Origin of the sequence: Pseudomonas sp. ICMP 10191, assembly GCF_001467335.1 — a bacterium.
Classification (GTDB): domain Bacteria; phylum Pseudomonadota; class Gammaproteobacteria; order Pseudomonadales; family Pseudomonadaceae; genus Aquipseudomonas; species Aquipseudomonas cerasi.
Window position 1 is genome coordinate 57672 of record NZ_LKGW01000146.1, and the last position, 57671, is coordinate 115342.

Below are 57671 nucleotides of genomic sequence, written 5' to 3' on the forward strand. Positions count from 1 at the left end.
CCTATCAGGTGCTGAGTTTCAGCATCGAGCCTGGCACCGGGCACCTCAAACCCCTCAGTCAGGCGCCGCTGGCCGAGAGTCTGGCCTACCTATCTACCGATCGCAGCGGACGCTTCCTGTTTGGTGCGTCCTATGGCGCCGACTTGCTCAGCGTCCAGCCCATCGATGCGCAGCACCGCCCGAGCGACAGCATTCAGACTTACAAGACCGGCATGCACGCGCATTCGGTGCGCACCGATCCGAGCAACCGGTTTGTGTACGCCGGTAACCTGGGCGTCGATCGTGTGCTGCAATACCGCCTGGAGCCCAAGGACGGCAAGCTTGTGCCCATCGGCGAGGGCTACGTCGTCGTTCCCGACAACACCGGCCCACGCCACCTGACCTTTTCGTCCGATGGCAAGTTTCTGTATGTCGTCGGTGAAATGAGTGGCACCGTCACGGCCTTCGCGATTAATCAGAAAACCGGTGCGTTGAAGCAGACCAGTCAGGCAGACGGTATTCCCAAACGCTTGAACCTGGCACCGGGGCAGGCCCGTGATGCGCGCAACAACGATCTCAAGGATGACCCGACGCCGCGCATCTGGGCTGCGGATATTCGCCTCGCGCCGAACGGCAAATGGCTGTTCATCAGCGAGCGCACCAGCAGCAGCGTGTCGGTGTTCAACGTTGATCCCACCAGCGGCAAAGTGACGTTCGTTGAAAATTATCCCGTTCAGGAAAAGCAGCCGCGCAACATCGCGGTGTCGCCCAATGGACGTTGGTTGCTGGTGAGTGGCGAGAAAAGCGACAAGGTCGGCAGTTACGCCATCGACGAGAAGGGTGCCTTGCAACGGGTCGGCGAAGCGCCTTCGGGCAAGGGTGCGCTGTGGATTGAAATGCTCAGCCAGCCGAGCGAATAAGCGCTCTGAAACCAAAAAGCCCTGTCACAAGACAGGGCTTTTTGCTATTGCAGGCTGACAGGCTTAGAACGAAACGCCCTGGCTGCGCAGGTAGTCGTCATAGGTGCCGCTGAAATCGACCACGCCGCTTGGGCTGAGTTCGATGATGCGGGTAGCCAGCGAGGACACGAACTCGCGGTCGTGACTGACGAAAATCAGTGTGCCTGGATAGTTTTCCAGCGCCAGGTTCAGCGACTCGATGGATTCCATGTCCAGGTGGTTGGTCGGTTCGTCCATCACCAGCACGTTGGGCTTTTGCAGGATCAGTTTGCCGAACAGCATGCGGCCCTGTTCACCACCGGAAATCACCTTCACCGACTTGAGGATCTCGTCGTTGGAGAACAGCATGCGGCCCAGGGTGCCACGTACCAGTTGCTCGCCGCCCTGGGTCCACTGACCCATCCAGTCGAACAGGGTGGAGTCATCCTCGAAATCGTGAGCATGATCCTGAGCGTAATAGCCGATTTCCGCCGCATCGGTCCACTTGACCGTGCCGGCATCCGCTTGCAGCTCGTTGACCAGCGTGCGCAGCAGGGTGGTCTTGCCGATGCCGTTCGGGCCGATGATGGCCACGCGTTCGCCGGCTTCGACCTGGAAGCTGAAGTCCTTGAACAGGGTCTTGCCGTCGAAGCCTTTGGCCATGCGATCGACGATGACCGCCTGGCGGTGCAGCTTCTTGGTCTGTTCGAAACGAATGAACGGGCTGACACGGCTGGAGGGCTTGACCTCGGCCAGCTGGATCTTGTCGATCGCCTTGGCCCGGGAGGTGGCCTGCTTGGCTTTCGAGGCGTTGGCCGAGAAGCGGCTGACGAACGATTGAAGTTCGGAAATCTGCGCTTTCTTCTTGGCGTTGTCGGACAGCAACTGCTCGCGGGACTGGGTCGCCACGGTCATGTACTCGTCATAGTTGCCCGGGAACAGACGCAGCTCACCGTAATCCAGGTCGGCCATGTGCGTGCACACGCTGTTCAGGAAGTGACGGTCGTGGGAGATGATGATCATCAGGCTGTTACGCTGGGTCAGGATGTTTTCCAGCCAGCGAATGGTGTTGATGTCCAGGTGGTTGGTCGGTTCGTCGAGCAGCAGTACTTCCGGATCGGAGAACAGTGCCTGAGCGAGCAGAACGCGCAGCTTCCAGCCCGGCGATACTTCGCTCATCGGACCATTGTGCTGTTCGATGCCGATACCCAGACCCAACAGTAGTTCACCGGCGCGGGACTCGGCGGTGTAACCGTCCATTTCCGCAAACTCGGTTTCCAGCTCGGCAACGGCCATGCCGTCATCTTCACTCATTTCCGGCAGAGAATAGATGCGGTCGCGCTCGGCCTTGACCTTCCAGAGCTCTTCGTGACCCATGATCACGGTGTCGAGCACCGTGAACTCTTCATAGGCGAACTGATCCTGGCGCAGCTTACCCAGACGCACGTTCGGCTCCAGCATCACCTGCCCACCCGAAGGCTCGAGGTCGCCACCGAGGATTTTCATGAACGTGGACTTGCCGCAGCCGTTCGCGCCAATCAGGCCGTAACGGTTACCGGCGCCAAACTTGACCGAGACATTCTCGAACAAGGGTTTGGGGCCGAACTGCATGGTGATGTTAGCTGTGGAGATCAATTACTTTACCTATCAATAACGTGGGCAATAACCGGGGGAGCGCTGGCGTCAGGGGTGTGGTGTTCAGGACCCCACCCAAGCTGTTCAGTCCGCTCCGTCCGAGCATGAGCTGACCCAACGGGCATACGTCTACCGCAACGGCAGCCTGCCACGACTGCGTTGCCGGGATATGAATGTGGGGGTTCACGCCAGACATTGGCGCGCATTGTCGCATAGGTCGGGCGGCAGTGACATGGTGGACGGCAGAGGATTGCCGAGTTTAACGGTTCGGGGCAGGGCTGGCGCCCGTTTCAGCACCCTTCGCTGCGGGCAACTGCGGATGCCTCAAGATAAACAGGTGCATTGCAGGCGTCGCTCTCTATAGTGGCGATGTACTATCCTTGAAGTGCACAACTGACTTTATGGCGAACTTCATCAAGGCTCAACTTGGGAATGACCTCATGCGGCACTCGCGAGCTCTTGGAAACATTGAATACCTGGAAGTCGCTCCCGACGACCTGTTTCGACATCAGCTCCAGCGAGGGAAGAATTCTTGATTCGTAATGCTGATCCAGACCGCAGGGTGAGCAATTGTCGCTGGATGATTCATAGAACCGGCCCACGGACTGATTCATGTCGAAACCGACCAGAAAGACGTCGTCGAAACCAAGGTGATAGGACAGTTGCAGCGCCAGATACATGACCGTTCGGGCGTCGAAAAAACCAAGTTCCAGATTCTTGCTGAAGCCGATATCCCGGCTTCTGCTACTCCATAACGAAAGTTTTCTGACCAGTGCATTTTCCCGGGAGCACAGCGCTGCAACCGTCGACAATCTGGGCGATTTCTTCAGTGCATAAGCGCGTCCGGAAGGTCTGGGAATGTCGCCGCGAAACTGATCTTCCCAAAGGCCTACATTCTCGCTGGAGCGCATTGCAGCGGCGAACAGCTCAGGCTGCTGGTTGGGGAAATCCCTGTCGGAGCAGACGTAGAACAACGGTTTTATGTTCGTGCCTGCGAACATCGAGAACGCACCGTTCATGGTGATCATGGGGATGTGCGAGAACTCTTTGATCGGGAAATCCTTTGCTGACTTCCCAGAGCCAATCAGGAAGACCGGCCCTTTTTTAGTGCCCCTGCATGTACTGAAATCAAGCACGCGCGTCGGTTCAGGCATGTGCTCGTCAACAGCATTGCGTAGGTAGCGCGTCGAATTAATTGATTGACTAGTCATGACTACCCTGTAGGCACTAGTGGCAAATTAGTTGGGACATATTGCGCAGGATGTTATTGGCTGGTGGCCAGTAATTCAACATCAAAGGGTCTGAAAAGAGTATCACACTGGAAACAACTGGCTACATAGCACGGGCGCCGATTCACGAAACGCGTTATTCACTAGATAGTTTTCGGATGTAAGGTCAGGTCGGTGATATTGATTTAATACTGATTAGCCACTACTTGATGGCGGCTGTATCGGCTTCTGTTTCTGGCAAAATATTCTGTACTTTAGATGCGCAGCGAGAAGATCGAAATATGTATCAGGACGATACATTTGCAGAGGGTAAGTTGGACGAAGTCGGTCACAAAAGGTTTTTTCTGCAAGGCCCGGTGATCACCGGGCCCGCCATTTCTGGTGCGTGTTGACGGTTAGTCGGATTTCCTTTCCTGCTTTTTCCTCCTGAACCAGCTTCCCAGCGCATGGAAAGGGTGAATGAACATCGCAATCGCTCCGAGCAGAAAGACGATGGAGACAAGGATCAGACCCAGCCCTTCGTGTGCAAACATAGTGATTGACTCCTGTTGTCACTTTGTCGGTCCGTTGAAGACTAGCCGCTGAAACGTTTCACCTCATGAAGAAATGTTAAGGAACTTTCCCGCAGTGGCTTCAAGAGAGGACCCGGCGCCATGCAGACGTACGCACGATCCGGGCGCAGATGCCCGGTTTCCTTCCGCCGAACCAGTCCGGTCGCGCGCCGACTTTGCCAGGATGATGCGCTGAAGCTGCACGCGATATTTATCTGAAACCGGGTTCGACCGGCATCCTGCTGCTCTTCGAAGGACCCGCACCGCTTGACGTTTGCACCGCCCATCACCCGAAACCCTCAACGGTCAGCTGGCATTCCGACAAGTATCTTCAATGCCGTCGTGGAACTAGATGAGGCGATGACGAGACTATAAGCACGCTCGCGTTCAGCAGGCGTGGCCTGTGAACGTGCATTCTTATGATCCCGGAGGTTACTGACATGAAGTCCCTTTTCCGTCCAGCTTTGCTGCTGGCTGTCGCTTTACCCCTGTTCCTGGCTGGCTGCGGAGACAAGGAGCCCGAGCAGCGCACTGCGTTCACTCAGTTCCTGCAAACCCGAATTGTCGACAAGCCGGGCGTGCATGTGCCCAAGCTGACGGATGAAGAAAAGAAAGCCTTTGGTGACTACACCTCGCACTACGCGGTCATCTCCGACTTCGGCGCGGGCATGGACACTGCGGTGCAGCCACTCGCCGGCTTGATGCAGAAAGGCTCCTTTCATTCGGTCAGCGATGTCATTCAACGCCGTGCAGACCTGGCCGCCGTGCAGACGGGACTCGATGAAGTGGGCGAAAAGCTGACCATCGAGCAGGGCAAGGCAGACGCGGCACGTGCGAAACTCAAGCAGCCAGAAGACCTGAAGGTGGTTTACGACAAGGCCTACGACCGAACTGTCAGCGTACCCGCCAACACCTTCCGTGAAGTGCTGCCGCAGATAAAGGGCACCTTTTCCAGTGGCCTGAAGGTTGCCGATTATGTGGACGCGCACAAATCGCAGATCGATATCTCGGGTTCGACGATCACCGTCAAGGACCCGGTGGTACAAACCGAGCTCAACAAACTGCTGCAAGAGCTGAATGAGCAGGGCAAGAACGCGCAACAAGCCCAGTCCAAACTGCAATCGCTCATGACCGGCCGCTGATAACGAGCTGCTGCGTCTGAAGTGACGGCCCGGCCCTGCTGCCGGGCCGATCCTTGTGTCAGGTATGATTCCGCCATCTGTCTACCTGACGCCGGGAATCCACCGTCTGATGATCACTCCCTCTTCAATGACCATTACCCTGCGTGATGCTGCCTCTGCGGACGCTTTGTGCCTTGCGGCGCTCGGCATGCAGGTTTTTCTCGACACCTACGCAACGCAGGGCATTCGACAATCCATCGCCCGCGAAGCGCTGGAAGCTTTCTCGCCTGCGAACTTCGCACAACTGCTCATCGAGCCGACGACATTGATCATCGTTGCGGAGTCGCAAGGGCATTTGATTGGCTTTGCTCAGGTCGCGTTGCGCACCGATCATGCAATGCTGGGCGTATCGACCGCTGCCGAGTTGCAACGGCTCTATGTGCAGGAACGTTTTACAGGGCGTGGAGCAGGGCGGCTGTTACTCGAAGCCGCCGAGCGGCGTGCAACAAGCCGTCACGCCTCGCTATTATGGGCGACGGTCTGGGTTGGCAACCCGCGCGCGCTGGCGTTTTACCCTCGTCAAGGCTATGAATTGAAAGGTGCTCCGCACTATGTGTTTCAGGGCGAGACACATGAGAATCACCTGTTTGCCAAATCGCTGATGACTACTGACTGACACGACGTTGCTGTGCAACAAGGACGCTGAATGCTGCGCATACTGGGCAAGACCTCCTCGATCAACGTACGAAAAGTACTCTGGACCTGCGAGGAACTGAAGATACCCTTCACTCAGGAAGACTGGGGGTCAGGCTTCAAACCTGCCAACACGGACGAGTTTGTCGCGCTCAACCCGAATGCCATGGTGCCGGTTATCGTGGATGATGACTTCGTGCTTTGGGAGTCCAACAGCATCGTTCGCTATCTGGCCAACCGTTATGCTGGCGACGCTGTTTATCCGCTGGATCCACGTGCCAGAGCGCAGGCCGATCAGTGGATCGACTGGCAAGGCTCGGATCTGAACAGATCATGGAGCTATGCCTTCATGTCACTGGTGCGACGCTCGAGCGAGCACCAGGACCCTGTCGCCATAGCCGCTTCCTGTGCCCAGTGGGCCAGGCATATGCAAATACTCGACAGGCAACTGGAAAAGACTGGCGCCTATGTCTGCGGCGAGCGTTTTACCCTGGCTGACATCCCCATCGGTCTTTCAGTCAATCGCTGGTTCGAGACGCCTCTCGAGCATCCCGACCTGCCCGCCGTCAATGCGTATTACGAACGCCTGAGCCATCGCTCCGGCTACCTTCTGTATGGGCGTAACGGAACTCCGTGACGGCTTGTCGGGCTCGCGTTTATCCTTGGGCACTATTCTGAGCCTTGTTGTCTGTTAAGGAGTCGTTGAAGTGACCACCATCAAAATCACCGCGGGCGGATACGAGTTTCTCGCCGAAACCCATCCGGACGCGCCGCAAACGGTGGAGGCGTTTCTCAAGCTGCTGCCTTATCGGCAGAAATTCATCCATGTACGCTGGAGCGGCGAGGGCTGCTGGGTGCCGCTGGATGATTATCAGCTCAAGCTGGATGACGCATTGATCGGTTTCGAGAACGCAACCAGCCATCCTTCGGTGGGCGACATTCTTTTCTACCCGGGCGGTTACAGCGAAACCGAGATTATCCTTGCCTACGGTTCGTGTTGTTTCGCCAGCAAGATGGGGCAGTTGGCGGGCAACCATTTTCTGACCATCACTCAGGGCAAGGAAAACCTGCGCAAGCTGGGCGTGAAGACGCTTTGGGAGGGCGCTCAGGATGTGGTTTTCGAGCGTGCTTGAGTCTGCCGTTATTGCGCGATAGGCATTTGCCAGTATTTGGTGGAACTGCTGATCTTCGCCAGGGGTCTAGTCCACGATGCTTCCAGCTCCCGGAAGCCGACCTGGAGACACGCCCTTGAATATTTTCGAAGCCCTGCGAGAAAGCCATGACCGTCAACGCAGCTACGCTGATGCCCTGATCCAGACCAGTGGCGACAGCGCCGAACGCGAGAAGGCCTACAAACAGCTCAAGGAAGAACTGCAGGCCCACGAAACGGCCGAAGAACGGTTTTTCTACATTCCTCTGATGGCCCACGACAATGGCGTGGACCTGAGCCGTCACGCCATTTCCGAGCATCATGAGATGGACGAGATGATGGAAGAGCTCGATGAAACTGAAATGTCGAGCCCGGCCTGGCTGGCCACTGCGAAAAAATTGTCGGAAAAAGTGCACCACCACCTGAAAGAAGAAGAGCAGAAGTTCTTCCAGATGGCGGGCAAATTGCTCGACGAAAAGCAGAAACAGAGTCTGGCCGGCGAATACGTGAAGGAATACGAAGAGCAATTGGCTGAGGGTTGATAGCGCTGTGCAGTGCTAGAATCGGCTTTTTATCAGCGAAGGCATGACATGAAGTTTCTGTTTCTGACAAGCGCGACGGTGATTGCGGCAACCTTATTGACCGGGTGTGCAGCGCCTTCCAGTGCTGCACGTGCCGCAGGACCCTACAAGGTCCTGTCGAGCACCAAGCAGGATGCCGCCGTTGCCCAGTGCATTCAGGTGACCTGGCAGAACGAAGCCATGTTCGGCACGTCCTCTGACGTCTTCCTTCATGACCTCTCCGGCGGCGGCTTCACCGTGTTTACCACTGAGTCGACCTACTTCGCTGACGTGCGCGGCAAGGGCCCGACCACTGCCGTTGAGTTCTATGCCCCGCAAGGCGATGCTCAGGCCGCATTGCGCTCTGCGGCCATTGCTACCTGCCTTTAAGTCTTTTCACACTGACACCTCTCATTCCCATGCGCCCGCGTGGGAATGCCGGTCTGGACGCGTTGCGTGCGCCCACTCATGCTTCGGGCTTGACCGCGTCGATACTCCACGCCCGATAACAGCGCATATGCACAAGAGTGGGGCCCTAGCACTCAGATATGGCAATCGGTAGCGTTACCTGCGCAATGCGCCCCCGCGTCTCCGCTCCAAGCCAAAATTCCAGTCTGTTGATTTATCTCGACTTTTTCATGCGGTGTTCTCCGCGCGTCCTCTGTGGCACACTTTCTGCTGTCTATTCCGTTGTTACATACCTGTATCCGCTATAGCGGAATAACAAATACTTCGGCGGAGTTTAAGTCATGCATCGCGGACCTTCCTTTGTGAAAGCTTGTGCCTTTGTTCTTTCAGCTTCATTCATGCTGGCCAATACGGTGCAGGCAGCCGAAGGCAGCAAGCTGGATGCCGTATTGAAACGTGGCAATCTGGTGGTCGGCACGGGCAGCACCAATGCCCCGTGGCACTTTCAGGGCGCGGACGGCAAGTTGCAGGGCTTCGATATCGACATTGGCAGAATCATCGCCAAAGGCCTGTTCAATGACCCGAGCAAGGTGGAATTTGTCGTGCAGTCCTCGGATGCACGTATCCCCAACCTGCTGACCGACAAGGTCGACATCAGCTGCCAGTTCATCACCGTTACCGCCAGTCGCGCACAGCAGGTGGCGTTCACCTTGCCCTACTACCGCGAGGGTGTGGCGCTGCTGTTGCCTGCCAATAGCAAGTACAAGGAAATCGATGACCTGAAGGCAGCAGGTGACGATGTGACCGTGGCCGTCCTGCAAAACGTGTACGCCGAGGAACTGGTGCATCAGGCACTGCCCAAAGCCAAGGTCGATCAGTACGACAGCGTCGACCTGATGTACCAGGCGATCAACTCCGGGCGTGCCGATACAGCGGCCACCGATCAGTCTTCGGTCAAGTACCTGATGGTGCAGAACCCTGGTCGCTACCGTTCGCCTGCCTTTGCCTGGAGCCCGCAAACCTATGCCTGCGCGGTCAAGCGTGGCGATCAGGACTGGCTGAACTTCGTCAACACCGCGTTGCATGAAGCCATGACCGGTGTCGAGTTCCCGGCTTACGCGGCGTCTTTCAAGCAGTGGTTCGGTGTCGATCTGCCGGTGCCTGCAATCGGCTTTCCGATGGAATACAAATAAGTCCACTCTGACCTTCAGCGGCAGGGCAGGCCCTCGGGCTTTCCCTGCCAGGTACGGGCAAGCATGAATTACCAATTGAATTTTGATGCCGTGTGGCGCGACTTCCCCAGCCTTCTGGCGGGGTTGGGCCTTGGCCTGGAACTGGCCCTGATCTCGATCGCGATTGGTTGTGTGATCGGGCTGGCGAATGCATTTGCGCTGCTGTCACGTTACAAGGCGTTGCGTATCGTCGCGTCGATCTATGTAACGGTGGTACGCAATACGCCGATCCTGGTGTTGATCCTGCTGATCTACTTCGCGTTGCCCGGGCTGGGCATTCGACTCGACAAGCTGGCGTCATTCATCGTCACGTTGTCGCTGTACGCCGGTGCCTATCTGACCGAAGTGTTCCGTGCCGGGCTGCTGAGCATTCATAAAGGGCAGCGTGAAGCGGGGCTGGCGATCGGCTTGGGCGAATGGCAGGTGCGGGCCTATATCATCGTGCCGGTGATGTTGCGCAATGTATTGCCGGCGCTCTCCAACAACTTCATTTCTCTGTTCAAGGACACCTCGCTGGCGGCCGCCATTGCCGTGCCGGAGCTGACCTACTACGCGCGCAAGATCAACGTCGAAAGCTACCGGGTGATCGAAACCTGGCTGGTGACCACAGCACTCTATGTGGTGGCCTGCTACGTGATCGCTCTGCTTCTGCGCACCCTCGAACAACGTCTGGCGATTCGCCGCTAGGAGGCTGTCATGTATCAACCCCCTGGCTGGTTGCAGGAATTGTGGAATGCGCGGGAAGTGCTCTGGTCCGGTTTTCTGACCAGTATCCAGTGCTCGGCGCTGGCGATTGCCGCAGGTACTCTGATCGGCATGCTGGCCGGTCTGGTGCTGACCTACGGCGGTTTTTTCGCGCGCTTGCCGATCCGGCTCTATGTGGATCTGATTCGCGGTACCCCGGTGTTCGTGCTGGTGCTGGCGGTCTTTTACATGGTGCCGGCGCTGGGTTGGCAGATCAGCGCGTTTCAGGCCGGCGCAATAGGCCTGACGCTGTTCTGCGGCTCTCACGTTTCGGAAATCGTGCGCGGCGCCCTGCAGGCCATTCCCCGTGGCCAACTGGAAGCCGGCAAGGCCATCGGTCTGCGCTTCGGCCAGTCGCTGCGCTATGTGTTGCTGCCTCAGGCCATGCGCCAGATCCTGCCGACCTGGGTCAACTCCTCGACCGAGATCGTCAAGGCGTCGACGCTGCTTTCGGTGATCGGTGTGGCTGAACTGCTGCTCAGCACCCAGCAGGTGATCGCGCGCACGTTCATGACCCTGGAGTTCTACCTGTTTGCAGGTTTCCTGTTCTTTCTCATCAACTACGCCATCGAGCTTCTTGGGCGGCAAATCGAAAAACGGGTGGCATTGCCATGACACAGACTCATAACCCCGGCCCGGCGCTGCTCAGCATCGAAGGCTTGCATAAATCCTACGGCGCAGTGGAAGTGCTCAAGGGCGTCGATCTGCGCATGCAGAAAGGCAATGTCGTGACCCTGATCGGTTCCAGCGGCTCGGGCAAGACCACCTTGCTGCGCTGCGTCAACCTGCTGGAAGAGTTTCAGGGCGGGCATATCCGTCTTGAGGGGCAGGACATCGGCTACAGCAACGTAGACGGCAAGCGCACCCGCCATCCGGAGCGTCTGATCGCGCAACACCGGGCAATGACCGGCATGGCCTTCCAGCAATTCAACCTGTTTCCGCACCTCAGCGCCTTGCAGAACGTCACCCTGGGCTTGCTCAAGGTCAAGAAGATGCCCAAGGATCAAGCCGTTGCGCTGGCCGAAAAGTGGCTGGACCGGGTCGGCCTGCTGGAGCGGCGCAATCACTTCCCCGGTCAGTTGTCCGGCGGGCAGCAGCAGCGTGTGGCGATTGCACGCGCCATTGCCATGAACCCCAGCCTGATGTTGTTTGACGAAGTCACTTCGGCACTCGATCCGGAGCTGGTGGGCGAAGTGCTGAGCGTCATCAAGGACCTGGCCGAGGAGGGCATGACCATGCTGCTGGTGACGCACGAAATGCGTTTCGCCTACGAAGTGTCGGATCAGATCGTGTTCATGAATCAGGGCCGCATCGAAGAGCAGGGGCCACCCAAGGCCTTGTTCGAGCAGCCGAAGTCGGCGCGCTTGAGCGAGTTTCTCAAGAACATCCGTTTTTAAACGTTCACTACGTCCAATGCTTCAAGACAAGGAAAAACTCATGACTATTACCCGTTATGGCGCAGGCAGCACAGCAGGAGGCGGCCAGCCACGCCCATTCGCTCGCGCCGTCGAGGCTGACGGCTGGTTGCACGTTTCCGGCCAGGTACCTGCGCTGGATGGCGAGATCATCGTCGGCGGCATCGTCGAGCAGACGCACCAGACCATGCGCAACCTGATCGCAATTCTTGAAGAGGCCGGTTATGCGCTCAAGGATGTGATCCGGGTCGGTGTATGGCTGGAGGACCCGCGGGACTTCTGGAGTTTCAACAAGGTATTCGGTGAGTACTTCACCCCCGAGCATGCGCCGGCACGCGCTTGCGTTCAGGCCAGCATGATGGTCGACTGCAAGGTCGAAATCGACTGTATTGCCTACAAACGCAAATAGCACACGTACAGCTACACGTTGCAAGCCGGAAGCCCGATCACCTGAGGCTTTTGGCTTGCCGCTTTCCCAAGGAACGAATCTCATGACCGAAGACACTATCAAGCGCCGGGCACGTGGACTGGACCGGGCGTTCGATATCCTGGATTTTCTCAAGGAAAAGGCCAGGCCCATGCGCCCCAATGAGATTGCCAGCGGGATCGGCAGCCCCAAATCGACGGTTTACGAGCTGGTGGCATCGTTGCTGGAGCGGCGGATTCTGGAGACGGTGGGCAAGGACGGGCATGTCTATCTGGGCCGTCAATTGTATTTTCTGGGGCAGGCACACTTGCGGCACTTCGATTTCACTCGCGAGGCCGAGGCCTGCCTGTGTGAGATCGTCAGCCGGACGCGGGAAACTGCGCAGATGTGCCTGCTCAATGGTCGCAAATACACCGTGGCGCTGATGAAGGAGGGTGAGCGTCATTTCAGGATTTCTTCGGACATCGGCGAGAACGCGCCCATCCCATGGACGGCGTCCGGACGTCTGTTGCTCAGTCACCTGAGCGATCAGCAGATCATCGACCTGATCGACCCCGACGACTTCATTCTGCCGGGGGGCGAACGTCTGCCGCTGGAGACCTTTCTTCGGGAAATCCGCAAGGCCGGCGAGGAGGGCTTCTTTTCCTTCAATAGCGTGGCTGACACCTTCACCCACTGCTTCGCCGCTCCGGTGAACAACGAACACGGTCAGTGCATCGCCACGCTGTGCATCGTCGCGCCGCGTGCCGACGCCAAGACCCACTACGACGACTATCGGCGGGTGCTGATCGAAAGCGCCAATGGCCTGGCTCGCCGTATCAATGAATAACCGCAGGAGATTACCGATGAGCACCGCCGTAATGGACAAGGGTACTGCGCAGCCGGGTGACAGCCTGGTCAGTGATGTCAGCCTGCCCGCACTGGTAATTCATAATCAGGCGCTGCAACACAATATTCGCTGGATGCAGCAGTTTGTCAGCGACAGCGGTGCAGAGCTGGCACCGCACGGCAAGACCAGTATGGTGCCCGCGCTGTTTCGCCGGCAATTGGACGCAGGCGCATGGGGCATGACCCTCGCCACGGCGGTCCAGACGCAGGCCGCTTATGCGCATGGCGTGCGCCGGGTGCTGATGGCCAACCAATTGGTCGGTGCGCCGAACATGGCAATCGTTGCCGACATGCTGGCTGATCCCATGTTCGAGTTTCACTGCATGGTCGACCATCCGGACAATGTCACTGCGCTGGGCGAGTTTTTCGCTGCGCGTGGCCTGCGTTTGAACGTGATGATCGAATACGGCGTACCTGGCGGGCGTTGCGGCTGCCGTAGCGAAGAGCAGGTGCTGGCACTGGCCGACGCTGTTCTGGCACAGCCGGCGCTGGCATTGACCGGCATTGAAGGGTACGAGGGCGTCATCCACGGCGACCACGCCATCCAAGGCATCAAGGCCTTTGCCGCATCGCTTGTGCGCCTGGCTGTCGACCTGCAGGACAAGGGCGCCTTCGCCCTGGATCGCCCGATCGTCACAGCCTCCGGCTCGGCCTGGTATGACCTGATCGCCGAAGCCTTCGATGCCCAGTCTGTTCGCGAGCGCTTCCTCAGCGTGCTGCGGCCCGGCAGCTATGTGGTGCATGACCACGGCATCTACAAGGACGCGCAGTGCTGCGTGCTGGATCGGCGCGCCGAATTGAGCGAAGCACTGCGCCCGGCCCTGGAGGTCTGGGCGCATGTGCAATCCCTGCCGGAACCGGGCTTTGCAGTGATTGCCATGGGCAAGCGCGATGTTGCCTACGACGCCGGGTTGCCCAACCCGCTGCTGCGTTACAAGCCAGGCGTGCAATCGGCTGGCGACGATGTGAGCGCCTGCAAGGTGACGGCGGTTATGGACCAGCACGCGTTCATGACGGTTGCACCCGGATGCGAGTTGAAGGTCGGCGATATCATTTCCTTCGGCACCTCGCACCCGTGTCTGACGTTCGACAAGTGGCGTTCAGGTTGCCTGGTGGATAATGACCTACACGTGATCGAGTCTTTCAGTACATATTTCTAGTCAAAGTATTTGCAGGAGTATCGTCACATGAGCCTTCCACGGGTCGCCCTGATCGGCGAATGCATGATCGAACTGCAACAACATGCCGATGGCAGTCTGCGCCAGAGCTTCGGCGGCGACACACTCAATACGGCGGTCTACCTTTCCCGATTGCTGGGTGAGCGGGCCAAGGTCGACTACGTTACGGCACTGGGTGACGACAGCTTCAGCGATGCGATGTGCCGGATCTGGGCGGACGAGGGCATCGGTCTGGGCAAGGTGCAGCGCCTGCCCGGACGCTTGCCGGGACTCTACTGCATCAAGACCGACGCCAATGGTGAGCGGCGCTTTCTCTACTGGCGCAACGAAGCTGCCGTGCGGGACTGCTTCATGACCCCGGCGGCCGAGCCGATCCTGGCAGCGCTGGCCAGCTATGACGTGCTGTATTTCAGCGGCATTACCCTGGCAGTGCTTGGCGAGCAGGGGCGTGCCAAACTGCTGGAGGCATTGGCGCGTGCTCGTCAGCGCGGAGTCAGGGTCGCCTTCGACAACAACTATCGTCCGCGGCTGTGGGCCAGTGTCGAGCAGGCCCGCGAAGCCTACCGTGCGTGTCTGCAGCATGTGGATCTGGCCTTGCTGACCGAAGACGACGAGCAGGCACTGTATGGCTATGCCGACAGCGAACAGCTGCTGGCCGCCTATCGCGGGCGCGGCATCGGTGAAATCGTCGTCAAGCGTGGCGCGCAGAGTTGCCTCGTCGAAGCCGGCGGCGAACGTTTCGACATCGCAGCGCAGAAGGTCGAGCGTGTGGTCGACACCACGGCAGCGGGTGACTCCTTCAGTGCTGGCTATCTTGCGGCCCGGCTCACGGGTGACCACCCGCTGCAGGCGGCGGAAGCAGGGCATAGTCTGGCCAGTATCGTGATCCAGCATCCAGGCGCGCTGGTGCCCAAGTCGGTCATGCCAGTCTGATGGCACTTGCCACAGAACATGCAGTTGATCGGCTAACACACTGACAGACAAGCATTTCGCTGGAACCCGCGCGAAAATCCGGCCACCATAGGCGACCTTTTCGCCTGCGAGCCCACCACCGGAGTCTGCGTGCCTGACGACCTGCCTTCTGCGCTTCCTCATGACCTGGATGTCGACCTTGTACCGCCCCGGCAATTGCCGTTTTTTCGACGCCTGTTGGCGCGGCTGATGGGGCGTGGTCTTACCGGACTGCGCTCGCAGCACGCGCCCTCATGGTCGCAGGGGCATGCCGACGGTTATCTGAACGGCCACATCGAAGGCGTGCGTGAAGGCTATGAAGAGGGTTATCTGGATGGCCAAGAGTCGGGCCGTCAGGTGCTGGTCATCAGCGATACCCGGCCAGCACGGCATCGTGGCCCCAAGGTCGATGATCATCTGTTCGATGACTGGCGACTGGCACTCACACCTGAACTGAAAAAGCGCATCAAGGCCGATGTCGCCGAAAAGCTCCCCGCACATGCCCAGCCCAGCACGGCACAGTGGAAGATGATTTTCAGCGACACGCCGTCGACCTACGTGATTGCCGGGGCGGGCGCGGGCAAGTCCACGTCGCTGGTACTGCGGATTCTGCTGCTGCATCACTACCTGGGCTTCGAACTGAACGCCATGACGGTGGTGACCTTCACCCGCGAGTCGCGCAAGGACTTCATCAGCAAACTGATCGACATCATGGCCCTCTGGGGGCATGCGCTGGAGCAAAAGCAGGCGCGCGAGGTAGTGCGCACCTTCCATTCACGCATTCTGCCGCTGGTGCGCAGTCTGCCGGGGTTTGAGCAGCTGCGCGCGTTCGAGAACCTGAGCAGCCAGTCTTCCGGTCTGGAAGAGGCGGACAGCAACCCCTTCGACTTGCGGATCAACGATGCGCAGCGCCAGCAACTCAATCTCTGCTATCGCGATCTGTACGCTGGCAATGAGCGTTTTCGCGAAGTCATGGCGCCGCTGTATCGCCATGCCCTGCAGCTCAAGGAACTGGACCGCGATCACCCTGATGTGCAGAAACGGGTCGCCGTGACCGAATTGTCCTCGAAACGCGATGAAGAGTGGTGTGACACCGTTGAAGACTTGTGGATCCGCGCCGGGGCCTGGCCTATAAAGGGCATTGAGCCCATGCGCCAAGCTGTTGAAATAAATGGTTTTTCATTTTCGTTTCACGGCTATATCGCTGAGCTGGATGCTTGGGTTGTGCTGGGTCTGGACGCCAGTGAGGACCAGCAACTCAAGCGCCCTGGCGCCAAGTTACCGGTGTGGGCAGAGGGCGTCATAAAGCGCACCCTGTTTCAAGCTTTCTGCAATAAGCCTTTGATATGGATGGATAATTACCAGTCAGCCAATCAGGTTTTGCAATCCCTGGCAGGCGATGCCGTCGCGGGGCCTGGATTCGATTACCGGGTCAAGGGCGAGCTCGGTGCGGCACCCTTGCTTGACTGTTTTGTCACGGCTGCCAGCTTCATCGAGAACCTCGGGCTGGATGTGCCGAGCGCTGTATCCGAGATGAGTTTTGCCAGCGATGACCCGGACCGTTTCTTCTTCGAAGCGCTCAGCCTGTTCTGGAAAGCCTTCGAAACGCACCTGCTGGCTCAATCGCCGCCGATCATGACCTACAACCGCATGTTTGCCTTGTTCGGCGAAACGTCTCCCGAGAACCTCAAGCACGTCAGTGACCCGATGCTCAGACCCTTGGCGCATTTGATGATCGACGAGTTCCAGGACGTCTCGCCGCAGATCGTTTCATGGCTACGCGCCAGCCTGCGCGAAATCAGGCGTCGTGGTCCGGCATTGCACACCGGCCGCATCGCTCAGCACTCATCGTTGTTATGTGTCGGTGACGATTGGCAGTCGATCTACGGCTGGCGCGGCAGTTCACCGAAATACTTCATGGAGTTCGCAAAGGAGTTTTCCTCCCCGGCGACCACCAGGGTCATGCTCAGCGACAATTTTCGCAGTCATCAGCACATCATCGACGCCGCCGAGCACATCGTCCGTGCGGCCCCGGCTATCCCCGGCAAGAAGGCCCGCGCCAGTGGCACGCTCCAGGAGCTGCTGCCGGTCAAGGTACTGGATCGCGATGAGGACGAGCTTGCCGAGCGGGTCGCCGAGCACTATCACGATGGCGACTCGATCCTGCTGCTGTACCGCAAGGGCAGCGAGAAGGCACGTTTCTCGACGCGCCTGCAGGTATTGATCGACGCTGATTCGGCAAATGGCGCGCAGAATCGCCGCATCCGAACGCTGACCTACCACAGTTCCAAGGGCTTGCAGGCGGATGCCGTATTTCTGCTGGGCGATTGTCAGCATCTGACCGTCTCGCCATACAAGAATCAGGTTTACCGGTTGGCAGGGCTGGGTGATGCGAGTGATCTTCAGCCATTCGATACAGCACAGAAGGATGAAGTCTTGCGTCTGGCCTATGTCGCCATTACTCGCTCGGCGCGGCACTGTTATTGGTATATCGATGAAAGCGCCAGTTCGGGAGAAGCAGTTCAGGTGCCCAAAGCGTCAGACAGGATTGCCCGCGACAAGCCTTTCTTCGAAGACCTGCGTAACAGGGTTCGTGCTGGCTGAGGCGTTCATGTCAGATGAAACCGGCGATCTGTCGTTGCGTCTGAGTGCCGAATAACTCCAGCTCGTCCTCGATCGCTTCGATGATGCGCTCCACGTCTGCGGCATTCATCACGGTAGAACAGGGCAGGCCGGCAATGGCGACCACGGTCTCACCGCTGGCACGGTCGAAAAGTCGCGCAATCATGCTCCCTGGCGCATCCATCGAGGCTTCAAAGCCCACGGGATGGAAGTGCCAGCGCATCAGTTGGCATGCATTGGGGAATGTGACTTTAGTCATGACGATGGCCCACCTGAATCAATCGAGCACTTCCCTTGCTCCAATGGGTAGGCAGACAGCCAGAATGCGTCCGGTAAAGCCATGATGACGAGACGATGACCAGCAGTACGCATCATCGGTCGGTCAAGTTGCTTTCCAGCAGGATCGCTGAGCGGTCTGACGAATACTGAAAATAGCATTTGCCAGTGCCGTTCTGGAAAAATTTTTTATGACGCAGCATAAAAAAATCAATTATATGACCGGTGTCATTCGAAGGTATCAATGGGCACGCTCCATGCATCTGCCGAGCCGCTGCCGCAAGTCCTTCAACGGACTGAATTTGCCGTGACGAGGATGGTTTTCGTGCCGGGTCTGGGGCAAGCTGTCGCTATTGACCCGAGGAACTGCACATGCTGAGAAAATCCCTTGCCGCACTGGTGTTGCTGGCCTCCACCAGTCACGCGGCGGAGACGGTCAATATCTACAACTGGACGGACTATATAGCGCCGGACACCCTGAAGAATTTCGAAGCCGCCACCGGCTTCAAGACCACTTACCAAACCTTTGAAACCAATGAGGCGCTGAACGCAAAACTGCTGGCCGGCCACTCCGGCTACGATGTGATTTTTCCGTCCATTCATTTCATGGGAAGACAAATCCAGAGTGGGCTGCTCAAAACCCTCGACAAGCGTCAATTGCCCAACTGGAAAAACCTCAACCCGGTCCTGCTCAAGGCGCTGGAGGGCAGTGACCCCGGTAATCAGCATGGTTTCCCCTATCTGTGGGGCAGTACCGGCATCGGCTATGACGTAGCCAAGGTCAAGGCCATCCTCGGCAAGGATGTACCGCTCGATTCATGGGATCTGGTGCTCAAGCCGGAAAACATGAAAAAACTCGCCCAATGCGGTGTCGTATTTCTCGACAGCGCACCGGCTCTTCTGCCGATCACCCTGAATTACCTTGGCTTGCCGCCGCACAGTGAAGTGCCTGACGACTACCGTCAGGCAAAGGCGGTACTGGACAGCGTACGGCCGTACATACGCAATTTCAGCTCTGCCGATTACATCGCCGACCTCGCGAAGGGCAGTATTTGTGTCGCAGTGGGCTATTCCGGGGATATTTCCCAGGCTCAGGAGCAGGCGCAGAAAGAAGGCAATGGCTTTACCATCGATTATGTCGTTCCGAAGGAGGGCGCACCCATGTGGTTCGACATGGTCGCCATACCGGCTGACGCCACCGATACCAAGGGCGCCTACGCGTTTCTGAATTACCTGTTGCGCCCCGAAGTGATCGCCAACATCACCAATACGGTGCATTACGCCAATGGCAATGAAAAGGCCGACGCGCTGATCGGTCCCGGCCTGTGGACCGATACCACGGTGTACCCGGACGCCGACATGCTGAGCCGCCTGTTCGTGATGTCTCAGGTCTCGGACACTATCAATACGTTGCGCGAGAAGCTCTGGGACACATTCAGGGCCGGCAGGTAACGCTGTTCAGATGACATGGGCCTGCTGCAGCTCGGTCAGCGCCTGAGCCTTCAATCGCGCCAGCAGCGGATCGCGACGATCCCTCGGTGTCTGCAGCCCGACCGGCAAATCGTGGGTGATTGTGCCGGGACGGCTGCCCATCACCAGAACACGGTCACTCAGGTACAACGCCTCGTCGACATCATGGGTCACCAGCAACAGGGTGATGGCATGGCGCGCAGCCAGTTGCAGCAGCAGGTCCTGAAGCTTCATCCGGGTAAACGCATCGACTGCGCTGAACGGTTCATCCAGCAGCAACACCGCCGGGTGCGAATACAGGCCGCGCGCGATCGCCACACGCTGCGCCATGCCACCTGACAGCGCTTTGGGCAAGGCGTCGGCAAAACCGGACAGGCCCACTTCTTCGATCAATTGACCGACCCAGCGGCGGTCGTAGCGGTCATCATCACTGAAACCGATATTCTGTGCGACGGTCAGCCAGGGCATCAGGCGGGGCTCTTGAAACACGAACGCCACTTCGCCCTGAATGCGCCGCACCGAGCCACGAAAATCCTGCTCCAGTCCGGCGACAATTCTCAGCAGCGTGCTTTTGCCGCAGCCGCTGGGGCCCAGCAGGCTGACGATTTCCCCCGACTGCAGCGACAGATCGATGCCGTGCAGTACGGTATTGCCCGCAAATGCCTTGTGGTCGACGCGTATGTCCATCAGTGATTCCGGCATCTATCAACCCTCACGGCTTTGCCCGTTGAATGTGTCGCGCCAGGCCAGGAAGCGTTTTTCCAGGTTTGCCAGCAGACCGTCGCTGAGTTTGCCCAGTGTGGCCAGAACGATGATGGCTGCCAGCACGATGTCCGGGCGCGAGGTTTCGCGTCCGTCACTGAGCAGGTAGCCCAGGCCTTTGGTGGCCGCGATCAGCTCGGCGGCCACCAGAAACATCCACGACAGGCTCATGCCGTTGCGCAAACCGGTAAACAGGCCGGGCAGGGCGGCGGGCAGAAGAATGCGCCGGGTCAGGCGATAGCGGCTCAAGCCATACATCTGGCCGACTTCCACCAGCTTTCGGTCAATGCCTCGAATCGCGGCCACGCCGTTGAGGTAGACCGGAAAGAACGCGCCGATGGCAATCAGCACGATTTTCGATGTTTCGCCAATGCCCAGCCACAACAGCAGAAGCGGCACCCAAGCCAGGCTTGGAATGGAGCGAAGCCCGGCGAACGTCGGCTCCAGATACGCCTCTGCTTCACGACTGAGCCCCACCCACGCAGCAAACACCAGGGCCAGGCTCGCGCCGATCACAAAGCCGCTGAGCACACGCAACAGACTGGCACTGATGTGCTTCCACAACGCACCGTCCGCCAGATCGCGAAGGGTCAGCACGATCTCGCTGGGCGCTGGCATCTGGTAGGCAGGCAGCCAGCCGATACGGACGATAACTTCCAGCAGGACGATGATCGCCGCCGGCACCACCAGGCCCTTGAGTGGCGTTCGGTAGCGCTGCCAAAGCGTTGGTTGCGACTTGTCCGGTGCTGCCTGCGCTGATGCAGACAACGCTTTGTCCCGGCTGGTCATGGAGTGGCGATCACGGCTTTGGAGAATTCAGGCGTGATCAGTTGATCGATGACCTGCTCGACATTGACGCCTTTGCGCACCAGATCCTCGGAAACCAGAATCGGCGCCGCGGCCTTGGACGCTTCCATGTCTTTCGCGCTCAGTTGCGGGTTGCTCAGGTCTGTGCGGGTCAATTGCAGCCTGGCGACTTCCAGCGGCAAACCCGACTCGGTCGCCAGCAGCCTGGCCAGCTCGTCAGGGTTTTTCACTGCCCATTCCCGAGCCTGCTCATAAGCGCTCAATACTGTTCTGATCGCCTGTGGATGCTCCTTGGCGTAGGTTTCCGTGACGCTCAGTACGCCATAGCTGTTGAAGTCCTTGTTGCGGTAAAGCAGGCGCGAGCCGGACTGTATTTCACTGGCCGCCATGTGCGGGTCAAGCCCTGCCCAGGCATCTACGTTGCCTTTTTCGAGTGCGATGCGTCCATCGGGATGCTGCAGGTGCAGCAACTCGACATCATCCTTTTTCAGCCCGGCCTTCTGCAGCGCGCGCAAGGTGAACAGATAAGGGTCGGTGCCTTTGGTGGCGGCTATTTTCTTGCCTTTGAGTTCGGCAACCGATTGCAGGGGAGAATCCTTGCGCACCACCAGAGCCGTCCATTCTGCCCGGCTGTAGACATACACCGATTTGATCGGGCTGCCATTGGCCCGGGCCAGCACCGCAGACAGGCTGGCCGACGATGCAAAGTCGACGCTGCCACTGTTCAGGTATTCCAGCGAGCGGTTGCTGCCCTGGCTCAACACCCAGGTGACTTTCGCCTCCGGCAGGGCTTTCTCCAGCCAGCCAAAATGCTTGAGCGCCAGGCTGACCGGCGAATAGTAGGCATAGTCCAGACGGATTTCGGCAGGTACGGCCTCGGCGGCCTGCACCGCGCCGTTGAGGCTCAACGCCAATACGCAGGTGCTGGCCATCCAGCGAATCAGCGCACGGGGAGACAGCAACCGAAAGGAAACGGAGGGTTGTGGCATAGTGGCATCCAGGTCAGGAAAACTAGAGCCGCAGCGACCGGCTGGTATATTCCAAAACAGGCAGTTCGCAGGGCGTGAAATTCAGAACAGGAATATTGCACGCTCTATGCCAAACACCAGGGTGCTTGAATTCCGGGGCCTTACGCGGTTTTCCGACGTCCGTGATGTTGATCTGACAGCGGTCTGTTGAATGGCTGTTGCCAGGCAAACAGTCGGTCTGATGACCCATCTTTCGACGATTTTTTGACATTTTCTCTGCTTGTCAGACGATTTTTTTGCCGGTATTGCAACAGAATCGTTTTTTGACACTCTTAATCGTCCACATTCTTAATTTCGAAACATGTGCGCACTAAGATTCGCGCGTGGATTCGCGCGTGACCCTGTTTGACTGATCCGCAGAAATTTCCAGGGCGAGCTGCACAAGCCTGCGTATTCGCACTAGCCAGATGGCTGTCCCCTTTCAAATGCGCACCGGACTCAGAAAATAATGAATATGCCGAAAATGCCTTCCATCACCCGACTTCAGCGCCGTCTTGCGTGGTGCTTCTTCCCCTCCTTGCTGGTGGCTTCGGCCCTGGCCCTGTTCACCATGGGCAAAGGCGTGCATGCAGAGCCCAAGAATGGCACCCAGACACTGGTATTCCTTCGGCATGCCGAAAAACCGGCCATGGGGTTGGGGCAACTGAACTGTCAGGGGCTTAACAGGGCGATAGAACTGTCGGAAGTCCTGCCCAGGGAATTCGGCAAGGCTGACTTCATTTTCGCTGCCAATCCGAGCCGACATGTGGAAGAGGGTGAGGGCGATCAGTCCTACAGCTACGTGCGTCCGCTGATGACGGTAGGGCCCAGCGCAATCAAACTGGGTCTGCCCGTCAACCTCGACTTTGGTGCCAACGACACCGCAGACCTGGCCGATGAGCTGATGCGGGACAAGTACCACAACGCAGTTATCTACACCGCCTGGTCGCATGGCTACCTGCCGGAGCTGATCAACAAGGTTGCTGAAGAAGCGTCCGGCAAGAGCACTAACCTGCTGGATGACTGGACGAACGATGATTTCGACTCAGTGATTGTCGTCACCCTGAAATGGGTCGATGGCAAGGCCACGCTCGATTACAAGAATCAAAAACAGGGCCTCAACAACGGCACCGAGACCTGCCCTGAGGCGACCTGATCTCGAATCGCAAGCGTTAGCCATTGAGGGACTTCATCGACTCCGCGCTATAGCGCTCGCCGGATGCCGACCCCTGAGCCGGAAAAATCGCTTCCAGCTGGGCAAGGTCATCGGTACTCAGCGTCAATGAAGCTGCGGCCACGTTGCTTTCCAGGTACTTGCGCTGTTTGGTGCCCGGGATCGGAATGATGTCCTCTCCCTGGGCAAGCACCCAGGCCAGCGCCAGTTGCGACGCGCTGATGCCTCTGGCCGTAGCCAGTGCCTTGACCTTCTCGACCAATTGCAGATTGCGATTGAAGTTTTCGCCCTGAAACCGTGGAGTGAAGCGACGATAGTCATCGGCCGCGAAATCGTCCGGAGTGCGCAATTCACCGGTCAGAAACCCCCGGCCGAGCGGACTGTAAGCCACGAAAGCAATGCCCAGGCGACGGCAGGTGGCAAGCACGCCATTCTGTTCCGGATCGCGTGACCAGAGTGAGTACTCGCTCTGCACAGCCGCCAACGGATGTACCGCGTGGGCCTTTTCGATGGTCGCTGCACTGGCTTCACAGATGCCTATATGGCGAACCTTGCCAGCCTTGACCAGTTCGGCCATGGCGCCAACGGTGTCCTCGATGGGCACCTTTGGGTCGACGCGGTGCTGATAATAGAGATCAAGGTAATCGGTGTTCAGCCGCTTCAGACTGGCGTCGATGGACTGGCGAATGTACGCCGGGCTGCCATTGACGCCACGTGCATGCGGATCGTCGCCACGCACGATGCCGAACTTACTGGCCAGATAAATACCTTCACGCTTGCCTTCGAGGGCCCGGCCAAGCAAGGCTTCATTGGTGTGCGGGCCGTACATGTCCGCTGTATCGAAAAAGGTGACACCGAGCTCCAGTGCGCGGTGCAAGGTGGCGATGGATTCCTTTTCATCGATGCCGGTGGTGTAGAAGTCCGACATTCCCATGCAGCCCAGCCCGACGGCGGATACGTGCGGACCGAGTTGACCCAATTGGCGCGTGATCACAATGAGTGCTCCTGATCGTTGAAAGAGCCATCAAGTCTCTACGCTTTGGCTGGCGCAATAAACCTGGTGTTTCTTATTTCACCGTTGTGAAAATCCGAATAATTAACGTTCACCAAGCGCGAGAGCGTGCGGCGTCAATCCGACAAACCGTACTAGTCACAAAATCACCAGTGGAGTACAAATGTACTCCATGAGCACATTATCTCCTCGACGCAGCGCCATCCTTACCTTCATCCGCGATCGCATCGCGCAGCAGGGGCAATCACCGAGCCTGGCGGAAATTTCCGAGGCTTTCGGTTTTGCTTCGCGCAGTGTGGCGCGCAAACACATTGTGGCCCTCACCGAGGCCGGGCTGATCGAAGTCGTAGCGCATCAGGCGCGGGGCATTCGCCTGCTGAACAGTGAGCCACTCCCCGAATTGCTGGAAATTCCGGTACTGGGGCGCGTGGCGGCGGGCGCACCTATCGGGCCTGACCTCGATATACACAGCACGCTGCACCTGGACCGCAGCACCTTTACCCGTGTGCCGGACTACCTGCTGCGTGTGCAGGGTGACTCGATGATCGAGGACGGTATTCTCGATGGCGATCTGGTGGGCGTGCACCGTAACCCGCAGGCCAGTGACGGGCAGATCGTGGTTGCCCGGCTGGACGGCGAGGTGACCATCAAACGCCTGCAACGCCGAGCCGAGCAGGTGCGCCTGTTGCCGCGCAACCCGGCCTACGAGCCGATCATCGTCACGCCCGATCAGGACTTCGCCATCGAAGGTGTGTTCTGCGGGCTGGTGCGCCGCGAATGATGGGCGCGGTGGTCAGCCTGGATGCCTTGCTGGATGAGCGCAGGGTCTGGAAAGGGCGCCAGCAGAGCGCGCCACCGGTCAGCCCGCAGACCAGTGGCCACATGTTGCTGGATGCTGCATTGCCCACCGGCGGCTGGCCTGCAGCGGCCCTGACTGAAATCCTCATTCCGGCCAATGGCAGCGGCGAACTGCGCCTGCTGTGGCCAAGCCTGGCACGGCTTTCCGCAATCGCTGAGCGCATTGTGCTGGTCGCACCGCCTTATATTCCGTACCCACAGGCCTGGCTGGCCGCCGGTGTCGATCTGCGCCAGTTGGTGGTAATCGAGGCGAGTCCCCGTGATGCCTTGTGGGCCGCCGAGCAATGCCTGCGTTCCGGCAGTTGTGGCGCGGTCGTGTGCTGGCCCGGCATGGTCGATGACCGTGCGCTGCGACGCTTGCAGGTGGCTGCCGAAACCGGGCAGACCCTGGCTTTTGCCTGTCGCCCGCAGCAGGCCGCCGCCAACCCTTCACCCGCAGCCCTGCGCATAGCTATAGATACCCGCCCGGCACAGTTGCGGGTGCTCAAATGCCGGGGCGGACTTGCGCCGCCTTTCCCCATTCCGTTCCCGACCGACGCTTGAGGTTCTTATGCTCTGGGCCTGTGTCTTGCTGCCGCAACTGGCGCTGGACGGCGTCATGCGTCGTCACGGCAACCCCGATGAACCGCTGGCGCTGATCAGCGGAAGCGCTCAACGTCGCGTGTTGCAGAGCGTCAATCCGGCTGCGCGTGCGTTGGGGCTGAAAGCCGGGCAGTCGCTGACCGCAGCACAGGCGCTGGTGCCGAACTTCACCACGATCGAGCATGACCCGGCCGATATCGAGCGTTTGCAGCAACTGCTCGCGGCCTGGGCCTACGGTTTCAGCTCCAATGTCAGTCTCAAGTACCCGCGGGTACTGCTGATGGAAATCGAATCCAGCCTCAAGCTGTTCGGCCCTTGGCCAGTGTTCGAGGCGCGTTTGCGTGAAGAGCTGACCACGCAGGGTTTCCGCCATCGCATCGTGGTCGCGCCCAACCCGATAGCCGCGCGAATGCTGGCCAACATGCATGACGGGCTGAGCATCGACTGTCCGCATGAATTGCGCCGCCGTCTGGAGCAGATGCCTTTGGAACGCATCGGCCTGAGCCGCGAAACCGCTACTGCCCTGACGCGCATGGGGCTGCGTAGCGTGCGGCAGGTGCTGGCGCTGCCCCGCGATACGCTGGCACGGCGGTTTCCGGCCAGCGTGCTGCAGCACTTCGACACCTTGCTCGGCGAGCGCCCCGTGGCGCTGGAATGCTACACGCCGCCGGATTTTTTCGATGTACGCATCGAGCTGAATTTCGATGTCGAGTCCCATCAGGCCCTGTTGTTTCCGCTCAAGCGGCTGATCGCCGATCTGGCCTTGTTCCTCGCCGGACGCGACAGCGGTGTGCAGCGATTTTCCCTGCATCTGGAGCATGTTGAAGGTCCGGAGACTGTGGTACCCGTCGGACTGCTGAGTGCCGAGCGCGATGCTTCGATGCTGTTCGAACTGGCCCGCGGCAGGCTGGAGCAGGTGCTGGTCGCGTCGCCGGTACGTGCCGTGCGCCTGCTGGCGCGAGACTTGCCGGATTTTGTCCCGGCGCACCGTCAGTTGTTCGATGAGCGCGTGCAGCAAACCTTGCCCTGGGAGCAACTGCGCGAGCGCCTGCGGGCGCGTCTGGGCGACGAGTCGGTCAATGGCTTACGCGCTCAGGCCGATCACCGCCCTGAATGCGCCTGGCAACCGCACAGCACAAGCAAACCGGTCTTGCCGAGCAAGGGTTGTACGCGCCCGGGCTGGTTGCTGCGAGAACCCCAGCCGCTGCCACTTCATGCCACGCGCATCGTGGCGGGGCCCGAGCGAATCGAATCAGGCTGGTGGGACGGCGGCGATGTACGTCGCGACTACTATCTGGTCGAAACCTCCAGCGGCCAGCGCGCCTGGGCCTATCGCAGCGTGGGCGAGCAGGGTGAACTGCTGCTGCATGGCTGGTTCGCATGACAAGCGAATACGCCGAGCTGCATTGCCTGTCCAACTTCAGTTTTCAGCGCGGCGCCTCAAGCGCCCGTGAGCTGTTCGAACGAGCCTTGCGCCACGGCTACCAGGCGCTGGCCATCACTGACGAGTGCACGCTGGCCGGTATCGTACGTGCATGGCAGGCGTCCATCAGCACCGGCCTGCCATTGATCATCGGCAGCGAAATGCACATCGAGAACGGGCCGAAAGCCGTGCTGCTGGTGGAAAGCCAGACAGGCTATGAGGCGCTGTGCAAATTGATCACGGTGGCACGCCGCAGAGCCAAAAAAGGTGAATACCGGTTGTTGCGTGAAGATTTCGAGCCTGCGCCGGACGGGTTGCTGGCCATATGGCTGCCGGACCTCGACGGTGACGCTCAAGCCTGTCTGGCGCATGGACGCTGGTTGCGTGAGCGCTTTGCCGAGCGCCTCTGGCTCGGCGTGGAGTTACATCGCGGCGCGGATGACGAGCAGCGTCTGGCCGACTTGCTGGCGCTGGCTCAATCATTGGGTATCCCGGCAGTAGCCAGTGGTGATGTGCACATGCACGCACGCGGCCGGCGTGCCCTGCAGGACACCATGACTGCCATTCGCCATCACACGACCGTGGCCGAAGCAGGGCACCTGTTGTTTGCCAACGGCGAGCGCCATTTACGGCCACTGGATGCGCTTGCCGAGCATTACCCGGACTGGCTGCTGGCCGAATCGGTGCGTATTGCCCGGCGCTGCACGTTTGAGCTCAAACAATTGAAATATGAATACCCGCACGAGCTGGTCCCCAAAGGCCAGACACCTACGTCGTGGCTGCGTGAACTGACCGAGCGCGGTGTCCGAAAACGCTGGCCGAAGGGGCTGACGCCAGCTACCCGTGCGCAGGTCGAGAAGGAACTGGCGCTGATCGCGGAAAAGAAGTTCGACAGCTACTTTCTGACCGTGCATGACATCGTCGAGTTTGCCCGCAGCCAGCACATCCTTTGTCAGGGACGCGGCTCGGCGGCCAACTCGGCAGTGTGTTATGCGCTGGGGATCACCGAGCTGAATCCGGAAAAGAGCAATCTACTGTTCGAGCGCTTCATCTCCAGAGAGCGCAACGAGCCACCGGATATCGACGTGGATTTCGAGCATGACCGCCGCGAAGAAGTCATTCAGTACATCTTTCGGCGCTATGGCCGGGGCCGGGCCGCGCTGACTGCTGTCGCTAGCACTTATCACGGCTCCGGCGCGATGCGTGACGTGGCCAAGGTGCTGGGCTTGCCGCCAGACCAGATCAATGCCCTGGCCGAAGCCTTCAGCCGCTGGAGCGATTCATTGCCGTCGCCTGAACGCTTGCGCGAATACGGCTTCGATGCCGACACGCCGATCCTCAAGCGCGTGCTGGCGCTGACCGGCGAACTGATCGGTTTTCCCCGGCACCTGTCGCAACACCCGGGTGGATTCGTGATTTCCGAACACCCACTGGAGACCTTGGTGCCGGTGGAGAACGCCGCGATGGCCGACCGCACCATCATCCAGTGGGACAAGGACGACCTGGACCTGGTCGGCCTGCTGAAAGTCGACATTCTTGCGCTGGGCATGCTCAGCGCCTTGCGCCGCACGTTCGATCTGGTGCATCTGCACCGGGGCAAACGCTGGACCCTGGCAAGTCTGCCGGGCGACGACCGGAAAACCTACGAAATGATCAGCCGCGCCGACACCATCGGCGTGTTTCAGATCGAGTCGCGTGCGCAGATGGCAATGCTGCCGCGTCTCAGACCGGAAAAATTCTACGACCTGGTCATCGAAGTCGCCATTGTCCGGCCAGGGCCGATCCAGGGCGACATGGTTCACCCGTACCTGCGGCGGCGCAATGGCGAAGAGGCAGTCACCTATCCGCCCAAGCTTGAATCCGTATTCAAGCGCACCCTGGGTGTGCCGCTGTTCCAGGAGCAGGTCATGGAAGTGGCCATTCTGGCCGCCGACTACACGCCGGGCGAAGCGGACGAGTTGCGCCGCGCGATGGCCGCATGGAAACGTCACGGCGGGCTGGAGCCGCATCGCGAACGGCTGCGTACGGGCATGCTGAAAAAAGGCTATGAAGCGGACTTTGCCGACCGGATTTTCGAACAGATCAAGGGTTTTGGCAGTTATGGTTTCCCCGAGTCCCACGCCGCCAGTTTCGCCTTGCTGACCTACGCCAGTTGCTGGCTCAAATGCCACGAGCCGGCAGCGTTCACCTGTGCGCTGATCAACAGTTGGCCGATGGGGTTTTACAGCCCGGATCAATTGTTACAAGACGCACGTCGCCACCACATTGAAATCCGCCCGGTGGATGTGCGCTACAGCGACTGGGATTGTTCGCTGGAGCCGCTCGATCATCCCGACCGCACACGCAATCTGGCGATTCGCCTCGGGCTGCGCATGGTCCGTGGCTTTCGTGAGGAAGATGCCTTGCGCATCGAAGTCGCGCGCGCGAAACGCCCGTTTGTCGATGCCACGGACCTGACGTTGCGCGCCGAATTGGACTCGCGCGCCGCCGAAGCACTGGCGGATTCCGGTGCCTTGCGCGGCCTGATCGGCCATCGGCACCGGGCGCGCTGGGAAGTGGCCGGGGTTGAGGCCCAGCGCCCGCTGTTCGACGACCTGCCCAGCGAAGAAACCCAAGTGATCTTGCCACTGCCGACTGTGGCCGAAGACCTGGTGGCCGACTACACAACGCTGGGCACCACCCTGGGCCCACACCCGCTGGCCTTGCTGCGCCGGCAACTGGCTGCCAAGCGCTTTCGCAGCTCACAAGACTTGTTACACCTGGAAAACGACCGGACCCTCAGCGTGGCGGGGCTGGTCATTGGCCGTCAACGACCGGGCACCGCCAGTGGCGTGACCTTCGTGACGCTGGAAGACGAATTCGGCATGGTCAACGTCGTGATCTGGCGCGACCTGGCCGAACGTCAGCGCAAGGTGCTGGTGGGCTCGCAACTGCTGCAGGTGTTCGGGCGCCTGGAATCAAAAAGCGGCGTACGGCACCTGATCGCCCAGCGGCTGTATGACCTGACGCCGCTGTTGACCGGACTGGATGTGCGCAGTCGGGACTTCCAGTAATCGGGCCTGTAATTTGCAGTAGCAATCGGTACATCCTGCCACCGAGAAGCCCTGTATGTACAAAGACTATCCAGCCGCTTACCAGGTCAGCAAAGGCGCGGCGCTGCAAGTGGACACTGCCTTTTATGAGCGCATCCGCACGAATGCGCAGCAACGCACCCTCGTCGAACAGTTCGAAGTACCGATTCGTACCGGGCGGGCTTGGAAGGTCAAGGCCGGTCAGGTGTTTCGGGTCACCACACCGGTGGGCCCGCAGGTGGGTGATTTCAATGTGTGGAACGCCAACGACCCCCGCGAGCGCCTGTGGGCTGCGCGCACGCGGCAGTTGCAGGGCGCGCATGTCAGCACCCATGACCGGCTGTGGTCGAACCTGCCGTTTTTACGGCCGCTGGTCACCATCACCGATGACAGTCTGGCCAGTTACGGAACTGACGAACACGGCGGCCGCCTGCATGACCTGCTCGGCACGCGTTGCGATCCCTACGTCAACAAGATGCTGACCGGCGAAGACTTTCACCATCACTGCCATTCCAACCTGACCCGCGCAGTGCTGCCGCACGGGCTGACCGAGTTCGATGTGCACGATGTGCTGAACATCTTCCAGTGCACCGGCCTGAACCATGACGACCTGTATTTCATGAAAGCCTGCCCGGCGCAGAAGGGCGACTATCTGGAGTTCTTCGCGGAAATCGACCTGCTATGCGCCTTGTCGACGTGTCCGGGTGGCGACCTGTCATTGCCGATGTGGGGGCCTGATGCGCAGGACCCGTTGAGCGTCTGCCGACCGCTGGGCGTCGAGATCTATGACCTCGATGCGTCGCTGCTGGACGGCTGGCAGTCCCCCGAGCGCGCAGCTTACAACGGCCTGCATGGTCTGCAGATCGCCAAGGCCGAGTGGGAGCAATAACCGCTCAGGCTGCGCGCGCCATTCTGCGCAGTCCCCAGACCATCACCGCCCCCATCCCGAGCATCGCCAGCAGCAGTGCAGGGTAAGCCACCCACCAGTGCAGCGGGGCGGTCATCATGCTGAATTCCGACATGCCGCCGATCCCGGCAATCAGGTTCAACGGCAAAAACACCACATTGATCAAGGTCAGCTTGCGCAGCAGGGTGTTGGTGCTGTTATTGACCAGATTGCCTCGCGCATCCATCAACCCGGCGAACACCGTGGAATAGATCTCGGCCTGTTTGTAGCACTGATCGTTCTCGATGATCATGTCGTCGATCAGCGCCAGGCTGTCGGCTGCGTATTGCCGGCCTTGCGCATGGTTGCGCAGACGCGTCAGGACCGCACCGTTGCTGTGGATGGCATTGATGTAATACACCAGACTTTCGCTGAGGTTGAACATCTGCAGCAAATGGCGGTTTTCCAGGGAAGAGTTGAATTTCTGCTGCAATTCCCGGGCGACCATCTTGATGACTTTCAAATGGCCCAGATAGTGATGAATATTGTTGAACAGCAGCTCCAGAAGGATATCCAGCGGCTGGTCCAACGGGCGGTGAGCCCCCAGCGCGCTCAAGGGTTGCTCGTCATCGCAGATCAGCACCAGCTGGTCCCGGCTCAACAGCACGCCAAAGGACGAAACGTCGAACGAGAAGCTGTCCTTGCCCGAATAGTTCTCGGGACGTTTCCAGATGACGAACAACGCATCAGGGTGAAACTCGATGCGCGAAATTTCGTCCGGGTCGAGTGCCGAGGCAACGGCATGCTCATCAAGGTGAAATCGCTCCAGCAATAATCTGCGTTCCCCGGCATCGGGTTTGCTGAACCACAGCACCTGAGCCTTTTGCGGATCACATGCCAGCAACTGGTTGTTGTCGAGTTTCAGGCCCTGAATCATCGTTTCACCATGCCTGACCGAGGCGCTTGAGCTCCAGACGGCGGACGAACTCTTCCAGCACCAGGCTGTAAAGATCATCCTGCAGATAAGCGTCTTCGATGCCGGCATCCAGGTTCGGGTTGTCGTTGACCTCGATCACCACCACGTGATCGCCTGACTGTTTCAAGTCCACGCCATACAAGCCGTCACCAATCAGATTGGCGGTCTTGAGCGCCAGTTCGACCACGGCGCGCGGCGCTTCGTGCACCGCCAGCGTGCGGCATTCGCCAATCACCTCGGCACCGATCGCCTTGTGGTTGTAGATCTGCCAATGCCCCTTGGACATGAAGTACTGGCAGGCGAATATCGGTTTGCGATTGAGAATACCGATGCGCCAGTCGTACTCGGTGTAGAAAAACTCCTGAGCCAGCAGCAATACCGAGTGCTCGAACAGCTGGGTCGTTGCCGTGTGCATTTCCTCGGGTGTGCTGACCTTGATCACGCCTCTGGAAAAACAGCCATCGGGAATCTTCAATACCAGCGGGAAACCCAGGCGTGTGGCCACGTGTTGCAGTTCTTCCGGGCGGTCCTTGTAGAGGATTTCCGTTCGCGGCATGCCCAGATCATGGCTTTTGAGCAGGTCGGTCAGGTACACCTTATTGGTGCAGCGCAGGATCGAGGTGGAGTCATCCATGACCACCAGCCCCTCGCTTTCGGCTTTCTTGGCAAAGCGATAGGTGTGGTTGTCAACGCTGGTGGTTTCACGAATCAGCAGCGCGTCGTACTCGGCCAGTCGGGCGTAGTCTTTCTTTTCGATCAGCTCGACATCGATGCCCAGACGCTGACCGACGCGGATGAAATTGGCCAGCGCCTCAGGGTTGGAGGGCGGCAGCTGTTCCTGCGGATCATGCAGAATCGCAAGGTCGTAGCGGGCCATGCGCCGCGAACTGGGCTGGCGCCAGACGTTGCGGCTGAAGCCCTCCAGCGCCGTGGCGAACTCATCCTGCTGATCCTCGCGCAGACGCGGCAGAGCTCCGGCCTTGATACCGGCAATGTGCCAATTGTCGCGCTTGCGAAACTCCACCATCAGGATCGGGCAGGGGAAGACTTCAAACAATTGACGGGCGAGATCCTTCAACGGCTCAAGTGTGGTCTGACCGAAGTACAGTGTCAGGGTAAACCCTTCGGTGTCGTCATAGGGATGGTCCTCAAGTGCGGTCTCCAGCAACTTGTCCAGGTCATCGAGTGCCAGGCCGTAGAGTGACTTGCGGGTCAATTCGCTGATGGTCTTTACCGAGGGAATGACATTGTGCTGGCGCGCTTCGGCCAGCAGGGAACAGTAATAACCATGGCCCAGGTATTTGTAGCTGCGGCACAGGTTGATGACTTGCACACGCTTGCCTGCCGTGGCTTTCAGCGGTTTTTCCAGATAGTCCTGGGCGCTGATCAAGTCTTCGCTGGGGAAGTACGATGCCCAGTCTTCGAGCCGTTCGACAATAATCACCAGTTGCCTCTGCGCTGCAAAGAGTGTTGTGGGGTCTGCTCGTCGGGTTGTTGCTGAAAGCGCAAGTTGCGCAGATACTTCGTTCATCTTCACCTGTGCCGCTGACATGTGTAATCGATCCGATGGGAAACAAGTCCTTTCTATTAAGCATGTGCTTTTTGAAATGTCCCGTTTCGTTACACAACTTTTACGGCGGTGGAGATGGACTTTATATTTCGAGATGCAGTTGAAACCGATGTCGATGATTTGCTGCTTCTGGAGAACCAGTGTTTTGACGGCGACCGTCTGACCGAGCGCAGCTTTCACTGGATGATTCGCCGCGCCAATGCCAGCCTGATCGTCGCCGAGCAGGCCGGACAGCTCACCGGCTATGCGCTGGTGCTGTTTCATCGGGGCACCTCGCTGGGGCGTTTGTATTCGCTGGCGATTGCCGATGCGGCGCGGGGCAAGGGGCTGGGCAAGCAGTTGTTGCAACGTGCCGAGCAGAAGGCCGTGGGCCGCGACTGTGCTTACCTGCGCCTTGAGGTGCGCCCTGATAACCACTCGGCTATCGGACTGTACGAACGCAATGGTTACCGGCGTTTCGCTCAGGTCGACGACTATTACCAGGACCATGCCCCGGCCTTGCGCTACGAGAAACGTATCGTTGAGCACGCCCGGCTGGACAGTCGCTCAGTGCCTTACTACCAGCAGACTCTGGAGTTCACCTGCGGCCCGGCCTGTCTGTTGATGGCCATGAAAGCCCTGCAACCTGCGCGTTCGATGGGGCGTGCCGAAGAGCTGCAGATCTGGCGCGAGGCGACCACCGTGTTTATGACCTCCGGCCACGGCGGCTGCAGTCCTCAGGGGCTGGCGCTGGCTGCTCGGCGACGGGGCTTTGCCGTGAAGTTGCTGGTGTCGGTCTCGGGCCCGCTGTTTCTGGGCGGCGTGCGTAGCGACAACAAGAAACAGGTGATTCGCCTGGTTCATGAGCAGTTCTGTCATGAGCTGCGAACCTGCGGTGTAGAGACGCTGCCCAACCGCTCATTGAACCTGCCGCGCTTACTGGCCGAGGGCGGCAAGCCGCTGGTGCTGATCAGCAGTTACCGCCTGACCCGTTCCAAGGCACCGCACTGGGTGATGGTCACCGATTGCGACAGCGATTTCGTCTACCTGCACGATCCCGATATTGATCACAGCCTGCATCGGCAAGCCATTGACTGCCAACATATGCCGGTAAGCCATGCCGACTTCAATCGCATGAGTTGTTTCGGTGCCGATAAACTTCGGGCGGCAGTGATTGTGTTTGCCGCGCCTGTGGATGATCATGCGGGCGCTTCAGCAGACCGGCCACAGGATTCCCCATCGTGATTAAGTTCGTGCTCAAGGCTTTTTGCGTACTGGCCATCGCTGCAAGCCTGTCGGCCTGCATCAGCGCGCCGATCCCGCTGACCGCGAAAACCGCCGCGCAGCTGCAGCAACAGCCACCGGTGCGCTTTCTGCTGACCTTCGACGATGGCCCGAGCGCCTCGACGTTCTACAACCCCAGCATCACCGTGCTCGATAGCCTGGCCGACAATCCGCTGCAGCCGGGCATCAAGGCGGTGTTCTTCGTGCAGACCGGCGCAACCGGTGCGGGTAACAGTGATCAGGGCCGGGCGATCATGCGCCGTCAGCATGAAGAAGGGCACCTGCTGGGCTTTCACACCGCCACGCCGCACCACACCAACCACCGTTCACTGAGCGATGAGGAACTGGAGCAATCCCTGACCCAGGGCTGCGCGATCATCGCCTCTATCACCGGTGTGCCGACCACCTTGCTGCGTCCGCCGTTCTGGAACTACGACAAACGCACGTTCAGCGCCTATCAGCGCCACCATCTGCAGGTACTGCTCACTGACCTGAGTGCCAATGACGGCAAGATCTGGGGCTATAACTTCAGCCTGCGCCGCCGTTCCAACATGGTCAGCCAGCTCTCGCAGGTGCGCGAACGCATTGCCGCCGGAGAGCTGCCTGCGGTGGATGGCGTGATTCCGGTGGTGGTGACCTTCCACGACCTGAACCGCTACACCGCGCGGCATGCGCGGGAGTACCTGCAGATTCTGGTCGACAGTGCCGGGCAGACTGGCGTAAGGCTCGCCGACAAGCCGTTCTACGACGACAGTGCGCAGTTGCAGCGCGCAGCACTGGCCAGGACGGTCAAGGAGGCGGGCGAGCCTGTCAGCTTGCCCGGTGTGTGGAACTGGATCTGGGACCACAACGCGCACTGACCAGGCGTCAGACCAGGGTGTTCTTGCGCACATGACCGCCCTGGACAATCATTGCCAAGTGTTTGCCCTGACCGACCAGGCAACTGATATCGCTCAGCGGGTCGCCATCCACCACCAGCAGATCGGCGATCGCGCCGGCGGCGATACAGCCCAGTTCGCCTTCGCGCTGAAGGATCTGCGCTGCCACGCTTGTGGCACTGCGCAGCGCTGCCAGATTACCCAGCAGTTCGGCGCGAATCTTCAATTCATGAGTCTGGTACTCATGCATTTCCCCCAGCAAATCCGAGCCATAGCCCATCGGTACACCCGCTTCGGCGAACAGCAGCAGGGCATTGCGCCCGGCCTGACGCACATCCTCGATTTTGGCGACCGAGTCAGCCGGCAGCCCGAAGCGTTCGCCGTATTCAGCGAGCATTTCGTAAGTGACCTGGGTGGGCACCGCAAATGCGCCTCTTTCGGCCATCAGCCGCGCGGTGTCGGCATCGACCAGGTTGCCATGTTCGATGGTTCTGACACCGCACTCGATGGCACGGCGAATCGCCCGAGCGGTGTAGGCATGCGCCATGACGTAGGTGTTTGCGGCGGCGGCCTCGTCGACGATGGCGCGGATTTCAGCTTCGCTGTATTGGGTGTTGGCAATCGGGTCGGTTGGCGAGGACACACCGCCCGAGGCCATGATCTTGATCTGGTTGGCGCCTTGCTGCAGCTCCTCGCGCACCGCCAGGCGCACGTTGTCGACGCCATCCACCACGCGGGCGATGGCCCCGGCGCGGAAGCAACAGGAGCAGGGCTCGTTGAGCAGCAATTCGCCGCGTGCGCGCATGTCGCCATGGCCGCCGGTCTGCGACAGTGCCTTGCCCGATGCGAAGATGCGCGGGCCGGGAATCAGCCCCATCTGAATCGAACGGGCCAGTGCCCAGTCAGCGCCCCCGGCATCGCGCACGGTGGTAAAACCACGGTCGAGCATCGCCGCCAGAATCGGCAAGGCGCGGTACATGATGATTGCGTTGGGTTGCAAGGCGTTCATGCCCAGGTTGGCGTTGGAAGCCAGCACGTGCACATGGCAGTCGATCAGGCCGGGCATCAGTGTTCTGCCACCCAGATCGATGACCTGAGCGCCAGCCGGGGCCGGTTCACCCTCGGCACGTACTTCGACAATGCGCTCACCCTCGATCACGACCTCCTGGCCCGAAATCAATTGCCCGCGTTGCACGTCCAGCAGGCGGCCGTTGCGCAGGATAAGGCGTGTGGGTTCAGTGGTACTCATTGGTAAGCTCCAGACAAGGGGGGGTGAGCCGCGGGCGCACGGTCGTGATAAAGCAGTGCGCCAATACCGCTGACGATGGCGGCGAACATGATGTAAAAGGCCGGTGCCAGGTTGCTGCCGGTCGAGGCAATCAGCCAGGTGATGGTAAAGGTGGCAAACCCGCCGAAGATCGTGACGGCGAAGTTGTAGGCCACCGAAAGCCCAGTGGACAGCACGTGGGTTGGCAGCAATTCACCGAAGGCTGCGAGGATCGAGCCGATGTAAGCGGAAATCAGCAGGCCGAGCACCAGCTCGAAGATCAACAGTGAAAACAGCCCCGGCATCTGGTTGATGAACAGAAACATCGGGTAGGCGCTGAGGAAGATGGCAATGGCCGAGCCCAGCAGCCACGGGCGATGCCCGCTGCGGTCGGCCAAGGCGCCGACAATCGGTGTGGCGACGATCAGTACCGCGCCGCCCATCATGCCGGCGCTGAAGCCTATCCATGACGGCAGGCCGAGCACGCGCTGGGCGTAGGAGGGGATGTAAAACAGGATGGCATAGGTGCAGACGGTCCACAGCACGACCAGCGAAAAGCTGATCAGGGTCTGTCGCGGGTAGGTCTTGATCACTTCGCGCAGCGGCGATTCGACCGGTTTTGCAGTCTTGTAGGCAGGTGTCTCGTCAACCCGGCTGCGAATATAGAAGCCGACCGGCCCGATCAGCGTGCCGATCAGAAACGGCACCCGCCAGCCCCAGCTTTCGAGCTGTGCCTGGGTCAGGTAACTGGACAGCACCGCGCCCAGCGCGGAACCCAGCAGTACCGCGACGCCGATGCTGGCCTGAATCCAGCTGGAGTAGAAGGCTTTTTTGCCCTCAGGCGCATGCTCGGTGAGAAACGCCGTGGCGCTGCCCATCTCGCCACCGGCAGAGAAGCCTTGCAGCAGACGCGCCAGGACAATCAGCAGGGGTGCCAGATAGCCGATCTGCGCAAAGCCGGGTGTCAGCCCGATGATCAGTGTCCCCAGCGCCATCAGCAGGATGGTCAGCGACAATGCTGCCTTGCGCCCGCGCTTGTCGCTGTAGATGCCCAGCACAATGCCACCTACCGGACGCATGAAGAAGCCCACCCCGAAGGTCGCCAACGCCAGCAGGTAAGACGTCAGTTCGCTGCCGGTGGGGAAGAACACCTTGGCGATGATCACCGAGAAGAAGCTGTAGACCGTGAAGTCAAACCATTCAAGGCCATTGCCGATGACCGTGGCAACCACCGCGCGGCGTGCCTTTTGTTCATGGGTGCGTGAAGCAGAGGATTGTGGTGTGCTCACTGGATAGGCTCCTGCATGCGATACACGCAGGGAAACCCCCTGCATCGGTTGCATTGATTGAGGGGCAGGGTGTGTGTGAGTGCGGCCGAGTCAGGTCTTTTTGCCCGTTTCAGTCGAGAGTAGGCGCTGGGCCGATTTTAACAAAACGCTTATTACGCAGATTTGCATGCGCCAAACGCATGCAGGATTCAGAGCGGTGGAGCCAGTGTGGCTATTTCGTCTGCCAGCCATTTCTCGAAGGCACGCGCGGCACGCCGAGGCGTCTTGTCGTTGGGTGTCAGCAGATAATAGCCGCCTACCGCGCCGACGCTTTTGCGGCACGCGGGCACCAGCGCGCCGGACTGTACGTGGCGGTCGATCATCGGCTGCCAGCCGAGCACGATGCCATGCCCGGCGACCGCCAGATCGACCAGCACCGGATACAGGTTCACGGTCATGCGCTTGCGGATCAGCGAGGCATCGACACCCTGGCGGCCGAACCAGTCACCCCAGGACAGCCATTGACGCTGGCCGTCTTCGAGCATCAGCAGGCAATGATCCAGCAGTTGCGCGGGCTCCAGCAGGCGCCCGCCGAGGTAGTCGGGCGAGCAATAGGCGTTGACCGATTCGGCGAACAGCAGACGGCTGTCGAGACCTGCCGGTGAGACTTCACGCAGAAAATACAGCGCCAGATCGAATTCGGCGCGAATCAGCGAATCCAGCCCATCGACCACGCGCAGTCGGATATCCACGGCCGGAAAGGCATCGCGATAACGTCCCAGCAAAGGCCCCAGCCACAAGGCCGCCACGCCACTGGAGCAGGCCAGGGTCAGTTGCTGATCACCGCTGTGAGTGATCACCTGTGCGGTGGCCTCGGCGCACAGGGTCAGTACGCGCTGGATCTGCTCGGCGTAAATCTGCCCGGCGACTGTCAGATGAATGCGCTTGTGCTCGCGACGAAACAGCGCGCGGCCGAGAAATTCCTCCAGTTGCGCGACCTGACGGCTGATCGCGCTCTGAGTCAGGTTCAGTTCGGTGGCGGCACGCGTGAAGCTGCCATGCCGGACGGCAGCTTCGAAAGCGATCAGGTTCTGCAGCGGCGGAAGGGGCTCGATACGCACAGTGGCTCCTGTTGCGGGCAGGTTTTACAAAGGGTCGGGAAACGGCGTCGCCAGCAGCCAGTCCCTGAACACACACAGCGATGGCAGGTTCTGAAAGCGCGTGGCGTAGGCCAGATAGTAATTGCGTCCGCTGTCCAGAGGCTCGAACAGGGTGACCAGTTCGCCGCTGTGGATTTCGTCCTGCACCAGAATGCGCGGCACCAGTGCGATACCAATGCCGGCCGCGACGGCCTGGATCAGGTGCGAGGTCAGTTCGAAACTCGGGCCGGGGCGCATGATGTGGTGGTCCAGCCGATTACTGTCGAACCAGTCCGACCAGGCATTGGGCCGCGACACAACGCTCAGCAACGCATGCTGGGCCACCTGCGCCGGAGTCATCGACTGGTAGCCGGCAAGGGCTGCCGGGCTGGCAATGACCACCAGTTTTTCACTGACCAGCGGATGAGCGATGTAACCGGGCCAGTTGCCGTTGCCGGCACAGATGATCGCGTTCATTTCGCTGGCCGCGGGCGTCAGGTCGGCATGCACGATGCGTGAATGGATGTGCACCACATAGCCCGGATGCCGGGTGTAAAAGTCATTCATGCGTGGCAGCAGCCACTTCGAGCCGAAGGTGGGCAGCACGGCCAGATGCAGCGTGCCGCCTTCGGCCTTGTGCGCGATGGTTTGCAGAGTTGCACTGCGGATGCGGCCCAGTGCGGCAGCCAGCTCATGCTGATACAGCGCGCCTGCGGTGGTCAGCTCGATGCGTCTGCCATCGCGCTTGAACAACTCGACTTCCAGTTGTGCCTCCAGCGCCTGCACCTGCCGACTGACGGCGCTCTGGGTCAGGGCCAGCTCATCTGCGGCCTTGGTGAAGCTGCCATGCCGGGCGGCCGCCTCGAAGGCAAGCAGCAGCGACATGGAGGGCGTCAGTCTTCGGGTGTTCATTCATAAAGCTCATGGAAAAACGGCAGGTTTTACGTTTGCACTGAAGCATGACAGGCCGGAGAATCACGCTAACCGTTGATAACGCCATGCATTCGAGCGTTTCGAAGCATACGTGCTTTGCATATAAAACGCCTAGCGAGGAACACCACCCATGATTGCGCTGTTGAAACCGACTTCCGAGCAGGTCGGTCACTATGACCGTTTCCTCAATGCCCTGGCGGAGGGCGGCTTTCGTGGCGAAATAGCCCGTGACCACGGTTCGCGCACAGTACTGGCCACTGACAACTCCATCTACCAGCGCCTGCCGCAGGCTGCCGTGTTCCCGATGGACAGCCATGACGTCGCAATCGTCGCCCGGCTGGCGGCGCGGCCCGAGCACAAACAGGTGGTGTTGACCCCGCGTGGCGGCGGCACCGGGACCAACGGGCAGTCGCTGACCGACGGCGTGGTGGTCGACCTGTCGCGGCACATGAACGCTATTCTTGAGATCAACGTCGAGCAACGTTGGGTGCGCGTGCAGACCGGTGTGGTCAAGGACCAGCTCAATGCCGCGCTCAAGCCGCACGGGCTGTTTTTCGCGCCGGAACTGTCGACTTCCAACCGCGCCACGATTGGCGGCATGATCAACACCGATGCCAGCGGGCAGGGCAGCTGCACCTACGGCAAGACCCGTGACCACGTCCTTGAACTGTCCACGGTGTTGCTGGGCGGTTCGTACGTCAACAGCCATGCGCTGAATGTCGAACAACTGGCCAGCGAGCAGGCACGCGTCGACCGCGCGGGCGACGTTTATCGTTGCGCGCAGCAGATCGCCGATACGCAGGCACAACTGATCAAGGATGTCTTTCCGCCGCTTAACCGCTGCCTGACCGGCTACGATCTGGCGCACCTGCGCGAGGAAGACGGCCGCTTCAACCTCAACAGCGTACTTTGCGGTTCCGAAGGTTCATTGGGGTTTATCGTCGAGGCCCGACTCAACGTCCTGCCGATCCCCAAACATTCGATTCTGGTCAACGTTCGTTATGCCGGTTTCATGGACGCCCTGCGGGACGCCAAGGCGCTGATGGCGCACAAACCGCTGTCCATCGAGACCGTGGACTCCAAGGTACTGATGCTGGCCATGCAGGATATCGTCTGGCATGGCGTCGCCGAGTATTTCCCCCAGGACCCTGCGACGCCGACGCTGGGCATCAACCTGATCGAATTCAGCGGCGATGAGTTGAGTGAGGTGGAACAGCGCGTTCATGCGTTCGTTGCGCACTTGCAGACTGACACATCGGTGGTGCGCCTCGGCCACACGCTGGCGGCTGGCAGTGCAGCGGTGAACCGCGTCTACACCATGCGCAAGCGCTCGGTGGGGCTGCTCGGCAACGTCAAGGGTGAAGCGAGGCCGCAGCCGTTCGTCGAAGACACTGCCGTGCCTCCGGAAAATCTCGCCGACTACATTCAGGAGTTCCGTGCGCTGCTGGACAGCTACGGGCTGCAATACGGCATGTTTGGCCATGTGGATGCCGGCGTGCTCCACGTGCGACCGATTCTGGACATGAAGGACCCCGCGCAGGCGGCGTTGATTCGGCCAATCTCCGACGCCGTCGCCGCGCTGACAAAACGCTATGGCGGGCTGCTCTGGGGCGAGCATGGCAAGGGCTTGCGTTCGCAATACGTGCCTGAATATTTCGGCGAGTTGTATCCCGCATTGCAGGCCCTCAAAGCCGCCTGCGACCCGTTCAACCAGCTCAACCCAGGCAAGATCGCAACGCCTGCGACAGTGCCGGAATCGCGCTTGACGCTGGTGGATGAAGTGACACTGCGTGGTGACCTGGATCGCACGATCGATGAACGCGTCTGGCAAAGCTACGACAGCGCGCTGCACTGCAATGGCAACGGCGCCTGTTACAACTATGACACCGACGATGCCATGTGCCCGTCGTGGAAAGCCACCCGTGATCGTATTCACTCACCCAAGGGCCGCGCTTCGCTGGTCAGGGAATGGCTGCGTCTGCAAGGCGAGCAGGACGTCAATGTCCTCACCGCCAGCGCCAGGGCGCGCAGTGCCAATGTGCTGAAAAGCCTTGCCGAGCGAACCGTCAACAGCGTCGCCAGAGTTGCGGGGCAGAAGGATTTCTCCCATGAAGTCTACGACGCCATGGCCGGTTGCCTGGCCTGCAAGTCCTGCGCGGGACAGTGCCCGGTGAAGGTCAACGTGCCCGAGTTCCGTTCGCGCTTTCTCGAGCTGTACCACAGCCGCTACCTGCGCCCGATCAAGGATTACCTGATTGGCTCGCTGGAGTTCAGCATCCCGCACCTGGCGCGCTTTCCGAAGCTGTATAACGCGATCATGGGCGCAAGGCTGGTGCGTTACCTGCTTGAGCATGTGGCAGGCATGGTCGACAGCCCGTTATTGAGCCTGACCGACTTCCGCGCGGCCTGCGCTCGCTGGAATGTCGGCATCGCTACGCCGCAGCGCCTGGCCGCGTTGAGCGAGGAGGAGCGCAAGCGCACGGTGGTGCTGGTTCAGGATGCATTCACCCGATACTTCGAAACCCCGTTGGCGGCAGACTGGCTGGAGCTGATTTCGCGTCTCGGTTATCAGGTCTACCTCGCACCGTTTGCGCCCAATGGCAAGCCGCTGCAGGTGCAGGGTTTTCTGCAGGCGTTCGAGAGGGCTGCCGGTTTCAACAGCCAGTCGCTGGGCAAGCTGGCCGGGTACGGCATCCCGCTGATCGGTCTGGACCCGGCCATGACCCTGGTTTACCGCCAGGAGTACAGCAAGACGCTGGGCAGCGAGAATGTACCCGAGGTCATGCTGCCGCAGGAATGGCTGGCGTCCACGGTCGAGGAAGGTCGTGATGGGGCATCGGAAGAGACGTACTACTTCTTGCCGCATTGCACTGAAAAGACCAACGAGCCCGCCAGTGTCGGCCTCTGGCAGAAAGCCTTCGCCCGCGCCGGGCTCAAGCTGGAAGTGCTGGCCAGCGGCTGCTGCGGCATGTCCGGCACCTATGGGCATGAAACCCGAAACGCGAAAACCAGCGACATCATCTATCGTCAGTCCTGGCAGCCACTGGTGGCGCGGCATGGCGGTGAAGGTCGACTGGTCGCCGATGGCTACTCATGCCGCAGCCAGGTCAAGCGCCAGGATGGCAAAGTGGTGCAGCATCCACTACAGGTACTGCTGGAACGGGTGAGGGCACTATAGAGAGGACGCAGAGCGTCCAGAACGGCATGCCCGCGCGGAGCATGGGCACGATAGTTACAGGACTATCGTTCCTCACGCTCCTGCGTGGGAATGCCTTGCGTGATGCTGCGCGTCACAGATCTGTGCCGCGCCGTTCGGCCAGAACTTAGACCAGGTACTTGTTGAACCATCCCAATGTGCGGTCCCAGGCCAGTTTGGCCGCGGCTTCGTCGTAACGTGGGGTGGAGTCGTTGTGGAAACCATGATTGGCGCCCGGATAAATGTACGTTTCGTACGTCTTGCCCGCAGCTTTCAAGGCTTTTTCATAGGCCGGCCACCCTTCGTTGATGCGGGTATCCAGTTCGCCGTAGTGAATCATCACCGGCGCCTTGATCTTCACCACGTCTTCGGCATTGGGCTGACGCCCGTAGAACGACACCGCAGCGCCCAGCTCCGGGTACGCAACCGCCGCGGCATTGGCCACACCGCCGCCGTAGCAGAAACCGGTGATGCCGACCTTGCCGGTGGTAGCGTCATGCTTCATCAGCCACTCGATGGCGGCAAAGAAGTCGTTCATGAGCTTTTCCGGGTTGACCGTCTGCTGCAGCTCACGGCCCTTGTCATCGTTGCCCGGATAGCCGCCGACCGACGACAGCCCGTCAGGTGCCAACGCAATGAAACCGGCTTTGGCAACGCGGCGCGCCACGTCTTCGATGTAAGGGTTCAAGCCGCGATTCTCGTGTGCCACAACCACTGCGGGTACTTTTCCGGCGGCTTTGGCCGGACGTACCAGATAGCCGCGAACCTGACCATGCCCCTTGGGTGAAGGATAGGAGACATACTCGGCAATGATGTCCGGGTCGGTGAATTCCACCTGTTCTGCCAGCGCATAGTTGGGGCTCAGCGAGGCAAGCAGCGCACTGGCGGTCAGGCCGCCAAAGGTGAACAGCGCTGCACGATCGAGAAACTCGCGCCGATTGATCCTGCCGTGTGCGTAGTAGTCATAAAGCTCAAGCAGTTCAGGAGCAAAGTCTTTTGCGGTGAGACGTTCCATCGGTAAGCTTCCTTCCGAATCATTCAGGGCTGCCTGCATCTTGGCGGGCTGACGAGCAATACGTGATCAACACAAGGTCCGCTCCCGATAGTATTTCCGGAGCATCAGGATCGCTACCGTAAAGCGACGAAAAACCGCCATACGCTGCCCGGAGTGCAAGCTCACTGCATATTGCCGGACGCTGCCGACGGCCAGCTGACTATGAAAATTCAGGCACGGGATTGCACTACACGGTCTCAATGATGTCCATTTGAGTCCTTCCGGCATTCACGGGGTTCGGGCGCTGCAGACAAATATATTATCCAGTCGCTGTATAAAGCGGCGTCGGTTCAGGCCGACAATACATCATGATCTCGCCCCTACGCTGATGGTCATATTCCACCTGCATTTCGAGATAACGTGATGATGAGCCTTCCGACGGAAGACCGCACCCAGCTGTTCAAGGACACGGCTATCCAGTTCTGGAAACACATCACCCCGATCGTTTATGTCGCTCTGGGCATTCACTGTGTGTGGCTGACAGTGTTCCTGGGGTTGGGCATGAAGATCATGTGGATGGCGAACATCGTCAGCACGCTGGTTTACGTCAACTGCATCTACTTGATCCGCAGGCGTCGGCATCGACAAGCCGGACAACTGATGTGCCTGGAGATCATCGGCCATGCCGTGCTCGCGACGTGGCAGCTGGGCTGGGAAAGCAACTTCAGTTTCTACCTATTCTGCGTGATTCCCGTCATTGCCTTCACGTTTCAACTGAACGTCATCAGACGCATTGCCTACAGCGTGGCGATTCTGCTGTCGCTGGTGGGCTGCTTTGCCTTTCGCCGATACACGGGGCAGGGATCCGGTCTCAGCCAGAACGTGCTCGATGCGTTCGGTATCGTCAACGTACTCTCTGCGACCACTCTGTCGATTTATGCCACTGCACTGTCGGTACGTTTCACCTCGTCGATGCAACTGAGCCTGTTTCATATCGCCAACCGCGACAGCCTGACCAATCTTTATACGCGCAGACGAGTGCTGCATCGCATACGCGAGCTGGAAGGCCGACGGCAGGGGCTGTCGGCTTCGTTGATCCTGCTCGACATCGATCATTTCAAACAGATCAATGATATCCACGGGCATGAAACCGGCGATGTGGTTCTGCAACGGGTCGCCGAGATCATCGGTTCGAGCGTGCGCAGCAGTGATATGGCAGCGCGCTGGGGCGGCGAGGAATTTTTGGTGCTCATGCCTGACACTACGCCCGAAGACGCACTGCGCGCGGCAGAACGTATCTGGCGGCGTATCGCCGAAGAGGCCGGTCTGATCAACGAGCGCATTATCGCCGTCAGCGCCACAGTCGCTGTGGCGACCATCGCCACGGGCGAGGCGTTTCAGTTGGCCCTCAATCGCGCCGACACGTCGCTGTACATGGGCAAACAGCAGGGCCGAAACCGGGTAATGATCGCCGGATGAGGTGCTGGCTCACGTCAGGCGCTACCAGCGTGTAGACTTTCGCGCTTTGAACCGGGGAGCACAGCGTCGTGCTTTCTCATCGGCAGTGTATCGATCAAGGCATGCTTATGGATTTGCGTCAGCTCGAAGCCTTCGCGGCAGTCATGTCGGCAGGCAGTGTCACGGCGGCAGGGAAAATGCTCGGCCGATCTCAGCCCTCGGTCACCCGGGCCATTCAGGAGCTCGAGCAGGAACTGGGCTTTGCGTTGTTCGAGCGCAGCGGGCCAAAGGTCACGCCTACCCACAAGGCATTCATGATGTATGGCGAAGTGGAGAGTGCGCTGCTGGGGGTGCGCAACATCCGCCAGCGCGCGCAGCACATTGCCCAGGAGGAGAACCATCAGATCAAGCTGGTGGCGATCTCGGCCCTGGCGGCTGGCCTGCTGCCTGCTGCATTGTCGCGCCTGCCCGCGCACCTGCGTCCGCAACAGATTCAGCTGCAGAGCATGTCTCCGGAGAACGTGGTTCAGGCTGTCCTGTCGAAAACCATGGACCTGGGCGCGGTCAGCCTGCCGCTGGAGCATCGTGGTCTGGAAATCCACTGGATCGGCGAGGCGCCTTGTGTGGCGGTATTGCCAGCCGATTCGGCGCTGGCTGCTCATGAGGTGCTGTCGATGGACCTGCTGCGTCAGCAAACGCTGATCACCATGGCCAACCCGTATCGCTTTCGTCGACGCATCGACAAGGCGTTTCAGGAGGCGGGTGGTCAGCCGCCGCGCATGCTGGACACCAATACGTCGCTGATTGCCATGCAGATGGCCAGGGTCGGGCTGGGCGTTGCACTGGTCGATCCGTTCACAGCGCTGGGGGTGCCGGTACAAGGCCTGGTCGTCAGACCGATCGCCTGCAACATTCCGTTTTTCTTCGGGCTGATTTCAGCCTTCGCCAGCCCGTTGTCGGATGTGGCGAGCGCGCTGATCGATGAAATTGCCGACAGCGCAAAAATCCTGCTGCCGGAAATGATCATGCACGAAGACAGCGCGCACGATGCCCTGTTACAGAGCATTTATGCCGAGTGAGCGGGCCATGCAGACGGCATTAAAGCCCGGTTGCTGATAACGTCTGTCGTCGCACAAGACTGAAAGCCGGACGCAGCGCGTCCATGAATAGCCTCCGTAACGCCTTGTTTCTCGGTACGCAAAGCTCGCTCAAATTCCATTTTGGAATATAAATATGCTTTTTTGCGCGTTGCGAGAATAAAAATCGGCTTTTACTATTCGAATTAAGCATTCAAAGGCTTTAAGAATTCATTTAAAACAATATTGGAATGATTCTTGAAGTGCTTTGAATCAAGGCTCGGGCTTGTAGCCCGATCATTTTTTCGAGTACCGATCAATGTCCGATGTGAACGCACCCACTGGCCTGGCCGCTCTGGAAGCTCGCTTGCAGCAGGATCTGGCCTGGCTGGATCTGCCCGCCAAGCCATGGGTCAAGCCCAGGATCAGCGCAGGGCAGGCCGTGCTCGACGTAGCGATCATCGGCGGAGGCATGGCCGGTCTTGCGCTGTCCGCAGAGCTGCGCAACCTCGGCGTAGCGGCGGTCATTTTCGATCAGTCACCAGCAGGTTTCGAAGGCCCCTGGGCCACCACCGCACGGATGGAGACCCTGCGCTCGCCAAAGCAGTTGACCGGGCCGGCGCTGGGCTTGCCAGCGCTGACATTTCGCGCCTGGTACGAAGCGCAATTCGGCGTCGACGGCTGGGCGTTGCTGGACAAGATTCCACGTCTGCAATGGGCCGAGTACCTGCGCTGGTATCGCAAGGTGCTGGCCCTGGACGTACGCAATGAGCACCGCATAAGCCGGGTAGCGCCCAGAACGGACGGTCTGATTGAGCTGGATGTCGTCACGCCGGTGCAGACGCAATTCCTGCTGGCCCGCCATGTGGTGCTCGCCACGGGTCGGGACGGTCTGGGCGGTCCTTGGGTGCCGGATTTTGCCCGGCAGTTGCCGCAGCACTTGTGGACACACTCGGCGGCGGGTTTGCAGGACAGCTGGTTCGCCGGCAGACGCGTTGCGGTCATCGGCGGTGGCGCCTCGGCGATGGACAGCGCTGCCACGGCGCTGGAGGCTGGCGCAACGCGGGTCGATCTGCTGATCCGGCGTGCCGAGCTGCCGCGCATCAACAAAGGCAAGGGCGTCGGCAATCCCGGCATGGTCCATGGCTACTGGCGCCTGCCCGACGTCTGGAAATGGCGCATTCGCCACTACCTCAATACCCAGCAGGTCCCACCGCCGCGCGGCAGTACCCTCAGAGTGTCCGCTTCCGGCAAGGCGCGGTTCATGCTCGACAGTCCGGTGCTTTCCGTCGAGGAGAGCGCTGCTGGAGGCGTCTGGCTGAATACGCCGAAGGCCCGTATCGAAGCAGATTTCGTGGTATTTGCCACCGGGTTTCGCACCGACTTCCGGCAGCGCCCGGAATTTGCGCCATTCTCTGCGCAGATCCGCGTCTGGCAGGATCGCTTCCAGGCACCGAGCGGCGAAACCGATGCCGAACTGGCTGCGCTGCCGGATCTGGGCAACTGCTTCGAATTTCAGGAGAAGACCCCAGGCGCCTGCCCGGGGCTGAACCACATTCACTGCTTCAGTTATCCAGCAGCATTGAGCTACGGCGCGGTGTCCGGTGACATTCCTGCTATCAGCGAGGGCTCCAAACGTCTGGCCCATGCCCTGGTCGGGCAGTTGTTCAACGAGGACATCGCCCTGCATTTCGACACCATGCTCGATTACGCCGAGCCAGAGCTGCTGGGCGATGAGTGGGTCGCCAGCCAGCCAGGCGCTGCAGAGCTGCGCCAATGATCGGCTGGGCGCTGCGTCGGCTGACTCAATCATTGCTGGTCATCCTGTTGATGACGCTGGTGGTGTTCGTCGGCCTCAATGCCATCGGCAACCCGATGGACATTCTGGTGGGTGAAGACCTCAATCAGGCCGAGCGTCTGCAGGCCATCGCGCATTTGGGGCTGGACCAGCCGCTGTGGCAGCAGTACCTGATTTTTCTCAAGGGTGCGGTTCACGGCAATCTGGGGCAAAGCTTCGTGTATCACGAGGACGCCATGCGCCTGATTCTGCAGCGTTTGCCTGCAACCTTCGAACTGGCGTTCAGCGCCCTGTTTCTGGCAGTGGTCATCGGTGTGCCGCTGGGAATGTTTGCCGGCATGTACCCCGAGCATCCGCTGTCCCGGCTGATGATGGCCGCCAGCATTGTCGGCTTCTCGCTACCAGCCTTCTGGGTCGCATTGATGATGATCATGCTCTTCTCCATCACCTTGGGCTGGCTACCGGCCAGCGGTCGGGGCGAGACCCGTGAGTGGCTGGGCGTGCAATGGTCATGGCTGACGCTGGACGGCTTGCAGCACCTGCTGTTGCCAGCGCTGAACCTGGCGTTGTTCAAGATTTCCCTGGTGCTGCGCCTGACCCGAGCCGGTGTGCGCGAAGTGTTGCCCCAGGAATTCGTCAAATTCGCCCGCGCCAAGGGCCTGTCACCGATGCGCGTGATGTGCATGCACGTCATGCGCAACACCATGATTCCGGTGGTGACGGTGCTGGCCATGGAACTGGGCTCGACCATCGCCTATGCCGTAGTGACTGAAAGCATTTTCGCCTGGCCGGGTGCCGGCAAGCTGATTCTCGACAGCATCAACATGCTTGACCGCCCTGTGGTGGTCGCTTACCTGATGGTGGTCGTGGTGATTTTCGTGGTGCTCAACCTGATCGTCGACGGCTTGTATTACTTGCTGGACCCACGTGTACGCATCGAGGCCTCCCGATGAATGTCATTGAAAAAGCCCCGATCGGCAGCACGCTGTTGCAGGCCCAGTCACCCTGGCGACGAGTGCTGACCGAGTTCTTCAGCTCGCCCACTGCGGTGACGGGCCTGGTGGTCCTGCTGCTCATTGTGCTGGTTGCAGCCCTGGCGCCGTGGATTGTGGTGCAGAACCCCTACGACCTGATGCAGCTCAACGTCATGGACGCGCGCATGCCGCCTGGCAGCCTCAATGGGGACAGCGGTTACATCTATTGGCTGGGTACCGACGGGCAGGGCCGCGATCTGGTCTCGGCGATTATCTATGGCCTGCGCATCAGTCTGTGGGTAGGCATTGGCTCGGCGTTGATTGCGGCAGTGATCGGTACGCTGCTCGGGCTGGTGTCTGCGTATGTCGGCGGTTGGCTCGATGCTTTGCTGATGCGTCTGGTCGACCTGCTGCTGTCGTTCCCGGTGATTCTCATGGCGCTGATGATTCTTGCCTGGCTGGGCAAGGGCGTCGGCAACGTGATGCTGACTCTGATAATGCTTGAATGGGCCTATTACGCGCGCACCGCACGCGGTCAGGCGCTGACCGAAAGCCGCCGTGAATACGTCGATGCGGCGCGCGGGCAGGGCGTGGGGCCGCTGCGTATTGTGGTTGGCCACATTTTGCCCAATTGCCTGCCACCGCTGATCGTGATCGGCGCCTTGCAGATCGCCCGCGCCATCACGCTCGAAGCAACCCTGTCGTTTCTCGGCCTGGGCGTACCGGTCACCGAGCCATCTCTGGGGCTGCTGATTGCCAACGGCTTTCAATACATGCTCAGCAATGAATACTGGATCAGCCTGTTTCCGGGCCTGGCGCTGTTGATCACTATCGTTGCGATCAATCTGGTCGGTGACCGTTTGCGCGATGTCCTGAACCCGAGGTTACAGCGATGAGCGTGTCTGAAATGTCGCCTGCACCTGACGCAGCCCAAAAGCCGACCCTGGATGTGCGCGACCTGTGCACTTCGTTTCATACCCGCGCCGGTGTGCTACCAGCGGTGCGCAACGTTTCGCTGCGGGTACAGCCGGGACGCATTCTGGGCCTGGTGGGTGAGTCCGGTTCGGGCAAGTCGGTCACCGGCTTTTCGATCCTCGGTCTTGTCGATGAACCTGGGCGCATCAGCGGCGGCCAGGTGCTGTTCAAGGGGCGCGATCTGACCAGACTGTCTGCCTCGCAACTGCGTGACATTCAGGGCAACCGGGTAGCGATGATCTTTCAGGACCCGATGATGACCCTCAATCCGGTGCTGCGGGTCGACACGCAAATGATCGAGGCCGTACGTGCGCACAGCCCGCTGAGCAAGCGCGAGGCCCGCGAACATGCCAGCCGCACGCTGGCGCTGATGGGCATCGCCAGCCCGGAAGAACGTCTGCGCGCCTATCCGCATCAGTTGTCTGGCGGTATGCGCCAGCGGGTGGCGATTGCCATCGCGCTGCTGCATGCGCCGGACCTGATCATTGCCGATGAGCCGACCACGGCGCTGGATGTGACGATTCAGGCGCAGATTCTCAGTGAAGTGCAGAAGCTGGTGCGCGAGCAGGGCACCTCGCTGATCTGGATCACCCATGATCTTTCCGTGATCGCGGGGCTGGCTGACGATGTGGCGGTGATGTACGCCGGACGCATCGTCGAGCAGGGTTCGGTCGCCGATGTACTGGATCGCCCGCAACACCCCTACACACAAGGGCTGATCGACAGCCTGCCAAGTCGCAACCAGCGCGGCCAGCGCCTGCGGCAGATCCCGGGCATGACACCCGACCTGCTGTCGATGCCGGTCGGTTGTGCTTTCGCGGCGCGTTGCCCCAGAGCCTCGCAGGTCTGTGCGCAGGAGCCTCAACCCCACGAGGCACGACCGGGCCAGATGGTTCGCTGTTTTCACCCAGGAGCGGCCGATGCCCAGTGATCAGATTCCCCTTATCGAGCTGCATCAGGTCAGCAAGACCTTCGGCAAAGCCGTGGATAAGCGCTCCCTTCAGGGGCTCCTGCAACGGCTGCACCTTACCCATGCAAAACCGCTGACCCATGCGGTGGATCGTGTCGATCTGCGCATCATGCGCGGTGAAGTGGTCGGGCTGGTGGGCGAGTCAGGCTGTGGCAAATCGACCCTGGGGCGCATGGTTGCCGGGCTGCTGCCGGTCTCTTCAGGCACCACGTCGGTGGACGGCAGGCCGCTGGACAGCCTGACCACACGTGAGCGCAAGGCGCTGCGCCTGAAAGTGCAGATGATTTTTCAGGACCCGTCGTCGAGCCTCAACCCGCGTCTGCGGGTCGACCGGATCGTCGGCGAAGGTGCGCTGTTGCACGGCCTGACCGACCGCAAGGGCGCAGACGATTACGTCAGTGCGCAATTGCAGCGTGCCGGGCTCAGCCCGCAATTGCGCCAGCGCTATCAGCATCAGTTCAGCGGTGGCCAGCGTCAGCGTATCGGGATTGCCCGTGCGCTGGCGGTGCAACCGGAACTGCTGGTGTGCGACGAGTCGGTGGCGGCGCTGGACGTGTCGATTCAGGCGCAGATCCTCAATCTGTTCATGGACCTGCGCGACGAACTGAGCCTGACCTATCTGTTTATCAGCCATGACCTGGGCGTCGTCGAGCACCTCTGCGACCGCGTCATCGTGATGTACCTGGGTCGTGTGGTCGAGACAGCATCGGTCGATGACCTGTTCGCGCGGGCCAATCACCCGTACACCCAGGCTTTGCTGGCGCAGATCCCGCGCTTCGATATTCGCAGTACCCGTTATGACGCGATCCAAGGGGAAATCCCCAGCCCGCTTAACCCGCCTGCCGGGTGTCATTTCCACCCTCGCTGCCCGCACGCCATGGCGCGCTGTCGCGAGGAAGTTCCAGCGCTGCGGGAGGTTTCGCCGAATCACCAGAGCGCCTGTCACCTGAATGACCAACGCTGAACGGGCACTTCAAACCCGTCACCTTCTGCCATTGCGTACAAGGAATCACCCATGAAACCACTCGTTCGTTCGTTGTTAGCGTCGGCCCTGCTGCTGGCCGCCGGCAGTGTCACGGCACAGGACTTGCGCATCGGCTATGCCGACCCGGTCTCGTCTCTCGATCCACAGCTCAATAACTATGCCGGAGACCGTTCGGTAGCGTTGCATGCCTTCGAATCGCTGGTCAGCCGCCGTGATGACAAGACCCTGCCAGGCCTGGCCAAGAGCTGGAAGGTCGTGGACGACACCACCTGGGAGTTCGCCCTGCGTGATGACGTCAAATGGCAGGATGGCACGCCGCTGACCGCCGATGATCTGGTCTTCTCCTTCGAGCGCGCGCGAAACGTACCCGGCAGCGTGGCCTCTTACGCAGGGGCCATGCGTACCGTGGAATCGGTCAAGGCCAAGGACGATCACACACTGATCATCAAGACCCGTTCGCCCAACGCCAATCTGCTGCCGGACGTCGATTCGATCTATATCGTCAGTCGCCACGCCGGTGCGGCAGCCAGCAGCGCCGATTACAACTCGGGCAAGGCGATGATTGGCACCGGACCTTACCGGTTTGTCTCGTTCGTGCCGGGTGATCGCACGATATTCGCTCGCAATGACAGTTACTGGGGTGGCAAACCGACCTGGGACAAGGTTGATTTCCGTTTCATCGCCAACGCCGCCAACCGTACTGCAGCCTTGCTGGCGGGCGATGTCGACGTGATCGACAAGGTATCGCCTACTGATGTGGAGCGCCTGCGTAAAACGCCGAACGTCAATGTCTTCGCCTATCAGGGGCTGCGTGCGCTGATCATTCAGCCGAGTTTCCGTGCCGGGCCGAACGAGTTCATTCGTGACAACGCAGGCAAGCCGCTGTCCGAAAACCCGCTGCTGGATGTGCGGGTGCGCAAGGCGCTGTCCCTGGCCATCAACCGCCCGGCCATCAACGAACGCATCATGCAGGGCACCGTCACCGAAGCCAATCAATGGATGCCGGCCAATACGTTCGGTTACAACCCGCAGATCAAGAACATTCCCTATGACGTCAAGCAGGCCAAGGATCTGCTGGCGCAGGCAGGCTTTCCCGAAGGCTTTCAAATGACCGTTCACGTACCGGGCGACCGTTATCCGCAGGCACCGGAGGTCATGCAGGCGGTGGCGCAGTTCTGGACACGGATAGGCGTCAAGGTTCAGCTGGAGGTATTGCCGTGGGCGGTGTACGCGGGCAAGGCCAACAAGAATGAACTGGCGATCAGCGTGATTGCCTGGGGCAATGGCACCGGCGAGGCGGCGTATGCCCTGACCAATATTCTGACCACGGTCGACAGCAGCAAAGGGCAGGGCGCTTCCAACTGGGGGCATTACAGCAATCCGCTGGTGGACAAGGCCCTGGCTGATTCGACCGCTGAGTTCGACGAGGCCAAGCGCCGCAAGATTCTCCAGGACTCGGTGCAGATTGTCAGTGACGACGTCGGCATCATCCCGCTGTTCCATTACCAGAACATCTGGGCAGCGCGCAAAGGCCTCAAGGTCGAGCCGCTGGTCAGCGACCGCACTGCAGCGACCATGGTCACCGAGCAGCCTTGATTCTCTTTCATGAACGCGCCGCTTTTGCCAGCGGCTGCGCGAATGCAACCACAGCATTGCAGGACCTGTCATGACATCGACCACTGAACATTCAACGACTCCGGACACCCTCGATAGCCTGTTGGGCATTGCACCCGGCAGTCCGCTGCACGCGGTTCGTCATGCGCGGGACAAGGTGGCCCTGGCAACCCAGGGCAGTCAGGACTTGTTTTTCGACCCGGCACTGGCACACAACCTGTCACTGAGCGAACGCCTTTGGGTGGCGTATTACGCAACGCTGCTGAGCGCGCAGCCGACTCTGAGCGGGTATTACCTGTCGCAGGTGCGGACGGCAGGCGCCGAGGCAAATGTGCTGGCCGATGTGGACGCCAGCCGAATCGATCTGCTGGAAGACCCACGTCTGGCGGCGATCCTGCGCTTCACGCGGACCTTGATCGAGTCTCCGGTACACGGCGATCAAAGCGCGTTGCAGGTGCTGCAACATCAGGGCCTGAGCACCGCTGAAATCGTAGTGCTGGCACAACTGATCGCATTCCTGTCCTATCAAGTGCGTCTGGCCGCAGGGCTGGATGCGTTAAAGTCTGCCGGAGCAGCCTGATGAGCGAACTGATTGAAATTGAAGGTTTCACCAATCAGGTACTGGGCTGGAAAGCCTGGCTGCCAACCGTGGACCTGAGCAGCGCGACCGCCGGGCAGGTCGCTGTGCTTGAAGAAAGCCACCCGCAGGCCAAGACCTCGGATTACTACCTGACCCTGGCACATCACCCTGACATCCTTCGTCAGCGCTCACAGGCGTTCAACGCGATCATGTACGCACCGGGTGGCCTGTCGCGCGCCGAGCGGGAGCTGGCGAGCACTGTCGTGTCGCGGATCAACCGCTGCGTGTACTGCGCGTCAGTGCACGCGCAACGCTTCGAACAATTGGCCAAGCGCAATGATGTTATCGCCCAGGTATTTGCCGACCCCCATACGGCAGGTACGACCGCGCGTGAAAAAGCCATCGTGCAGTTCGCCATCGACCTGACGCTCGAACCGGCCTCGCTCAACGCCGGGCATATCCAGGCGCTGTACGAGCAGGGGCTGGACGATACACAGGTGCTGGACCTGATTCACGCCATCTCGATATTCGCCTGGGCGAACCGGCTGATGCTCAATCTGGGAGAACCAGTGTTTCCAGAGGTTTAAAGACTGCGGTGTTCTCAATCGCTGCCGCGCTTCAGTAATGGCCGGGGCGAAGTCTGGCCCGGTCGTTGCAGGTTCGCTGTACTAGTGGATAAGCGACCTGGTCACGATTGAGGTAATGGAATGCTGATAGCGCACATTTCTGACACGCATGTACGACCCAGAGGGCTACTCTATCAAGGCGTTGTCGATTCGAATGCAATGCTGGCGGCTGCCGTCGAAACGATAAACGCCCTGGATCCGGCGCCTGATCTGATCCTGTTCAGCGGTGATCTGGTGGACGAGGGGCGACCCGAGGAGTACGCAATGGCCCGAGAGCTGCTGCAGCCGCTGCGCCAGAGGTTTTTGATGATACCGGGCAACCATGATCATCGGCAGAACCTGCGTAGTGCCTTCCCGGAGCACGATTACTTCATCAATGAGGAAAACTGCAGCTTCGTCGACTCGGGTTCCGCGCCGATGCGCATCATCGGGCTGGATATCAGCGTGCCCGACCAGCACCACGGCGACATGACCGATACCGCCACCCAATGGCTGGATCGTACACTGGCGCTGGAGCCTGACAAACCGACGTTGATCATGATGCATCAGCCGCCGTTTTCAAGTGGCATTCACTGCATCGACGCCTATCGCTGTGAAAGGGGCGAGCGGCTGGCCGAGGTGGTCTCCAGATACCCGGCTGTCGAGCGAATCGTCTGCGGTCATATTCATCGTTTCATGCAGCTGCGCTTTGGCGGCACGCTGATGTGCACGGCCCCGAGCACGACGACGGCCATTGCCTTGCAACTGCGCCCGGATGCTGCCGACGCTTCCTATGTCGAGCCTCCCGCGCTGTTGCTGCACCACTGGAAGGCCGACACCGGCCTTATTACCCACTGGGTGCCGATAGGCCGTTTCGAAGGGCCTTTTGACTTCGCTTGAACCGACATATGAGCCTGGCAACCATGCGCTGTCAGGCCACTTGTTCCTTGGCCAGATTGACCAGAATGATGCCCGCGATGATCAGGCCGATACCGCTCACGGCCATTAACGTGGGCACCTGTTGATAGCGAAACGCGGCAATGACAGTGATCAGCGTAATGCCCAACCCTGACCACATGGAGGTGATCAGGGACATGGGCAAGTCCCGTTGTGCATACCCCAGGCAGACGATTCCGAGCCCGTAGCCCGCGATAGAGGCAATAACCGGGACCCAACGGGTAAACCCGTTACTTTCTTTCAGTGCGATGGTCGCCACTGTTTCAGCGACAATTCCTGCAAGCAGGAACAAATAGGCTTTTATGAGCATGGCGGCAGATCGCTTTTCAGGCATTCAGGAAGGTAGAGAAATGATGCGGTCGGCGTAAAACCCGTTGAACGGGGTGCGCAGGGACACCGAGTAAGCGCCGGTCGATTGGAATTCCAGCCAGTCGCTTTCCCTGATATCGCTGGCGAGCGAGTAGGGGAAGGCCAGGCGATCCATGCTGTCGCAGGTGGGGCCGAAGATATTGAACGTGTTTTCCGCAGCACCGGTGTAAGGGGTGCCATCTCGCCACACGCGTGCGGGAAATTGCAGCCACTGCTGGGCTGAGAGCAAACCGCCAAAAATACCGGCACCGCAAAAAACGCTCTTTTCACGTCTTGAAAGCACCCGTGCAAATAGCGACATGCCGCCGTAGACCAGGCCACGACCCGCTTCACAGATCAGGTTCAGGTCCTTCAGTGTCGGGCTGGTCTGAATATGGTCGCAGACTCTGCCAACCAGGTCTGGCGTGTTACCCATGGAGTTCAGGTAATTACCCGGAAACCCGCCACCGATATCCAGGTGCCTGACGTGCTCGGCGGTGTCGCGCACAATGGCATCGGCGTCATTGAGGGCAGCGAGCCACGGGCCGTCTTCAATGGCTTGCGAACCGACATGGAATGACAGCCCGAGTGACCAGTCGGTGCTGGACGCCACTTGATGCACCAGTTGCGTCGCTAACACCGGACTTGCCCCGAATTTTCCTCTGAGATCATAAACCGCCGTCGACTCGGAGGGTGCGTAGCGCACGAACAGGCTGATCGTGCTGTCGCGCTCGGGCAACACGTCCCGCAACTTCGAGAGTTCCTCCTCACTGTCGAGCACAAATGAACGCACGCCAT

At 59.9% G+C, this 57671-nt stretch carries 54 protein-coding genes (2 of these 54 cut by a window edge); 37 read left to right on the forward strand and 17 right to left on the reverse strand.

All coding sequences use genetic code 11. From position 1 onward, the window contains the following. Positions 1-899 carry the 3' portion of a lactonase family protein gene (locus AO388_RS22130; protein WP_058417132.1) on the forward strand. Its footprint begins 235 nt before the window's first position, so only the last 899 of its 1134 coding nucleotides appear in the window; its start codon lies beyond the left edge, outside the window; the stop codon is at positions 897-899. A gap of 63 nt (positions 900-962) precedes the next feature. Here the strand turns inward: AO388_RS22130 and AO388_RS22135 are convergent, their stop codons facing one another. The 3 genes from AO388_RS22135 to AO388_RS29415 all read right to left on the reverse strand — a co-directional run bounded on the left by AO388_RS22135 (position 963) and on the right by AO388_RS29415 (position 4314). Continuing rightward, the gene (locus AO388_RS22135) at positions 963-2552 is read right to left on the reverse strand and encodes an ABC-F family ATPase (RefSeq protein ID WP_003434092.1); all 1590 of its coding nucleotides are present in this window, start codon (positions 2550-2552) and stop codon (positions 963-965) included. Positions 2553-2926: 374 nt separating this feature from the next. Next, a complete protein-coding gene (locus tag AO388_RS22140; protein WP_003434091.1) occupies positions 2927-3763 on the reverse strand; it encodes a hypothetical protein in 837 nt (278 codons plus the stop codon). 413 nt (positions 3764-4176) lie between these two features. After that, positions 4177-4314, reverse strand: coding sequence for a hypothetical protein (locus AO388_RS29415; protein WP_003369471.1), 138 nt, complete (start codon positions 4312-4314; stop codon positions 4177-4179). Positions 4315-4772: 458 nt separating this feature from the next. Between AO388_RS29415 and AO388_RS22145 the strand changes: the two genes are divergently transcribed. From AO388_RS22145 to AO388_RS22215, 15 genes are all read left to right on the forward strand, one after another. Then, positions 4773-5474, forward strand: a complete 702-nt coding sequence (locus tag AO388_RS22145) for a DUF3053 domain-containing protein (protein ID WP_003369473.1) — start codon at positions 4773-4775, stop codon at positions 5472-5474. Positions 5475-5583: 109 nt separating this feature from the next. Continuing rightward, entirely contained in the window at positions 5584-6129 is a 546-nt protein-coding gene (locus AO388_RS22150; protein ID WP_032609627.1) for a GNAT family N-acetyltransferase, read from the forward strand. Between the two features lie 30 nt (positions 6130-6159). Beyond that, a complete protein-coding gene (locus AO388_RS22155) occupies positions 6160-6783 on the forward strand; it encodes a glutathione S-transferase family protein (protein WP_003369480.1) in 624 nt (207 codons plus the stop codon). 70 nt (positions 6784-6853) lie between these two features. Further along, positions 6854-7279, forward strand: a complete 426-nt coding sequence (locus tag AO388_RS22160) for a DUF3830 family protein (protein WP_003369482.1) — start codon at positions 6854-6856, stop codon at positions 7277-7279. A gap of 115 nt (positions 7280-7394) precedes the next feature. Continuing rightward, complete coding sequence (locus tag AO388_RS22165; RefSeq protein WP_003369485.1) at positions 7395-7838, forward strand: hemerythrin domain-containing protein; 444 nt, start codon at positions 7395-7397, stop codon at positions 7836-7838. A gap of 48 nt (positions 7839-7886) precedes the next feature. Further along, positions 7887-8246, forward strand: coding sequence for a hypothetical protein (locus AO388_RS29775; RefSeq protein ID WP_003369487.1), 360 nt, complete (start codon positions 7887-7889; stop codon positions 8244-8246). Positions 8247-8605: 359 nt separating this feature from the next. Then, positions 8606-9457, forward strand: coding sequence for a transporter substrate-binding domain-containing protein (locus tag AO388_RS22175; RefSeq protein WP_003416527.1), 852 nt, complete (start codon positions 8606-8608; stop codon positions 9455-9457). A 63-nt stretch (positions 9458-9520) separates the two neighbouring features. After that, on the forward strand, positions 9521-10183 hold the full coding sequence (locus AO388_RS22180) for an amino acid ABC transporter permease (protein ID WP_003345502.1): 663 nt from the start codon (positions 9521-9523) through the stop codon (positions 10181-10183). Positions 10184-10192: 9 nt separating this feature from the next. After that, positions 10193-10855 carry an amino acid ABC transporter permease gene (locus tag AO388_RS22185; RefSeq protein WP_003434088.1) on the forward strand — a complete coding sequence of 221 codons (663 nt, stop codon included), beginning with the start codon at positions 10193-10195 and terminating at the stop codon, positions 10853-10855. Further along, positions 10852-11637, forward strand: a complete 786-nt coding sequence (locus tag AO388_RS22190) for an amino acid ABC transporter ATP-binding protein (RefSeq protein ID WP_003345505.1) — start codon at positions 10852-10854, stop codon at positions 11635-11637. Before AO388_RS22185 ends, AO388_RS22190 begins: the two co-directional genes overlap by 4 nt. A gap of 40 nt (positions 11638-11677) precedes the next feature. Further along, positions 11678-12064 carry a RidA family protein gene (locus AO388_RS22195; protein ID WP_003369497.1) on the forward strand — a complete coding sequence of 129 codons (387 nt, stop codon included), beginning with the start codon at positions 11678-11680 and terminating at the stop codon, positions 12062-12064. An 82-nt stretch (positions 12065-12146) separates the two neighbouring features. Further along, positions 12147-12911: an IclR family transcriptional regulator gene (locus tag AO388_RS22200; RefSeq protein ID WP_003369500.1), complete on the forward strand. Its 765-nt coding sequence runs from the start codon at positions 12147-12149 to the stop codon at positions 12909-12911. Positions 12912-12927: 16 nt separating this feature from the next. Next, positions 12928-14130: an amino acid deaminase gene (locus AO388_RS22205; protein WP_003369502.1), complete on the forward strand. Its 1203-nt coding sequence runs from the start codon at positions 12928-12930 to the stop codon at positions 14128-14130. 27 nt (positions 14131-14157) lie between these two features. Beyond that, a complete protein-coding gene (locus AO388_RS22210) occupies positions 14158-15081 on the forward strand; it encodes a sugar kinase (protein WP_058417134.1) in 924 nt (307 codons plus the stop codon). 129 nt (positions 15082-15210) lie between these two features. After that, entirely contained in the window at positions 15211-17703 is a 2493-nt protein-coding gene (locus tag AO388_RS22215; RefSeq protein WP_058417135.1) for a UvrD-helicase domain-containing protein, read from the forward strand. 10 nt (positions 17704-17713) lie between these two features. On the opposite strand, the gene AO388_RS22220 is transcribed toward AO388_RS22215, so the two are convergent. After that, a complete protein-coding gene (locus tag AO388_RS22220) occupies positions 17714-17980 on the reverse strand; it encodes a DUF1652 domain-containing protein (protein ID WP_003420677.1) in 267 nt (88 codons plus the stop codon). Between the two features lie 389 nt (positions 17981-18369). Between AO388_RS22220 and AO388_RS22225 the strand changes: the two genes are divergently transcribed. Then, positions 18370-19449 (forward strand): polyamine ABC transporter substrate-binding protein, encoded by a 1080-nt coding sequence (locus tag AO388_RS22225; RefSeq protein ID WP_058417136.1) that lies wholly within the window; start codon positions 18370-18372, stop codon positions 19447-19449. Positions 19450-19455: 6 nt separating this feature from the next. Here the strand turns inward: AO388_RS22225 and AO388_RS22230 are convergent, their stop codons facing one another. From AO388_RS22230 to AO388_RS22240, 3 genes are read right to left on the reverse strand one after another with little or no spacing between them, the layout of a single operon-like run. Beyond that, positions 19456-20169 (reverse strand): ABC transporter ATP-binding protein, encoded by a 714-nt coding sequence (locus tag AO388_RS22230; protein ID WP_003369514.1) that lies wholly within the window; start codon positions 20167-20169, stop codon positions 19456-19458. A 3-nt stretch (positions 20170-20172) separates the two neighbouring features. Further along, a complete protein-coding gene (locus AO388_RS22235; RefSeq protein ID WP_058417137.1) occupies positions 20173-21018 on the reverse strand; it encodes an ABC transporter permease in 846 nt (281 codons plus the stop codon). Beyond that, positions 21015-22025 carry an aliphatic sulfonate ABC transporter substrate-binding protein gene (locus tag AO388_RS22240; protein ID WP_058417138.1) on the reverse strand — a complete coding sequence of 337 codons (1011 nt, stop codon included), beginning with the start codon at positions 22023-22025 and terminating at the stop codon, positions 21015-21017. The genes AO388_RS22235 and AO388_RS22240 overlap by 4 nt, the downstream gene beginning before the upstream one ends. A gap of 487 nt (positions 22026-22512) precedes the next feature. Between AO388_RS22240 and AO388_RS22245 the strand changes: the two genes are divergently transcribed. Further along, entirely contained in the window at positions 22513-23199 is a 687-nt protein-coding gene (locus AO388_RS22245; RefSeq protein ID WP_032609586.1) for a hypothetical protein, read from the forward strand. 16 nt (positions 23200-23215) lie between these two features. Here AO388_RS22245 and AO388_RS22250 read toward each other — a convergent pair whose 3' ends face one another. After that, complete coding sequence (locus tag AO388_RS22250; RefSeq protein ID WP_003369523.1) at positions 23216-24211, reverse strand: aldo/keto reductase; 996 nt, start codon at positions 24209-24211, stop codon at positions 23216-23218. Between the two features lie 181 nt (positions 24212-24392). Here AO388_RS22250 and lexA point away from each other — a divergent pair, with 181 nt between their 5' ends. Genes lexA through AO388_RS22275 form a run of 5 tightly spaced genes read left to right on the forward strand, consistent with a single transcriptional unit; the run spans position 24393 to position 31052 of the window. Beyond that, on the forward strand, positions 24393-25010 hold the full coding sequence (lexA, locus tag AO388_RS22255; RefSeq protein WP_032609584.1) for a transcriptional repressor LexA: 618 nt from the start codon (positions 24393-24395) through the stop codon (positions 25008-25010). Further along, the gene (imuA, locus tag AO388_RS22260; RefSeq protein ID WP_058417194.1) at positions 25010-25630 is read left to right on the forward strand and encodes a translesion DNA synthesis-associated protein ImuA; all 621 of its coding nucleotides are present in this window, start codon (positions 25010-25012) and stop codon (positions 25628-25630) included. The genes lexA and imuA overlap by 1 nt, the downstream gene beginning before the upstream one ends. 7 nt (positions 25631-25637) lie before the next feature. Next, the gene (locus AO388_RS22265) at positions 25638-27053 is read left to right on the forward strand and encodes a Y-family DNA polymerase (protein WP_058417139.1); all 1416 of its coding nucleotides are present in this window, start codon (positions 25638-25640) and stop codon (positions 27051-27053) included. Further along, complete coding sequence (locus AO388_RS22270; RefSeq protein ID WP_058417140.1) at positions 27050-30145, forward strand: error-prone DNA polymerase; 3096 nt, start codon at positions 27050-27052, stop codon at positions 30143-30145. The genes AO388_RS22265 and AO388_RS22270 overlap by 4 nt, the downstream gene beginning before the upstream one ends. A 55-nt stretch (positions 30146-30200) precedes the next feature. Further along, complete coding sequence (locus AO388_RS22275) at positions 30201-31052, forward strand: urea carboxylase-associated family protein (protein ID WP_058417141.1); 852 nt, start codon at positions 30201-30203, stop codon at positions 31050-31052. A gap of 4 nt (positions 31053-31056) precedes the next feature. Here AO388_RS22275 and AO388_RS22280 read toward each other — a convergent pair whose 3' ends face one another. Beyond that, positions 31057-31986 (reverse strand): magnesium transporter CorA family protein, encoded by a 930-nt coding sequence (locus AO388_RS22280; RefSeq protein ID WP_003369536.1) that lies wholly within the window; start codon positions 31984-31986, stop codon positions 31057-31059. A gap of 4 nt (positions 31987-31990) precedes the next feature. Then, positions 31991-33577: a RimK family alpha-L-glutamate ligase gene (locus AO388_RS22285; protein ID WP_003369538.1), complete on the reverse strand. Its 1587-nt coding sequence runs from the start codon at positions 33575-33577 to the stop codon at positions 31991-31993. A gap of 93 nt (positions 33578-33670) precedes the next feature. Here AO388_RS22285 and AO388_RS22290 point away from each other — a divergent pair, with 93 nt between their 5' ends. Both AO388_RS22290 and AO388_RS22295 read left to right on the forward strand, forming a co-directional pair. Beyond that, positions 33671-34819 carry a GNAT family N-acetyltransferase/peptidase C39 family protein gene (locus AO388_RS22290; RefSeq protein WP_058417142.1) on the forward strand — a complete coding sequence of 383 codons (1149 nt, stop codon included), beginning with the start codon at positions 33671-33673 and terminating at the stop codon, positions 34817-34819. Then, positions 34816-35718 carry a polysaccharide deacetylase family protein gene (locus AO388_RS22295; RefSeq protein ID WP_003434061.1) on the forward strand — a complete coding sequence of 301 codons (903 nt, stop codon included), beginning with the start codon at positions 34816-34818 and terminating at the stop codon, positions 35716-35718. The genes AO388_RS22290 and AO388_RS22295 overlap by 4 nt, the downstream gene beginning before the upstream one ends. Before the next feature lie 7 nt (positions 35719-35725). Here AO388_RS22295 and AO388_RS22300 read toward each other — a convergent pair whose 3' ends face one another. From AO388_RS22300 to AO388_RS22315, 4 genes are all read right to left on the reverse strand, one after another. After that, positions 35726-36985, reverse strand: coding sequence for a metal-dependent hydrolase family protein (locus tag AO388_RS22300; RefSeq protein WP_003434059.1), 1260 nt, complete (start codon positions 36983-36985; stop codon positions 35726-35728). After that, positions 36982-38292: an MFS transporter gene (locus AO388_RS22305; RefSeq protein ID WP_058417143.1), complete on the reverse strand. Its 1311-nt coding sequence runs from the start codon at positions 38290-38292 to the stop codon at positions 36982-36984. The genes AO388_RS22300 and AO388_RS22305 overlap by 4 nt, the downstream gene beginning before the upstream one ends. A gap of 188 nt (positions 38293-38480) precedes the next feature. Beyond that, on the reverse strand, positions 38481-39392 hold the full coding sequence (locus AO388_RS22310; protein WP_003434056.1) for a LysR substrate-binding domain-containing protein: 912 nt from the start codon (positions 39390-39392) through the stop codon (positions 38481-38483). Between the two features lie 24 nt (positions 39393-39416). Continuing rightward, positions 39417-40322 carry a LysR substrate-binding domain-containing protein gene (locus AO388_RS22315; protein WP_003369550.1) on the reverse strand — a complete coding sequence of 302 codons (906 nt, stop codon included), beginning with the start codon at positions 40320-40322 and terminating at the stop codon, positions 39417-39419. A gap of 151 nt (positions 40323-40473) precedes the next feature. Between AO388_RS22315 and ydiJ the strand changes: the two genes are divergently transcribed. Then, on the forward strand, positions 40474-43521 hold the full coding sequence (gene ydiJ / locus AO388_RS22320) for a D-2-hydroxyglutarate dehydrogenase YdiJ (RefSeq protein WP_003434054.1): 3048 nt from the start codon (positions 40474-40476) through the stop codon (positions 43519-43521). A 145-nt stretch (positions 43522-43666) separates the two neighbouring features. Here the strand turns inward: ydiJ and yghX are convergent, their stop codons facing one another. After that, entirely contained in the window at positions 43667-44554 is an 888-nt protein-coding gene (gene yghX, locus AO388_RS22325) for a YghX family hydrolase (RefSeq protein WP_003416575.1), read from the reverse strand. Between the two features lie 402 nt (positions 44555-44956). On the opposite strand from yghX, the gene AO388_RS22330 reads away from it, so the two are divergent. From AO388_RS22330 to AO388_RS22380, 11 genes are all read left to right on the forward strand, one after another. Continuing rightward, the gene (locus AO388_RS22330; RefSeq protein WP_058417144.1) at positions 44957-46012 is read left to right on the forward strand and encodes a GGDEF domain-containing protein; all 1056 of its coding nucleotides are present in this window, start codon (positions 44957-44959) and stop codon (positions 46010-46012) included. Between the two features lie 107 nt (positions 46013-46119). After that, complete coding sequence (locus AO388_RS22335; protein WP_058417145.1) at positions 46120-47070, forward strand: LysR family transcriptional regulator; 951 nt, start codon at positions 46120-46122, stop codon at positions 47068-47070. Positions 47071-47386: 316 nt separating this feature from the next. Then, positions 47387-48847 (forward strand): NAD(P)-binding domain-containing protein, encoded by a 1461-nt coding sequence (locus tag AO388_RS22340; protein ID WP_058396949.1) that lies wholly within the window; start codon positions 47387-47389, stop codon positions 48845-48847. Further along, positions 48844-49818: an ABC transporter permease gene (locus AO388_RS22345; RefSeq protein WP_003369562.1), complete on the forward strand. Its 975-nt coding sequence runs from the start codon at positions 48844-48846 to the stop codon at positions 49816-49818. Before AO388_RS22340 ends, AO388_RS22345 begins: the two co-directional genes overlap by 4 nt. Further along, positions 49815-50735, forward strand: a complete 921-nt coding sequence (locus AO388_RS22350) for an ABC transporter permease (RefSeq protein ID WP_058417146.1) — start codon at positions 49815-49817, stop codon at positions 50733-50735. Before AO388_RS22345 ends, AO388_RS22350 begins: the two co-directional genes overlap by 4 nt. Continuing rightward, on the forward strand, positions 50732-51745 hold the full coding sequence (locus AO388_RS22355) for an ABC transporter ATP-binding protein (protein ID WP_058417147.1): 1014 nt from the start codon (positions 50732-50734) through the stop codon (positions 51743-51745). The genes AO388_RS22350 and AO388_RS22355 overlap by 4 nt, the downstream gene beginning before the upstream one ends. Then, complete coding sequence (locus AO388_RS22360; RefSeq protein ID WP_058417148.1) at positions 51735-52748, forward strand: ABC transporter ATP-binding protein; 1014 nt, start codon at positions 51735-51737, stop codon at positions 52746-52748. The genes AO388_RS22355 and AO388_RS22360 overlap by 11 nt, the downstream gene beginning before the upstream one ends. Before the next feature lie 51 nt (positions 52749-52799). Next, on the forward strand, positions 52800-54365 hold the full coding sequence (locus AO388_RS22365; RefSeq protein WP_058417149.1) for an ABC transporter substrate-binding protein: 1566 nt from the start codon (positions 52800-52802) through the stop codon (positions 54363-54365). Between the two features lie 70 nt (positions 54366-54435). Further along, a complete protein-coding gene (locus tag AO388_RS22370; protein ID WP_058417150.1) occupies positions 54436-54963 on the forward strand; it encodes a CMD domain-containing protein in 528 nt (175 codons plus the stop codon). Continuing rightward, on the forward strand, positions 54963-55550 hold the full coding sequence (locus AO388_RS22375) for a peroxidase-related enzyme (RefSeq protein ID WP_058417151.1): 588 nt from the start codon (positions 54963-54965) through the stop codon (positions 55548-55550). Before AO388_RS22370 ends, AO388_RS22375 begins: the two co-directional genes overlap by 1 nt. Positions 55551-55670: 120 nt before the next feature. Next, a complete protein-coding gene (locus tag AO388_RS22380) occupies positions 55671-56468 on the forward strand; it encodes a phosphodiesterase (RefSeq protein ID WP_058417152.1) in 798 nt (265 codons plus the stop codon). A gap of 31 nt (positions 56469-56499) precedes the next feature. Here AO388_RS22380 and AO388_RS22385 read toward each other — a convergent pair whose 3' ends face one another. Further along, positions 56500-56835 (reverse strand): DMT family transporter, encoded by a 336-nt coding sequence (locus tag AO388_RS22385; RefSeq protein ID WP_004662130.1) that lies wholly within the window; start codon positions 56833-56835, stop codon positions 56500-56502. Between the two features lie 24 nt (positions 56836-56859). Next, a protein-coding gene (locus AO388_RS22390; RefSeq protein WP_058417153.1) for a decarboxylase crosses the window boundary here: on the reverse strand, positions 56860-57671 show its 3' portion. Its footprint extends 304 nt past the window's final position; only the last 812 of its 1116 coding nucleotides appear in the window; the start codon falls outside the window, past its right edge — the gene reads right to left on this strand; its stop codon occupies positions 56860-56862.

What these genes read in the sequence shown, in the direction of transcription:
- AO388_RS22140 (WP_003434091.1), bottom strand. Translation starts at nt 3,763, where the DNA reads ATGACTAGTCAATCAATTAATTCGACGCGCTACCTACGCAATGCTGTT.
- AO388_RS29415 (WP_003369471.1), bottom strand. Translation starts at nt 4,314, where the DNA reads ATGTTTGCACACGAAGGGCTGGGTCTGATCCTTGTCTCCATCGTCTTT.
- AO388_RS22145 (WP_003369473.1), top strand. Translation starts at nt 4,773, where the DNA reads ATGAAGTCCCTTTTCCGTCCAGCTTTGCTGCTGGCTGTCGCTTTACCC.
- AO388_RS22150 (WP_032609627.1), top strand. Translation starts at nt 5,584, where the DNA reads ATGATCACTCCCTCTTCAATGACCATTACCCTGCGTGATGCTGCCTCT.
- AO388_RS22155 (WP_003369480.1), top strand. Translation starts at nt 6,160, where the DNA reads ATGCTGCGCATACTGGGCAAGACCTCCTCGATCAACGTACGAAAAGTA.
- AO388_RS29775 (WP_003369487.1), top strand. Translation starts at nt 7,887, where the DNA reads ATGAAGTTTCTGTTTCTGACAAGCGCGACGGTGATTGCGGCAACCTTA.
- AO388_RS22175 (WP_003416527.1), top strand. Translation starts at nt 8,606, where the DNA reads ATGCATCGCGGACCTTCCTTTGTGAAAGCTTGTGCCTTTGTTCTTTCA.
- AO388_RS22180 (WP_003345502.1), top strand. Translation starts at nt 9,521, where the DNA reads ATGAATTACCAATTGAATTTTGATGCCGTGTGGCGCGACTTCCCCAGC.
- AO388_RS22185 (WP_003434088.1), top strand. Translation starts at nt 10,193, where the DNA reads ATGTATCAACCCCCTGGCTGGTTGCAGGAATTGTGGAATGCGCGGGAA.
- AO388_RS22190 (WP_003345505.1), top strand. Translation starts at nt 10,852, where the DNA reads ATGACACAGACTCATAACCCCGGCCCGGCGCTGCTCAGCATCGAAGGC.
- AO388_RS22195 (WP_003369497.1), top strand. Translation starts at nt 11,678, where the DNA reads ATGACTATTACCCGTTATGGCGCAGGCAGCACAGCAGGAGGCGGCCAG.
- AO388_RS22200 (WP_003369500.1), top strand. Translation starts at nt 12,147, where the DNA reads ATGACCGAAGACACTATCAAGCGCCGGGCACGTGGACTGGACCGGGCG.
- AO388_RS22205 (WP_003369502.1), top strand. Translation starts at nt 12,928, where the DNA reads ATGAGCACCGCCGTAATGGACAAGGGTACTGCGCAGCCGGGTGACAGC.
- AO388_RS22210 (WP_058417134.1), top strand. Translation starts at nt 14,158, where the DNA reads ATGAGCCTTCCACGGGTCGCCCTGATCGGCGAATGCATGATCGAACTG.
- AO388_RS22220 (WP_003420677.1), bottom strand. Translation starts at nt 17,980, where the DNA reads ATGACTAAAGTCACATTCCCCAATGCATGCCAACTGATGCGCTGGCAC.
- AO388_RS22225 (WP_058417136.1), top strand. Translation starts at nt 18,370, where the DNA reads ATGCTGAGAAAATCCCTTGCCGCACTGGTGTTGCTGGCCTCCACCAGT.
- AO388_RS22230 (WP_003369514.1), bottom strand. Translation starts at nt 20,169, where the DNA reads ATGCCGGAATCACTGATGGACATACGCGTCGACCACAAGGCATTTGCG.
- AO388_RS22235 (WP_058417137.1), bottom strand. Translation starts at nt 21,018, where the DNA reads ATGACCAGCCGGGACAAAGCGTTGTCTGCATCAGCGCAGGCAGCACCG.
- AO388_RS22240 (WP_058417138.1), bottom strand. Translation starts at nt 22,025, where the DNA reads ATGCCACAACCCTCCGTTTCCTTTCGGTTGCTGTCTCCCCGTGCGCTG.
- AO388_RS22245 (WP_032609586.1), top strand. Translation starts at nt 22,513, where the DNA reads ATGAATATGCCGAAAATGCCTTCCATCACCCGACTTCAGCGCCGTCTT.
- lexA (WP_032609584.1), top strand. Translation starts at nt 24,393, where the DNA reads ATGTACTCCATGAGCACATTATCTCCTCGACGCAGCGCCATCCTTACC.
- imuA (WP_058417194.1), top strand. Translation starts at nt 25,010, where the DNA reads ATGGGCGCGGTGGTCAGCCTGGATGCCTTGCTGGATGAGCGCAGGGTC.
- AO388_RS22265 (WP_058417139.1), top strand. Translation starts at nt 25,638, where the DNA reads ATGCTCTGGGCCTGTGTCTTGCTGCCGCAACTGGCGCTGGACGGCGTC.
- AO388_RS22270 (WP_058417140.1), top strand. Translation starts at nt 27,050, where the DNA reads ATGACAAGCGAATACGCCGAGCTGCATTGCCTGTCCAACTTCAGTTTT.
- AO388_RS22275 (WP_058417141.1), top strand. Translation starts at nt 30,201, where the DNA reads ATGTACAAAGACTATCCAGCCGCTTACCAGGTCAGCAAAGGCGCGGCG.
- AO388_RS22280 (WP_003369536.1), bottom strand. Translation starts at nt 31,986, where the DNA reads ATGATTCAGGGCCTGAAACTCGACAACAACCAGTTGCTGGCATGTGAT.
- AO388_RS22285 (WP_003369538.1), bottom strand. Translation starts at nt 33,577, where the DNA reads ATGTCAGCGGCACAGGTGAAGATGAACGAAGTATCTGCGCAACTTGCG.
- AO388_RS22290 (WP_058417142.1), top strand. Translation starts at nt 33,671, where the DNA reads ATGGACTTTATATTTCGAGATGCAGTTGAAACCGATGTCGATGATTTG.
- AO388_RS22300 (WP_003434059.1), bottom strand. Translation starts at nt 36,985, where the DNA reads ATGAGTACCACTGAACCCACACGCCTTATCCTGCGCAACGGCCGCCTG.
- AO388_RS22315 (WP_003369550.1), bottom strand. Translation starts at nt 40,322, where the DNA reads ATGAACACCCGAAGACTGACGCCCTCCATGTCGCTGCTGCTTGCCTTC.
- ydiJ (WP_003434054.1), top strand. Translation starts at nt 40,474, where the DNA reads ATGATTGCGCTGTTGAAACCGACTTCCGAGCAGGTCGGTCACTATGAC.
- yghX (WP_003416575.1), bottom strand. Translation starts at nt 44,554, where the DNA reads ATGGAACGTCTCACCGCAAAAGACTTTGCTCCTGAACTGCTTGAGCTT.
- AO388_RS22330 (WP_058417144.1), top strand. Translation starts at nt 44,957, where the DNA reads ATGATGAGCCTTCCGACGGAAGACCGCACCCAGCTGTTCAAGGACACG.
- AO388_RS22335 (WP_058417145.1), top strand. Translation starts at nt 46,120, where the DNA reads ATGGATTTGCGTCAGCTCGAAGCCTTCGCGGCAGTCATGTCGGCAGGC.
- AO388_RS22340 (WP_058396949.1), top strand. Translation starts at nt 47,387, where the DNA reads ATGTCCGATGTGAACGCACCCACTGGCCTGGCCGCTCTGGAAGCTCGC.
- AO388_RS22345 (WP_003369562.1), top strand. Translation starts at nt 48,844, where the DNA reads ATGATCGGCTGGGCGCTGCGTCGGCTGACTCAATCATTGCTGGTCATC.
- AO388_RS22350 (WP_058417146.1), top strand. Translation starts at nt 49,815, where the DNA reads ATGAATGTCATTGAAAAAGCCCCGATCGGCAGCACGCTGTTGCAGGCC.
- AO388_RS22355 (WP_058417147.1), top strand. Translation starts at nt 50,732, where the DNA reads ATGAGCGTGTCTGAAATGTCGCCTGCACCTGACGCAGCCCAAAAGCCG.
- AO388_RS22360 (WP_058417148.1), top strand. Translation starts at nt 51,735, where the DNA reads ATGCCCAGTGATCAGATTCCCCTTATCGAGCTGCATCAGGTCAGCAAG.
- AO388_RS22365 (WP_058417149.1), top strand. Translation starts at nt 52,800, where the DNA reads ATGAAACCACTCGTTCGTTCGTTGTTAGCGTCGGCCCTGCTGCTGGCC.
- AO388_RS22370 (WP_058417150.1), top strand. Translation starts at nt 54,436, where the DNA reads ATGACATCGACCACTGAACATTCAACGACTCCGGACACCCTCGATAGC.
- AO388_RS22375 (WP_058417151.1), top strand. Translation starts at nt 54,963, where the DNA reads ATGAGCGAACTGATTGAAATTGAAGGTTTCACCAATCAGGTACTGGGC.
- AO388_RS22380 (WP_058417152.1), top strand. Translation starts at nt 55,671, where the DNA reads ATGCTGATAGCGCACATTTCTGACACGCATGTACGACCCAGAGGGCTA.
- AO388_RS22385 (WP_004662130.1), bottom strand. Translation starts at nt 56,835, where the DNA reads ATGCTCATAAAAGCCTATTTGTTCCTGCTTGCAGGAATTGTCGCTGAA.